We start from the raw sequence: 57,671 nt of genomic DNA, 5'->3' as shown, positions 1-57,671 counted from the left end.
ATAACAGTAATCTGTATAAAAGAAAGCTTTTGATATTACAGGAACTTTGTATGGACAAAAGGAAATACAAATTAGTCAAAAAATAATACATATGAAAACAAGAATATTAGGAACACAAGGTTTAGAAGTTTCTGCCCTGGGTTTGGGCTGCATGGGATTAAGTTATGCTTACGGTCCTTTATTAGACAAACAGCAAGCTATAAAAATAATCAGGGAAGCGTATGAACAAGGCATTACCTTTTTTGATACTGCCGAAGCATACGGAATTGCTAATGAGCAGTTGGTAGGCGAAGCATTAAAAACGTTTAGGAAAGAAGTGGTAATTGCAACCAAATTTGGTTTTAAAGATGGAGATGCTACAAAAGGATTAGACAGCCGTCCGGAAAATATCAGAGCAGTTGCCGAAGAATCTTTAAGAAGGCTAAACACAGATGTTATCGATTTATTCTACCAGCACAGGGTTGATCCGGATGTACCAATGGAAGATGTTGCGGGAACGATTAAAGATCTTATTCAGGAAGGAAAAGTAAAATACTTCGGACTTTCTGAAGCCAGTGTTTCCTCAATCAAAAAAGCGCATGCAGTTCAGCCCGTAACCGCTTTGCAAAGCGAATACTCGATTTGGTGGAGAGAACCTGAGTTAGAAATTTTACCGGCACTTGAAGAATTAGGAATTGGTTTTGTACCTTTTAGCCCGTTAGGAAGAGGATTTTTAACCGGTGCAATAACTGAGAATACTAGTTTCGAAAGTACTGATTTCAGAAATAATTTGCCTCGTTTTAGTGAAGAGAACAGAAAAGCAAATCAAAAACTGGTAGATTTACTAGCAGCAATCGCATCTCAAAAAGAAGCAACTCCAGCACAAATTGCCCTAGGCTGGCTATTAGCACAAAAACCTTGGATTGCACCAATTCCAGGTACAACAAAATCTCACCGATTAACAGAAAATATTAGCGGAGCATCTATAAATCTTTCAACAGATGATATTAAAAAAATTGATGATGCTTTTGCACAAACCACAATACAAGGAGATCGTTATCCTGCTCATTTACAAAAAGCCGTAGGCAAATAAAAAGCAAAACCGCCTATTTATAAGGGAAATTCAGCATCAAAATAAAAATGATACTATTCGAATTGTTTGAATTTCTTAAGTAAATGTTTCTTTTCTGTTATTTTTCAGGATCAAAGTAGTTTTAAATTTACAGCTTTATAATAATTAAATTTATACATATGAGTACAAACACAAAAGCATTTGGTACAACAGCGCCTGATGCATCTTTAGAACAAATGACCATTGCCCGCAGAGATGTACTGGCAAAAGATATAGAGATCGAAATTTTATATTGTGGTGTGTGCCATTCAGATTTGCATACGGCAAGAAACGATTGGGGAGGATCACAATATCCTGCCGTTCCGGGTCACGAAATTGTAGGTAGAGTAACTAAAGTAGGAAGCGATGTTACCAAACTAAAAGTGGGTGATTTAGCAGGAGTAGGATGTATGGTAGATTCCTGCCACACTTGCGAAAGCTGTAAACAAGATCTTGAGCAATATTGCTTAAATGGATTTACAGGAACTTACAATGGGAAAGACAAAAATCTTGGCGGACATACTTTTGGCGGATATTCTGAAAAAGTAGTAGTAGATGAACATTTTGTATTAAAAATTCCTGCAAACCTAAATCTGGCAGCAGTGGCTCCGTTATTATGTGCAGGAATTACAACCTGGTCGCCATTAAGACACTGGAATGTGGGTAAAGACAGTAAAGTTGCCGTAGTTGGTTTAGGCGGATTAGGACATATGGCCATAAAATTGGCTAAAGGTCTTGGAGCGCATGTTACTTTGTTTTCAAGAACACCGGATAAAGAAAAAGACGCTTTAGAATTAGGTGCAGATGCTGTAATTATCTCTACAGACGATACTCAAATGAAATCTGTAAGCGGTAAATTTGACCTGATTATAGATACAGTTCCTTATGTACACGATGTAAACCCGTATGTGGCTACATTAAACATTAACGGTACCTTGGTTTTAGTGGGATATTTAGGTGGTTTAGAACCAATTTTAAATACTGTACCTATGATTATGGGAAGAAAAACAGTAGCAGGTTCTGTAATTGGCGGAATTGCTGAAACACAGGAAATGCTTGATTTTTGTGGAGAACACAATATCGTTTCGGAAATTGAAATTATCAAAATGCAGGAAATCAATGAAGCATACGAAAGAATGCTGAAAAGTGATGTTCGTTACCGTTTTGTAATTGATATGAATTCTCTGAAAGAATAATAATAAAAATGTTTTGTGTAATTTATTTATACATCAAAACATCAATTAAAAAAAGGCATTCGTGATGATAACGAATGCCTTTTTCTATTTTGGTAAACAAAATATATTTTTTCTAAATCGTTTCTGCTAACTGTTTTAGTGGTAATGTTAGTATAAACTCAGCACCATTATCGATCTCACTAACACAGGAAATAATGCCATTATGTCTTTTGGCTATTTTTCTGCAAAGAGCAAGTCCAAGGCCATTTCCTTCGTATTGGTCTTTAGAATGTAATCTTTCGAAAGCATTAAATATTCTGTCGGCAAAAATTGGGTCTACACCAATTCCGTTGTCTTTTACAATTATTTTAGCATAATCGATACCATTATTTTTAATGAGACTAAAAGATATCGTAACTCTTGGAGGCTGATCTGCTTTTGAAAATTTTAATGCATTATGGATCAAATTATAAAAAAGCTGATGAATAAGAATAGTAGCGCCTTCTATTTCAGGAAGTTCACTCGTGATTAAAATAGCATCTTTTTCTTTTATGATAAGTTCCAGATCTGTTTTGATATTTTCGACAATTTCATCCAGATTGATTTTTTCAATTGGCTGCGTTGATTTATTAAGGGTAGAATAGGCAAGGATTCCTTCTATAATAGTCTGCATTCGTTGAGCAGACTGATCTACTTTATTGAGGTATTTTTTTGAATTTTCATCAAAGTGAATTCTGCTCTCGTTCCTTAAAAGACTATTAAAAATTTTAATTTTTCTAACAGGTTCTTTCAGGTCATGACTCACCACATTGGCAAAATGAAGAAGATCATCATTCGATCGCCTTAACTCTTCAATATTCTCTGTGACTTGTTTTTTTAATTCTTCCTCAAATCTTCTTTGTTCATGAATATCCTGAATAATCCCAATAATTGTATTGGGTTTTCCATTTTCGTCATTGATTATTTTACCATTAACTTTAACCCACTTAATAGACTGGTCCTCATTTACTATTCGTGCTTCATACGACATTTTACCTGTTTCCAGAGCATTTAGATGTGCTTCTTCACGCAATAGCTGATCATCAGGATGTAATTTTTTTATCAGTTCGTCATTAGGGATTTCATTATCAATAGACCATATTGTATTAAAATTACCCGAAGTTTTTATTTTTTTTGTAGCCAGATCTATCTCATATGTTCCCATACCACAGGCTTCAATTGCGATTCTTAGTCTTTCTTCAGCACTTTCCATATCTTGTTTGGCCAAATGAAGATCCGTAACTTCTGTACCGGTATTCATTACGCCGTATATATTTCCCTGCGTATTATAAAGAGGGATAAAACAATAATTAAAATAATGCGGTTTCATGACGCCATCAATTACCAAATCGACCCTTTTATCATTTGCATGAAAAGGTATTCCGGTATTCAGAACATTCATTGCCTGATCAAAAATTTGCTGACTTTCAATTTCAGGAACAATATCCAGATATTTTTTTCCTATTACCTGATCGCCTTTTCCCCAAGTTTTTATCATGGCCGGATTAGCTAGTTCTACTTGCAGTTCATGTCCTACATATACAGCTATTGGCAAGGGTGCATTGTCCACAATGTCTTTTAGAAGTAACAGATTATCGTACATGGGGCTGGAGATTTAATTTTTTCTACGAAGCTAATATCAAATTCAGCTTACGTTGTTATACTTCTTTTGTCATTTATTTCAAAATTACAATCTAAGACGTTTTATTTCAGAACACTTGTAATCAAAATTTTATATGCACGTGATAACATTTGCGAGACGAAATGTTAATATAATGTTTTATAAAATGACCTTTTTATTAATGTAAACGTAACCTTATCGACCTACCCTCATTTCTAATTTTGGAGACATATTATAAAACAAAACAATGTAGTATATGTCATTTTTAAAATTAAGAATACATCGCAAAAAAAGAAGTAATAACGGTGTTTTAGCAAATACCATTTGTTCGCTAAATGCAAAAGTGACCTATTATGTATAAAGGATTTACTGATGAACAGCTTGTTGAATTATTGAGACAAGGAAAGGATAAAGCGTTTGATGAATTGTATTTTAGATATCGGGATCTCTTAGTTCGCTTTGTTTATATGCGAATGAAATCTGTTCCCGTTTCAGAAGAAATTGTCCAGGAAGTTTTTACCACAATCTGGGAACGCCGAAAGACTTTAGTGATTCAAAAGAAATTCTCGGCTTACATCTATACTTCAGTACGTTATGTGACCTTAGATTATATAAAATCACACACCATTACAGATCAGTATATCAAAGAGGTTTCGGACCGCAGTAATAATGATTATAACAACAGCAATACAACCGAAGATTCTATTTATTATCAGGAACTGCAGCAAGCAGTAGATAAAGCGACTTTATTACTCCCTAAAAAATCAAAAGAAGTTTTTATCCTGAGCCGTATCAAACAATATTCGAACAAAGAAATTGCCGAAGAACTTAATGTCTCGCACGAAACCGTAAAGTATCATATTGCTTACGCGCTCAAATTTATGCGAAACTATTTAGGTGAATTCAACTGATACTGTTTTCAAAAATTATGGAGGAGCGTTTTTTCTTAACAAAAGCGTAACCTTATCTGCCTACCTGAAAATAAGATTTCCAAGACATACTATTAAAGAGATAAACAAATTATAATGCCTGAAAAATTACATCAAGATATACAGCTTTTTTTAGAAGGAAAGCCTTCTGAAAAAGGAGAAGAATTATGGAATAACTGGTACGATCATCCGGAACAAATTTTAGATCCTAATGCAATTATACAATCAGACCGTTCGAAATTAAAACAAGAAATCAGAAAAATTAAAAAAACAAACCACGTTATTTTTCTTCCTTATAAAAATTGGGCTATGGCAGCTTCTTTAGTTTTTTTAATGGGATTATCGTGTTTCTTTTATTTTTCATCAGTACAGACAATTTCTAAAGAATATACAACAAAACTAGGCGAGCATGCTAAAATAACCTTGAGTGACGGAACCCAAATCTGGTTAAATGCAGGAAGTCTTCTAAAATATCCAATTCAATTTAAAGGAGGTACAAGAGAAGTATACCTGACAGGTGAAGCTTTTTTTGATGTAGCAAAAGACAAAGAACATCCTTTTATTATTCATACCGATAAAATGGATACGAAAGTTTTAGGAACTAGTTTTAATGTTCAGGCATATCCGGATCACGCCACACAGGAAGTTTCGGTTTTAACTGGAAGAGTAAATGTAAAATCTACTGCCACAGAAGAAAATGTGTATGTAACGCCGGGGCAAAAAGTAGTTTTTAAATCACAAAATAATAAAATTCAAGCTTTTACAGATGTTCCTGTGAATTCTATTTCGCTATGGCGAAAAAATATAATTGTTTTTGAAGATGCTCCTTTACCGGAAGTTATCGCCACCATAAATCGCAATTATAATGTAGCGATCCAGATCGAAAACAAGAATCTTAACAATTTAAAAATCAGCGCTTATTTTAAAGAACTGCCTGTAAATCAGGTCGTAGCTTTAGTATGCAATATTATCAATGCCAATTATAAAATCGAGTCGGGAACTTATATCATACAATAAGAGACCTAACAGGTTTTTAAAACCTGTTAGGTCTGACAAAGTGTTTATATGAAATAAAATCTGCTCGATCTGCGTGATCTGCGAGCAAAAAAAACTCAGAGAAGAAGAATTTATTTGAAAATTGAAACTCAAATTCTACAAAGCTATGTGAATTTAAACGAGTGAAACGCCTTTTATCAACAAAGAAAAGCTATGTCCCTATGTGTTAAAAAATTACGCAATCATAAGTGTTTAAAATTAAGTTAATCAATCATCTACGTAGAAACCAAGTAATAATCCAAACACAAATTAAAACTCCAAAAACATGAATCAAAAACAAATGCGGTATGTTATAAACTGTCAGAGCATTAAAAAAATGGTATTAACGAAAGCACTTTTGTTTGCAGCTTTATTTTTTATCGGCTTCACAATGAACGCAGCAAGTGTTAACATTGGCAAGCGAGTAACCTTAAAAGTAGACAATGAAAGTATAAAAAATGTTTTTCAGAAAATTGAGAAACAGGCTGACGTGCATTTTATGTACGAGACGAATCAGGTAAATACGAATCAGAAAATTAGTTTAAAACTAAACAACGTTACCTTAGAACAAGCATTGGATAAAATATGCAGCAATTTTTTTCTTAAATATGAAATTCTAAGCAACAATATTGTCATCAAAAAAAATCAAAAAGTGGCTGATTCCGGACAAGGAAAAATAAGCCTTTCAGGAACTGTTTTTGGTGGAGACGACGGAATGCCTTTGCCGGGAGTAGGAATTAAAGACAAAGATTCTGATGCCACAGCAACAACAGATTTTGACGGAACTTTCAAGATGGAAATCAACTCGTCTAACGCGGTACTTGTTTTTTCGTACGTAGGTTATGTTACGCAAGAAGTAAAAGTAACCAGTTCAGATAAAAACATAAGCGTTAAGTTATTGGCAGATATGAAACAACTGCAGGAAGTGGTAGTGATGGGATATGGTTCTGTAAAAAAGAACGAAGTTTTAGGTGCTGTAGGAACTGTTTCTATGAAAGAATCTTCAAGCAGAACCTACAATAGTGCAGCCGAATTATTGCAAGGGACTGTGGCGGGTGTTACGGTAATTAGCAGTGGTGGAGATCCTACGGCTGAGCCAACGATTAATATTCGTGGTATTGGTTCTTTGAATGCCGAAACGCCTTTGATTGTATTAGACGGAATTATCTACAGTGGATCTTTAAATACATTAAACCCAAATGATATTGCCTCAATCAGTGTGCTTAAAGATGCGGCTTCTGCAGCAATTTATGGCGCAAGAGCTTCTGGAGGTGTAATACTAATCACGTCTAAAAAAGGAATTTCTGACCGTATAAATATCAATGTAAATTATCAGGGCGGAGTACAAAGTGTGGCTAAAACACTGGATGTTTTAAATGCTGCAGAATATGCTGATGCAATGAACACTGCAAGAGATAATGCAGGTATGCCAAGAATTCCTGCCTTTGATACCGCATTTGAACCAACTGCAAGAACAACAAAAACAAACTGGATGGATGAAATTTTCCAGACAGGACAAATTCAGGATTTATCTATTTCTGTAAACGGAAAAACAGAGAAATCTAATTTCTTTTTATCCGGAAGTTATAGAAAAAATGAAGGTATCTTATTAAATACTTTCGGAAGCCGATATACTGCAAGAGCAAACTCTTCTTTTAAACTGGCACCAAATTTCACGTTAGGAGAAAACATGTCATATTCCCTAACAGACGGACAATCTGCCAATACTTCAAATGCGTATACGGGAGCGATTTTAGCAGCAATTTTTTATCCGCCAAATGCTACAATTTACAAAGAAGACGGTTCAGGGCATTTTGGTGGAGTTCCTGAAAAATACATCGGTTCTTATGGAGACGTAATTAATCCGGTAGCATATTTGAAGAGATTAGACAACAGAAATCCTATCTCGACAATTTTGATCAATCCGTATGCTGAATGGGAAATTATTCAGGGTTTAAAATTAAAATCAAACTGGGGATACACCAGAATCCAGAACAACTCGACGGAGTTTGCAACTAAGATTACAGAACCGGGTAAAATATTTGATTTCAATAGATTAACACAATCTACTTCAACTACTACTGACTTATTAAGCGAGCAAACCGTATCATATGAAAAATCATTAGGTAAACACAATTTTAAAGCTCTTGCAGGATACACGTACCAACAAATCAAGAAAGATTTTTATACGGTACAAGGAACAGGTTTTGATAATGAAGATGCATCACAGCGTTATTTATTAAATGCAAAATTGGTTCAGCAATTAGGAGCAGGTTTATCTGAAGAAATTATTTCTTCGTATGTAGGGAGATTAAATTACGACTTTAATCAAAAATATTTAATCTCAGGAATTGTTCGTCGTGACGGAACTTCAAAACTTACATCAGCAAACCGCTGGAAAGTATATCCGTCTGTTTCGGCAGGTTGGTTAATTTCTGAAGAAGGCTTCATGCAAAGTATAAATCCTGTTGTAAACAACTTAAAATTACGCGCAAGCTGGGGACAAATAGGAAATTTAGGTAATCTTGGACCTTACCAATTTAGTGTTCCCTTAAATCAGACTCAGGCTTTAATTGGTTCAAGTCCGGTAATTAATTACGGATATTCTGAAAGTGAATTGTCAAATCCTAATTTAAGATGGGAAAGCTCTGAGCAAACCAACTTGGGATTAGATTTTAGCTTATTCAATAATGCCTTATCAGGATCTGTAGATGCTTATGTAAAAACAAACAAAGACATGCTGGTTCGCGATCAGCTTCCGGGTGTTTCAGGAACTCCGCTGGGCAGAATTGTAAATTCCGGAGATGTTGAAAATAAAGGAATCGAAGCCAGTTTGATGTATCAAAAAACTCGTGGAGAATTTAAATTTGATGTAACGGCAAACGCTGCCTTTTTAAGCAATAAAATTGTTTCGATCAAAGACGATTTAACCTCTCTTGAACCTTTGAATTTAAGCCGAGTTCGTAGTTTGCCTTTGGCTAATATTTATCAGGTTGGCAGTCCGGTTGGTGCTTTTTACGGATATTCTACAGACGGATTATTTCAAAGTAATGCCGAAGCAAAAGCGTATGTAAATTCAAAAGGAGAAGTATATCAGCCAAATGCGGTTGCCGGAGATATTAAATTTAAAGATGTAAACGGAGATGGTGTAATCAATAACAGCGACAGAGTCGTGCTTGGAAGCCCTTTTCCTAAAACTACTTTTAGTTTAAACACGAACTTTAGGTACAAAGGTTTTGATATGAATATCTTTTTTAGCGGAGCGGCAGGAAATAGTGTGTTTAATGCGGTAAAACATACTGGTTTAAACGGTTCGTTTCCAGGATATAATTTATTGGCAGAGTCTAAAAATGCGTGGTCGCCAACGAATACTAATACTAGTATTCCGGTACTTTCATCAACAGATAACAACAATAACTTCGGGCGAATTTCTGATTTTTATATCGAAGATGCTTCTTTCGTAAGATTAAGAAACCTTTCTATAGGATATACAGTAAAAGACCAATGGCTGAACGGAAAAGCAAAACTTAGATTTTTTATCTCGGCCCAAAACCTTTTCACCATCACAAATTATTCAGGAATGGATCCTGAAGTGGGGTTGAACAACTTTGGAATGGACTTAGGCAAATATCCTCTTTCCCGCATTTATATGACGGGTGTAAATGCAACTTTTTAAAAAATATAAAACAAATAAAATGAAAAATTTAAGTCTTTTACTATTGAGTTTTGTGCTTTTGTTTGGTACAGCAGCTTGCGAAAGTGAATTGGATCTGGTTCCGCAAGGAGCGCCTTCAAGTGGGAATTTCTGGAAAACACCCGCTGATGCAAAAGCAGGAGTAAACGCTATTTATGCTTTATATTCTGATGATAACATGTATGGCCGTGGTTTTTTCTGGCTGAATAATGCGAGTGATGATATTGGAACAAAACCAAGACAAAACGCAGAACGTATCAAGAATTTTATTGTAGACGGAGCAGAGTCTGATACTAAAGATATCTGGAGATTGCACTACGAAGTAATGAAACGCTGTAATGATGTTATTCGCAATATCCCGAAGATTTCTCTAGACGAAAAAACAAAAAATATGATGTTGGGCGAAGCTTACTTCAATCATGCGGTAATGCATCTGGAATTAGCATATCATTATGGTGATGATCGCGCCGGAATCCCGATTCAGGATCGTGAAGATCCAACAAATGTGTATGTACCAAGAGCTAAAAACGTAGCCGAAAATTATGCCTATATCGCAGCAGATTTAGCAAAAGCAGCAGATTTATTGCCGTATTTTAATGAACTTACACCTGACAATTACGGACGTGCACATAAAACAGCTGCCTGGGGATATTTAGTTCGTACATACCTGTATGCAAAAGATTGGGATAATGCGATTAAGTATGCCAATATGATTGTAAGCAGTGGAAAACATAAGTTACTGGACAATTTTGAAGATGTATTTAAGATTAAAAACAACTGGTCATCAGAATATATCTGGTCTGTAACATCGAGTGCAGACAATACCTCTTTGGGTTCTATTTTTCCAGGGGTTTGTCTAGAGGATAAAGGTTGGGGAGTTTACAACGGTTGGGGAAATTTTTATCCTACAAAAGAATTGTTTGATACATATGATCCGGCAGATAAAAGACGTAGCGCTACAATTTTACAAAAAGGAGATAAGTTCATGTATTTTGGTGAATTAGTGACTTTTAATGAAGGAAATCATTTGGTAAGTTCCAGTAACAGAACGGGATATCAGTTCAATAAATATATGGAACCGTTTGGTTACCCAAAAACAACTTCTGGCGGAATCGATATTCGTTATGTAAATGCGAATGGAGATAAACCTTCGACAGCTTTAAATGTACCGCTTTTGCGTTATGCCGATGTGATTTTGATGCTCGCAGAAGCTAAATTAATGAAAGGCCTGAATGCAGATACCGAAATTAATATGATTCGCAGTCGTGCAGGTTTAGCAAACCTTGCCGGAGCAACATTAACCGATTTAAAAAGAGAAAGACGTTGTGAACTTGCCGGAGAATGGACAGACCGTCATTTTGATTTAGTACGTTGGGGCGATGCTCAGGCAACCTACGCAAAACCTTTACACCATTATAACGGAACCGTAATTTATCCTGCACGTAATTTTAATCCTGCAGTTCACAACGTTTGGCCAATACCACCAGACGAAATAGCAGTGAGCAAAGGAGCACTTACGCAAAATAAAGGTTGGTAACTTGTATTTTCAGTTGTTTGTTTAGTTTTTTCTACGCTGCAAGCTTGTCGGAGCTTGCAGTTGTAAGAAAAAAACAAATGAATTTTATATAAAAATAGGCCAGTCTTTTTTGAGTAAAAGGCTGGTTTGTGTTTAAATTTTATAGCCACAGATTAATAAGATTAAAATGATTTTTATTCGTTGGTAAACAATTTGAAAGAGTAGTCAAAGTAAGTCCCAGCGGGACGATATATTTATAGCAAATTCATTGTCATTTAGATCGAAAAAGATTGAGTTGTAAATAAACAAGTCCCAGAGGGACGATATATCTATAGCAAATTCAATTTTAGATGGAAAAAAAGCCCCATCGGGGTGACATATATATCGCTCCTCTGGAGCTTTATGTGGAGGAATCTCTAATTGCTATAAATATTACGCTCTTCTGGAGCTTTAATGTGAGAGAACCTATAATTGCTATAAATGTGGTGCTCCGCTAGCTTTAATAATATGAAAGAAATAACCACAATATTTTCATTTCGATTAAAAATGATTTCTGTTGGGTTACAAATAAAACAAGTCACAGCGGGACGATATATCTATAGCAATTCAATTTTAGATGGAAAAAAAGCCCCATCGGGGTGACATATATATCGCTCCTCTGGAGCTTTATGTGTGGGAATCTATGATTGCTATAAATATTACGCTCCTCTGGAGCTTTATGTGTGGGTAAATCAATAATTGCTATAAATATTACGCTCCGCTGGAGCTTTAATAATTGTTATTTCGATCGAAAAAGATCGAGTTGCAAATAAACAAGTCCCAGCGGGACGATATATCTATAGCAATTCAATTTTAGATGGAAAAAAAGCCCCATTGGGGTGACATATATATCGCTCCGCTTGAGCTTCAATAATATAAAAACAATAACCCCAATTTTTCCAATGAAAAAAATAATCACCCTTTTTTGCCTCCAATTTTTCATGCTTGCACAAGCACAGGAATATAGTTCGTCGAACATTCATTCGCATAATGATTATGCCAGCAAACTCCCTTTTTACGAAGCTTATTCTAATGAAACCGGTGTTATTGAAGCCGATGTTTTTATCGTAAATAATGAACTTTTTGTGGCGCATACTTCTAAAGAAATTACACCTCAGAATACGCTTAAAAGCCAATATCTGGATCCGCTTTCAAATAAATTAAAATCTTTAGGAGGAAAAGCTTACCCTAGTAATAAACCTTTGATTTTAATGATCGATATCAAAACAGAGGCTGATCCGACTTTAAAATTAATTGCACAACAATTAAAAACATATCCCGATTTAATTTCGAATAGAAATATAAAAGTGGTCATTTCAGGAAACAGACCTTCGCCAACCAATTGGAAAGACTATCCTGATTTTATTTATTTTGACGGAAGATTAAACGAAAATTATACTCCGGAACAATTATCACGCGTCGAAATGATTAGCGAGGATTTAAAAGAAATCACCATCTGGAATGGGAAAGGCGTAATGACACAAGCCGATGCTGAGAAAGTACAAACAATCATTAAAAAAGTACACGATCAGAACAAAAAAGTACGATTTTGGGCAACGCAGGATAATGTAAATACCTGGATGACTTTGATGAACTTAAAAGTTGATTTTATTGGTACGGATAATGTTCCGGAATTAACACATTTTATCAATACTATTAAATCTACATTTTATCAAAATACCGAATTTCACCAGGCATATATTCCTAAAAACGCTTCGGCTTTCGCCAAAAAGAAACCTAAAAATGTCATTCTTTTAATTGGCGACGGAATGGGATTAACGCAAATTTATTCCGGCTACACGGCTAATAAAGGGCAGTTGAGTTTGTTTAATATTCCAATACAAGGATTTTCTATTACCAAATCTTCAGACAGTTATATTACCGATTCGGCTGCGGGAGCAACAGCAATGGCAACAGGACATAAAACCAATAATCGTTTTATAAGTGTAGATGAAAACGGAAAGCCTTTAGAATTAATCACACAGCAATTAGCGAAGAAAAATTATAAAACGGCAATCATTTCTGCCGGAAATATTACAGATGCCACGCCGGCATGTTTTTATGCGCATCAGCCAGAAAGAAGTTACAGCGAGCTTATAGCAAATGATTTCTTAAGTAATCCGTCGGATATTTTGATTGGTGGAGGAACAAAAGAATTTACATTGAGAAAAGATGGTAAGGATCTTTCTAAAGAATTAAGAGAAAAAGGATATACTTTCTCGGATAAATTTAGCAGTCTGGATACCATTAAAAATAATAGATTTATTGTTTTAGACGATGCTTCGGTAGTTTCGATGAAAAACGGAAGAGGAGATTTTTTAACCAAATCCCTGGCAAAAGCAACTTCGACTTTTGCTAAAACAAAAAATCCGTTTTTTATAATGGCCGAAGGGGCACAAATCGATTATGGCGGACATCAAAACAATGTAGAATATGTGGTTCGGGAAATGCTTGATTTTGACAAATTAGTTGGTCAGGCAATGGAATTTGTAGACAAGAACCCGGAAACACTTTTGATCGTAACGGCTGATCACGAAACAGGTGGGCTTTCGTTAATTGACGGAAGTATAGAAAAAGGATATGTACACGGAAGTTTTAGTACAAACGATCATACGGCAGTTCCGGTTCCTGTTTTTGCTTATGGACCAGGTGCTGATAATTTTACAGGTGTGTACCAAAACACTGAAATTTATTCTAAAATACTAGAAGTTCTTTTTAAGAAATAATACTTAGAATTTTAAATACAAAAGCCGCTTTTATATAAAAGCGGCTTTTTGCATAAATATAATAATGGTTAAAAAAAATATTTTGCAAAACCAGGAAGAAGAATGCAGATAGTTTAATTAAAATTTAGAATCGTATTTTTTGATAAAATGAAAACCATTAATTAAGAAATTTCGTCGAAATAAAAACTTAATTATGCTGGGTTAAAAAATTTAGTTAAAGAGTGTGAAAAAATCATAAATCATAGTATAATACGTGAAATTAGTATTGAATGAAAAAAAAGAATGCAAATTTTAAAGCGTTAATGTTTTTATAATAGCAAAATCAGGCGTTATAAGTAATGAGATAAGAAGTAAATTAACACTAATAATGCTGATATCTTATTATTAACGCATTAAAAATAGGGTATTTAGAATTCTGGCGTATATATTCAAGACAACCATAATCATGGCGGGTTTAATGGCATCATTGTTGTCTTTTACAAATTTCTGACGTTATTTTGTAGTATCTTTTTTTACTACAGAAAAAACAGAAAAAAGAAAATCAAAATAACAAAAACAAAAATAAATGAAGGCAACAATTACAGCTATAGGTGGCTTTGTACCAAGTTCTATACTTAGTAATGAGATGATTTCAAGAATGGTTGAAACTACAGGAGAGTGGATAGTAAAAAGAACCGGAATAAAAGAAAGAAGATTAGCTAAGGATGAAAATCAGGGAACATCTGATCTTGCTTGTGCAGCAATCGAAAATTTATTCGAAACTTATGATATAGATCGTTCAGAAATTGATGGTTTAGTATTGGCAACAGCTACGCCAGACCATCTTTTAACACCAACTGCAAGTAAAGTTTGCGAGAAAAGCGGATTTACAAATGCATTTGGTTTTGATCTTAATGCCGCATGCAGTGGCTTTTTGTACGCACTGGAAATGGCTACAACGATGATAGAAAGCGGACGTTATGAAAAAGTTGTTGTGGTTGGAGCTGATAAAATGAGTTCAATCGTAGATTATGAAGATCGTAATACCTGTATTCTTTTTGGAGACGGGGCAGGAGCCGTACTTTTAGAGAAAACAGAATCAGAATACGGAATGATGAAAAGTATCCTGAGAACTGACGGCAGCGGAACATCAGCACTTTTAGTACCGGCGGGAGGTTCTAAGCTTCCGGCAACGATGGAGACAATAATAGACAAAAAACATTTTGTGAATCAGGAAGGTGCATTTGTATTTAAAAGAGCCGTTGAATCGATGAGTAATGTTTCAAGAGATGTTCTTGCCAATAACGAATTAACTGTAGATGATATTGACTGGGTTGTGCCGCATCAGGCTAATTTAAGGATTATAAATGCAGTGAGCGAGAGCCTGAATATTGCAGCTGAAAAAGTAAAAGTAAATATAGACAGATACGGTAATACAACTTCAGCTACGATTCCGTTATGTTTATGGGATTTTGCAGCTGATTTCAAAGAAGGTCAAAATATATTGATTACCACTTTTGGAGCCGGTTTTTCCTGGGGCGCAACTTGTCTGAAATGGGGAGTTATGCGAAATCTTAGAAACTTAGAAACTTCAAAGACAGAAAAGGAATTAGAACATGATTTAGTGTGCAGCTAAATTTTCTGAACATAAAAAAACTCCATTTATAATGGAGTTTTTTTATGTTTGGCAATCTTTACTGACTGTTAGATATTTTCTGCACCTGTATCTGTTATACTTTCATTCATAGTCTGATCATGACAGCTGTTATCCAGATGAGCACTTTCGATCTTGTCATCCCAATGTCCCCAATCTCCCTTGTACGACTTTACATATATTAAATCAATATTATTTGTCGTGTAAACCTGACTTTCATATGGACATTTTTTAAGGCTTTCACTGTTGAAACTATTTGAATTTTTCATGACTTGAGTTTTTAAGTATTGAGCTCAAAGTTAGATTATTAGCTTGCGTAAGTGTTATATTATAATTTGTATTTGTTATTGAATTAACATCTGGTTCTTTCACCATTGAAGGATTTAAAGCATTATCACAAATAATTCTAACTCTTGGTTGTTCTATTTTTTCGGTTTTGACTTCTCATTAAACTGTAGTCGCATATTCCGTTTACGATATATTCTATTTTAAATTCAGCAAGAAGTTGCGTCACTATTTCCATTGTCGCGTTTTCATCAAGTCCAATTTGCGCACCAAGATCTAGAATATTATGATGTCCGTTACTTTTTATTAAAACATCCAGAAAATTCTCTTTATCCCTCATCATTTTTATCTTTTTTTTTAATGTATATGTCTTTATTATAAAACGATACATCAATTGTTTGCTCTTCATTGGTGCTATTTTTATGCATTTACGATTCCCTCCTGATGTCAACTAATTTATTAAAAATGCTATCGGTTTTTATCTTTATAACTTCATGAATTAAGTTCATGTGTACTTTTTGTTGGCAAAAAACCTTCTGATAAGCAGCAAGTATCAACAATAATAAGTACAATAAAAATTTTGTTTTCATAATCAGAATTTATTTAGTGCTGGTTTAATGCTTCTATTAAATATGACAATAGAAGAGACTTGTTTTGCTAAAAAAAGTTACACTAAATCCCTTACTGATTGTTTTTTAACCATTCTAAACGTCTTTGATCTGCAAGATGTGTGATTTTAAAATCTTCAAAAGTAGCTGTAAAACCTTTTCCATCCGGGCTTGCCGCCATCATACCAACCTGCACGGTTTTATGTTCCGGAAAATATACGGTATTAGTCATTGTATAATTTACGCCATCTATAGAATAAAAAATTTCTACAGCATCGAGTCGGCGTACCGCTTTCATCCAGACATTTTTTGGTTTTTCTTTAAGTCCCATAACACTCCATGAACTTTTATCGATAGTGTGTACCGTACTTATATTATATACGTCGTCTACGTATTCTACACCGGTTTTAATATAATTATTTTCATCTATTCTGAGCATCAGGCAAACCTGATCGAATCTTGTTTTATACACTCCGCTCATTTTTACAACAGCTTCAAACTCACCGCTTCTTTCAGTATATAGAAAAGGACCGTCATATACTGTAAATCCGTAATGGCTTTTGTTCCAGTAATCAGATTGTGGTGTAACCTGCATAGTAAGTTTGTTATCTTTTATTTCCCACTCAGCTGGTTCATTAAGCCAGTTCATTGAATTTAATTTTTGAGCGTTTACTTTTACGGCTGCAACAAGTAAAAAGATAAGAACTAAGTGAATTCTCTTCATGATGTAGTAATTTGAATTTTATTAATAATTTACAAAGTAGATGATTCATTATTTTTACAGCAATAGTTATTTATAACCATTTTTTAGAAAACCACATTTTTTTTCTATTTTTATCCACCTCTATGGTAATTCAATACTACTAGAAAATAAATGAATTAGTGTTATGAATCCCATCACCAAGTTAGAAGATCACTTTTCTTTTGAATCTGTCGATAGTCCGGATAAACGTGAAGCAGCGTTGAAGGATGTAATTAATATGATGAAAGAATATGTAAAAATTGATCATTCGGTAGCTGTATTATCTGATCTTGCGGCCAACAAGAGTTATATTTTTACGGGTAATTTTGGCAGTTTTTTCGAAATGGATATTTCAGGTTACCTTACAATAGATTCTATTTGGGAAGAAGATATTTATAAACGCATTCATCCCGAAGATCTTTTTGAAAGACATCTTCTGGAACTTGAATTTTTTAATTTCTTAAAAGTACTGGAACCCGAAGAAAGATTGAATTACAGTACCAAATGCAAAATAAGGACGCTAAATAGTAAAAAAGAATATCAGCATATACTGCACCGAAGTTTTTATGTAAAAAACAGTTCAGAAGGAGGTTTGTGGCTGGCGGTTTGCCTGTACAATTATTCGTTTGAAAAATCCGGTAGTGTAAGAGGTATCGACGGAAGAATTGTTAATACCAAAACGGGAGAAAATTTGTATGTAGACACTTATGTAAACTGTATTAATTTATTGACCTCTCGTGAAAAAGAAATTTTAGTACTAATCAGCAAAGGCGAAATCAGTAAAGAAATCGCAAGTCAGCTAAATATTAGTATTAATACAGTAAACAGGCACAGACAGAATATTCTGGAAAAACTTAATGTAAATAATTCTATTGAAGCAGTGCGTACGGCAGATGCCCTGAATTTATTGTAATTTTAGAGTAATTACAATAGACCAAGTTTTTTTGCCTTTCCAATTAAATCTCTATCGCTGCCTTTTCCCATTAATAGTTGCCCTTTTATGTTTGCTTTTCTCTTTTCTATTGCGCTCATAGATAGAGGTATATAGTTTGGAAGGTTAACAGTTTTGACACCCTGACATATTAATGTTAATATTTTATTGTCATGATTATCCCAATTGATATTCTTTTTAAATAAATCTCTTTGAGATTGTATTATTGTTGGGCTGCGGTATATTTCATCATCCATAATTTTTTTGCATATTACGGGAAATAGTTCAAAATTAATATCACTTTTAGCAATAAAGCCTTCAGGATTTATTTCTTTAATAATTTTATCTACTGTCAATGGCTCGCTATGCATTGTAAGTAAAATTATTTTACAAGTTGGGTTTTTTCTTCTAAGAAGCATAGCAAGATCAGTACCGCTCTCGATGTTTAATTCTTTGTAAGGCGGAAGATTGATATCTAAGAGAGCAAGATCAATTTTTAGGTTTTGTTTTAATTGTCGACTTATTTTGTAATGAGCATCTTCACAATTATAGCTTTTTAAAAAATTAGGTCTCTTGTCATTATAATTGATATTAGTTAGGAGATTTATATATCCATCAACTGTCATAGGATGATCATCTACAATCAAAATATTATAGCTCATAAATTATAATTTAAATTTCTCTCAATATTAGTTAATAATTATATATGTCTCTTACGGGATGCCGTAAAAATGTAAGGTTTGTTGTTAATTTTAACATTAATTTAGATTAAAATTTATTTTTATAGGTTTTTTACTATATTTTTTTAATTAAAATGTTTTTTTATATTTTAGTTTTATGCTAAAATTCTATAAATTAAGATTATTTCTTGTTAAAATAAAACTTTCTGTCTGCTTAATTTTCTTTTTAAATTTTTTAATGTAAATTAAATTTTACGGATATACCGTAATGTCAATATAAATTGTAGTCTTTTTTTTGTATAAATGATATTAAACTAATTAACTATATGAAAACAAGATTTTATATTGCCGCATGTGTATTTTTTTCCTTTTGTTTCTCCTCATGCTCTGTAGATGATGACTCGCTAGAGACTAAATCTACCAGTAATAATTTAAAAATAGAAATTCTAAATGATGTTAATACTAAGCTCAAAGACACTATTAATATAAATATTGATCCTGAGATAACTTATGGGGCAGAAGGAGATCCAGTTATCGTAAGGCCAATTAGAACAGATTGATTTGATTTTTATTATTTTAAAAAAGACTATTTCATTTATTTTTAAATTTTATAGTCTTTTTATTTCAAAACGCTATATTTGAAATTGTAAAATAATACTACAACTTTTGACGACACGTTTTAAAATAATATTTTTACTTCTTGTGATGATGATTTTTTCATGCAAGAAAGCTAAGTTCAATAATTCTAACATTAAAACAATTATTTCAATTGAGGATAAGAATTTAGAGGGGGAAAAAAAGGAAAAGTATTTAGATTCTATATTTGATTTATTGAAGATTCAAAAAAATGATTCTGTCATTAGAAATTTATATTTTAAATTATCTACAGAATATTATTATAATAATAATTTGAAAAAATCTTTAAATGCTAGTTTAGAGGTTTTCAGGTTATCAAATGAGGTTGATGACAAAGAAGGAATTGCGAAGGCACTTTACTATATTGGAGATAGTTATGGAAATGTAAAAAAAGACAGTGCCTATTTTTATTATTTACAGGCAGAGAAAGTTTATTATAAATTATCAGATTACGATAATACGGCAAAGATGTTATTTAATAAAGCCTGCGTTTTATTTTATGATGGAAATTATATAGAATGTGAAGTTGAAATTTCTAAAGCATTAAAATTCTTAAAAGATTCTAAAGATCAGCGATTACTTTATTCTTGTAATGCCTTAATGGGGAATTGTCTTGAGAAATTGGTGAATTATGATAAGGCATTATGGTATCACCAGATGGCTTTAAATAATTTAGAAAAAATGAAACTTGATAATATTGATAAAGATGAAGTAAATAATTATAATGTAGCTTCAATAATTAATATTTGTAACCTTTATGATTTAAAAGGAGAATATTCAAATTCCATCGTAAAATTACAAGGTTTGCTTTCTAAAGACTTAGAAAAAAAATGGCCTAGATTATATGCCAATGTTCTAAGTAATCTTGCTTACTCTAAGATGAAAAACAAAGAGTATGATAATGTTTATGCAATGTTTTCAAAGTCATTAGAAATTTTAAAAAATAGTGGTGACGAATCAGATATTTTATATAAAAAAATTCATATTGGAGAATATTTCTTAACGCAAAAAGATACGTTCAGTGCAATTAGAATTCTTAAACAAGCGAATCAGCTGGCTATTCAAATTAAAAATAGTAATGAAGTTTTAATATCATTAAAATTGCTATCAGGTATAGATAAAAAAAACAGCTTGTGTTATGCAAATGAGTACATTAGTTTGAGCGATAGCATTAACATTGTCCAAAAAAATGCCCATCAGAAATATGCAAGAATTGAATATGAAACTTCAAGAATTGAGAACGAGAATAAAATTTTGACTAAAAAAAACTTTTATATTTTGATTATTTCATTTGGATTAATTCTATTATTAGTTGTGATATTTGTTTTAAGATATTTAAAATATAAAAACAAAGAGCTTCAGTTTTTGATCAATCAGCAAAAGGCTAATGAAGAGATATATTTTTTATTAATGGAACAAAATGAAAAAATTAGCAGAGCAAAGGATAGTGAAAAATCCAGAATATCAAAAGAATTACATGATGGTGTAATGAATAAAATATATGCTGTGAGGATGAATTTAGGTTTTTTTAATTCTAAAATAGACGAGCAAATAATTGAAAAAAGAAAAGAATATATCTCTGAATTACAAAATATAGAAAATGAGATAAGGACTATATCCCATGACTTAACAAAGGATTATTTTTTAGACAATAATGATTTTGATTTATTATTGTTAAATTTAATTGAGAGCCAAAGTACATTAAGCAATACTCATTTTGAGTATATAAGTAAAGGAATTTTTGATTGGACAAGTATTCAGAATATTTTTAAGATTAATATATATCGCATAATTCAAGAAGCAAGTTTTAATGTAATAAAATATTCAAATGCAGCAAATTGCTCTATAGAATTGATCATTATTGATAATCAATTAAAACTTATTATTGCTGATGATGGAGATGGCTTTGATGCTAAAAAAAATAATACAGGAATTGGATTGCAAAATATAAATGAGAGAGTAAATCATTTAAAAGGTAATTTTAATATTAAATCTGCAAAAGGTTTGGGAACGATAATTGAAGTTATATTTGATGATATTTATATGTTTAGAATGTAAACTGAATAAATTTTATTTTTAGACAAAAAACTATTAATACTTAAAGACACTATTCTTTAAATTAGTATTTTTTCTAAAATTTTGTTGGGAATTATTTAATTATTAATCTTCAGTGCGAATGCTAAGAAGAACTATTTTGAACATTATTGATTTAAAAACTCCGTAAATTTTATACAAAAACTCCGTAATAAATTAATTCATTCTACTAATATTTTTGATGTATAAATTTATTAAAAAGAATTATTTCTATCTATTACATCCATTGGCATGCTACTTTAGAATAAAAGAAAAAGCTTAAAGACTTACTGTTTTAATACTTTTTTGTGTCCAAAACAATAAGTTAAATAATCAAGTAATCTTCAAAGATTAACATAAGGCTATTTTTTTAATTAAAGAGTATAATAATTATGATCTTTTAGAAAAAGCAGATATTTTAAAAATTCCAAGAAAATAGAATAAACTTCTTGGTATGATATAAGAAACTGAAAACGTGCTGACTAAATTCAAACATGACGAAATAATTATGTTTAACCTTATAAGTATACCAATTTTTGATATTTCTATTATCAAATGTTTTATAAAGAAGTACTTAGCTCGATAATTATCGAAACAAATATATAATTAATTAAAAATAAATTTTATGCAGTTATTTTTGCTGCCTTTTGCAGGAGGAGGTTTTTACTCATTTGAGTTTTTAAAAATAGAACTTCGAAATTCAGGAATTGATATTCATTCTTTAGAACTTCCAGGTCGAGGAAAAAGACTGAACAGTGATTTTGTATCAAATAAAGCAGGTGCTATAGCTGACTATGTTGCTCAAATAAAGAAGCTTAGAAACAGTAAGCCTTATATTATATACGGTCATAGTATGGGGGCAACCTTAGGACTTTCTGTTACACATAAAATGGAAGAGGATAATGATCCTCCGTTTCAGATAATTGTAACAGGTAATGCGGGACCTTGTATCGTAGAAAAAGACGATAATGGTAATGAGATAGTGGTTGACAGGTATTTGCTTTCTGATGTAGATTTTAAAAATGAACTTCGAAAATTGAACGGAATCTCAGAACAAGTGTTGGAGAACAAAGAGTTATTTGATTTTTTTAGCCCAATTCTCAGGTCAGATTTTGAAATATTGGAGAAGCAGAGACATTATGAAAAAGAAATAAAGATCAATAGTCCAATTCATGCGATTATGGGAGATAAAGAAAAGACATCTGTTGAGATAGAAAATTGGAAACATTACACCAAAAATGATTTTACATCAGAAGTACTTTCAGGAGATCATTTTTTTATATACCAGCATGTTGATAAATTAGTGAATATTATAATGCAGTATTCACAGCCGTTTCTTCAAAAACACAATCACTCTGATAGCTGAAGTTCAGATTATTATGTTGATAAATTAAATAGGATGGTATATTATAATCCAAAAAAGGAAGATAAGATTTAGTTAAATTAAAAAGCTTGTACATTTTTAAAAAATAGAAATTGTATATAGTTGAATATAGGTATAAACCAGTTGCAAGAGCTATCTTTTGTAACTGGTTTTTGCTTTTAATGTTCTGATTTTAATTGTTCGTATATGGTTTTTATAATAGAAGCAGAAATCGTGCTGTTTAGAAGAAATCCGTAATTTTTACATAAAAAGCCCGTAATTATTAAATAGATAGTAATATTATTTTTGTCTCAATCAGTAATTTAAAAGTGGTATAAAACCAGCTAAAAAAACTTCCTTTTTTGTGGGAGTAAGAAAAAAAAGCAATGTGACAACCTGCCATTTTTTTGAAACAATAACACTATTTTTTTAACCTGAATACAAATTTAATTTTATCTGTACACCATGTTTAAAATTTCGATTAAAAATATTTTTCACCTTGTTCTGTATGCAATTCCAAATACCCTTCTAAGCTTTGTAATTGTTTATATAATCAACAAATCGCTTTCACAGGGAAAAGAGTTTATAACTGATTACACTGGATTAGTATTTGTAGCTCTTATTATTTATACCTATTTGCTGAATATAATTTTTCAAAAAAGACTTAATAAGTTTTCGTTTTATATTTTGTATGAAAATGAAAAAAGAATATTCGATAAAGTATTAAAAGCGCCTCTTCTTACTTTTGAAAAACTGGGCATGCAGCGATTTTATACTGCGATAGAAGATTTAAGGGTTTTTTCAAATTTTCCTGAAGTACTTACACATTCCATTAATTCTATATTAACATTACTGCTTTGTATGGCGTATTTGTTTACTCTGTCTGTAACATCAGCTTTAGTTGTCGTTGTATTAATAATCTTAATAGCCGTTATTTATTTTTTTGTAATGAATACGATGTCAGAAAAAGTGGCCAGACTTAGAAAACATAATGAAGATTATTTCAAATATGTAAATGATGTTGTTAAAGGTTTTAAAGGTTTTAAACTTAGTGCAGAAAGAAGATTTAATTTAATGAATAAACATTTATCTCCTAATAGAGAAAGTGCAAAACAATTAGACTTTAATGTAAATTTTGTTTTTTTATCTATCAATCTAATAAGTCAGTACGGTTTGTACCTTGTTATTGGTTCTATTCTTTTTTTATTGCCAATATTAGGAATTCTAAATCGCGAAAGTGTTACTTCTTATGTAGTGATTTTGTTATTCATTTCAGGACCAATTAACAATCTTATAAATTTACAAAATATCTACACCAGATTAATGGTTGCAAACAGAAGAATTAAGAAATTTTTAAGCGATTTTGATTCTATTGGAGCAACTGATAAAGAAGTTAGTTTAGCAGGTAATGAATTTCAGTCTTTAAGTTTTAATGATATTCATTTTGATTACGGAAGTAATGAAGGAAGCAAGAATTTTGGGATTGGTCCAATAAATTTGTCCATTGCACAGGGTGAAACAATATTTATTATAGGCGGAAACGGAAGTGGAAAAAGTACTTTTATTAATATTTTAACGGGTTTATATACACCATCTTCAGGTAAATTATTACTAAATGATAAAAATAACGTCACTCAAAGCGATGTTGTAAAAAATTTAATTGCAGCCGTATTTACAGATAATCACATTTTTTCTCATAATTACGATAATTATGGTCTTGAAGGAAATAGGGACTACAAAGAATTATTGGAGATTATGGAACTGGATAATGTCGTTATCGATGACAAAGAAGAATCTGCGAGAAGAGCTTTTTCAAAAGGACAAGGAAAAAGAATGTCTTTAATTTTATCACTCTTAGAAAATAAACCACTCTTAGTTTTAGATGAATGGGCGGCAGACCAGGACCCTCATTTCCGTAAATATTTTTACGAAAATCTGTTGCCAAGGCTAAAAGAAGAAGGTAAGACAATTATAGCAGTTACTCATGACGACGCTTATTTTAAATATGCCGACAGAATCATCAAATTTGATTACGGTCAGATTATTATGGATAAAAAGGTAACTGATACAATGGTTCACGATACATTGTGGAACTAAAATAAAATAAAAGTTTTTATGAAACTTACATTACCTCAACAAGATATTTATTTTGATCAGATCCTACATCCTAATGAACCAATTTATAATATTGGTGCAAAAATTGAGATTAGAGGGGTTATAAATAATGAAATATTTAATAATGCATTTACGGCATTAATTGATCAGCATGATGCTTACAGAACTGTTCTCGTGAAAAATGATGAGGAAGTATCAGCAAAAATTACTGAAGGACAAATTTCTAAATTGGGATTTGTTGATTTTTCACATTCTGAAAAACCTGTTGAAGAAGCTGTCTTTTACATGCAAAAGCAGTTTAAGACATCTTTTGATTTATTTAATGAAAGTCCCTTATATAATTTTACGTTGGTAAAAGTGCAGGAAGATTTTCATTACTTATTTTCTGTCTATCACCATATAATAACAGATGGCTGGGGAACTTCTTTGATGTTTCAAAGGCTGGTTCAAAATTATAATGAAATTACTGATTTCGGAAGTGTTCAAACCTTGTATCCTTTTACCTATACTCATTTTGCAGAAGATGATTATAACTATAAAAATTCACCATCATTTACAGAAGATTTAAATTATTGGAAACAAAAATTTAAAACCTTACCGGAAAATCTATTAGATAAATTAGATGATGGTGTTCAAATAAATAAAAGCAGTCGAAAAAAAATAATTATTAAAAGAGAGGTTTATAACGAACTTAATCATTTAGCATTAGACTATAAGTGTTCTTCATTCCATTTAATATTAGGTATTCTATACACTTATTTTGCAAGAAATTATGAAAAAAATGATATAACTATTGGTTTACCGGTATTAAACAGAGGTAAATCTGTGTATAAAAAAACGGTTGGTCTTTTTATGGGGGTTTCTCCATTAAGAATAGCAATAGATTTCGAAACCACTTTTCATGATTTAATTGTTGAAATAAAAAATGAGCTAAAAAAAGATTATCGTCATCAAAGACTGCCTTTAGGTAAACTAATTCAGCATATTAATTCGTATGGAGAAAAAGAAAGAATTTTTAATCTGACACTTTCTTACGAAAAGCAAAATTATTCGAGTCATTTCCATAATACAATTACTAATGTAATTCCGTTAAGTCATGAATCAGAACGTGTTGCATTAGCAGTTTACATTAGAGAGTTTGATGATCTGGAAGATGTTATAATTGACTTTGATTATAATCTTAATTATTTTGATGAAGTAAAGATTGATCAGTTTGCAAATCATTTTGAATGTTTGTTGCATGATGTTTTAATAAACTCAGATAAAAAAATAAAAGATTTAAACTACCTCACGCAAGAAGAGCGAAAAAAGGTAGTTTTAGATTTTAATGAGACAAAGGTAGAATATTCAAAAAACAGCACTTTTTTAGATCTCTTTAAGGAACACACTGCGACATTTCCTGAAAAACTGGCTTTATTTGATGATATCAATTCCTATTCTTACTCGCAACTTGATAAATTATCAAATCAGATTGCCGAAATTCTTATTATTGATTATGGAACAGATGATAAATCTGCGGTAGCAGTTCTTTTAGATCGCTCCGCACTTATGGTGGCTGTTTTAATTGGAATAATGAAATCCGGCAGGTCTTATATACCATTAGATCCTTTTTTTCCGAAGGAGCGCTTAAGTTATATTGTCGATAATAGTAAGGCGAACATCATAATTAAGAAAAAGGATTACGAAATTGAAGGAAAAAATGTAGTAGATCTGGATACAATTCTGGATAAAATCAAAGATACGGATGTAAATAAACTTAAGGCAATTTCTTCACAAGATACAGCCTATATTATTTATACATCCGGATCAACAGGAAATCCCAAGGGGGTTGAAATTAGCCATAAGTCCTTGCTTAATTTTTTGATAAGCATACAAAACAAACCTGGTATAAATTCGCGGGATTTGTTATTTTCAGTTACCACTTATTCTTTCGATATCTCTATTTTAGAGTTTTTTGTTCCGTTAATTTCGGGAGCTGCAGTATATATAGCGAACCAAAAAGTCCTATCTGACCCGGAGTTAATAATTGAAAAATTAACAGATCTAAAACCAACAGTAGTTCAGGCAACACCAAGTTTTTATCAAATGTTGTTTAATGCAGGCTGGTACGGAGATAAACAATTAAAAGTTTTGTGTGGTGGTGATCTTTTAAGTGAAGCACTAGCTGAAAAGTTATTGAGCCATTCTTTAGAATTATGGAATATGTACGGACCAACAGAAACAACTATATGGTCAAGTTCAAAAAAAATAAATAGCGCTAAAGAATCTGGAAATATTGGCAAACCTATAAACAATACACAATTTTACATTGTCGATAAGTTTTTAAATCCCAAACCGGTAGGATCAATTGGTGCTATTTATATTGGTGGTGATGGTTTAGCAAAAGGATATTATCAAAACAGTAAACTGACTGCAGAAAAGTTTGTCAATAATCCGTTTAATGATCAATTGTTTTATGAAACAGGAGACGTTGGCAAATGGAATGAACTAGGAGAAATTGAATTTTTAGGAAGAAATGATAACCAGGTTAAAATAAGAGGATACAGAATTGAATTAGGTGATATAGAGTTTCAATTAAACCAAATAGAAGAGATTGTTGATGCTGTAGTAATTGCTAAAAAAAAGGAGCAGCAGGAAGCTTTTTTGGTTGCTTATGTTTTAGAGCATAAAAAGAAAATTAATACTGAATATGTTATTTCAGAATTAAAAAAACATCTTCCCTACTATATGATTCCCATGGCAGTAATTCCGGTAAAAGAATTCCCGCTTACGCCAAATCAAAAAATAGACAGAAAATCCTTGACTCAGAGAGATATTGAGCAAAATATAAACCAAGATGATTTTAAAGCTCCTGTTTCGCATCTGGAGAAAAAGATATCTGAGTTTTGGAAAGAAGTTTTAAATATTAATACGCCGCTTAGTATAACTAATAATTTCTTTTCTTTAGGAGGACACTCTTTAAATGCAGTAAAATTAATAGGTCTGATTAGTAAAAATCTTTCTCTTACCATCACATTAAAGACAATATTTGATTATCCAACAATTGAGGCATTAGGCGGTCATTTATCAGAATTAAAACCAGGTAAGCTTATCACGATTCCATCAGCAGAGTTAAAAGAATTTTATACGTTAACTCCGTCACAGTATAATATATGGCTAGCGTCGCAGCAAAAAAAATATTCCATTGCTTATAATATGTCTGCCGCCTACAATATAGAAGGAGCATTAAATCTAGATAAAATTAGAAAATCAATAAATAATATAATTGATAAGCATGAGATTTTAAGAACTAATTTTATTGAAATTGACGGAATTCCTTATCAGAAAATTAATGATTTTGAGAAAGAAAAATTTGAAATTTCACTGGCTAAAATAGAAAGACAAGAAATAAAACAATATATAGATACATTTATTAGTACTGAATTTGATCTTGAAAAGGATCTGTTGTTACGTGTTAAACTATTGCAATTAGATGAAGAAGAATTTATAATACTCTTTTCTGTTCATCATATCATTATGGACGGATTGTCATTAGAGATTTTTATAAAAGAATTTATTACCTATTATAACGAAAATAATACAGAGAAAATAGCCGCAGAAAAAAAATCAAATTTTCAGTTTAAGGATTATTCAGAGTGGCTTAATAGGGAAATAGAAAGTAATTCATCAGAAAATAAATTATTCTGGAACAATTATCTTCACAATTATAGTATCAAAGATTCTTTTGACAAGGATTTTGAAAAGCAGCAGAATCAACATGCCTTAAGTCAACATTCGTTTGAGTTAACAGCAGATTTAACTTTAGTTTTAAAAGAACTAGCTCTTGCACAGCAAGTAACATTATATACATTTTTAGTTACTGCTTTAAATGTTTTGATTTACAAATTTTCAAGACACAGGGATATTTGTATCGGAACAGTGAGTTCAGGAAGAAATGTTCCGGCGCTGACTGATCTTATCGGAATGTTTGCACAAACAGCAATCTTAAGAACACAAATACTCCCAGGTCAGATTTTTAGTGATCTTTTAAAGAACACTCAAAGAGATTTATTAGAAATTGATCATTATGGATTAGGTGCAGCTGATCAAATGAAATTATCCGTTTTTGACTTAATGCTGGTATATCAAAATCCGGAATTTTCTTTTGACAGCATTAATGATTTTACTGATTTTAAACTTACTTCTTACGCCATTGAACACAAATTTAGCAGAATGCCGATTGTAATAAACTGTTTTGAAAACGATAACAAACTGAAAGGAATTATAGATTATAACAGTGACTTATTTGAGCAAAGTACTATCGATATTATTGCTTCAAAATTTTGTAGTCTTTTAGAGGAAATTAGCAATGATCCGTTTATAAAACTAGATTTAATCACTTTAAAATCAGAATTAGAAAAGACGATTTCTTTTGATTTTGATTTCTAAAACAACTAATAGTTTGATTCATATATATTATTGCTATCTGTCTGAGGAAAATCATGAAGATTTATTACGAATTTATTTGCCCCGCTTTGATGAACATTATCAAGATAAAATCAGAAAATATAGAAGATGGCAGGATGCACAGCTATCTATTCTTGGAAGGATATTATTATTTTATGGAATTGAAGAAGTTTTCAAAATAAATGGTTACGCCAAAACGATAAAACATACTGAGTTTGATAAACCTTATTTTGAAGAGAATTCTGTACATTTTAATATTTCTCATTCCGGTGAAATAGTTATTTGTGCCATAAGTGATGTGTGCGAAATAGGAATAGACATAGAGATATTTTCGTCGATTACATTCGATGATTTTAAATTCCAGATGAGTCAGAATGAATGGCAAAAGCTCGAGTTATCTGCGGATAAAACAGCATATTTTTTTGAATACTGGACCCAGAAAGAAGCTGTCATAAAAGCTCACGGTCATGGATTATCTATTCCTCTAAAATCATTCGAAATAATAAACAATAATACTAAAATCAGCAACGAAAATTATTATTTAAAAGAGATTACAGTGGATGAAAAATATAAATGTTATATCGCTCTCAAGCAAAATACAAATGAAATTTGTTTAATAAAAAAAATGATCAAAACTCATAATTTAATCAAAGAATAAAAATGAAAAATTTAGTTGGACTATTGTTATTAATGTATTTGCTGCCAAACTGTTTGTTTTCTCAAAATAGCTTTTCTAAGTTAGAAAAAACAACTACTTTCTTTCCGGGTAATGAAGATCTCAAAAAAGAAAATATAGAATGGTCCTATTTAAAAGTTCCTGAAAACTGGGAAAAGCCTGAAGGCAGAACAATTAAAATTGCAGTTGCAGTTTTAAAAAGCTTCTCAAAAAATATCAGTAACCCAAATCCGGTTATTTATATTGAAGGCGGACCAGGAGCAGGCGGTACCGAAAGCATAGGAAACTGGGTAAAACACCCGTTAAGAGAAAATAGCGATATTGTTTTTGTAGATGTAAGAGGAACGGGGAATTCCTTGCCAAAATTTTGTCCGGAATTAGGTGAGAAATTTTTAGAAATATTAGCAAAAAATCAAAGCAGTACATTAGATGAACAGCAAAAAACTATTGCTGCGATGTCTTGCAGGCAAGATTTGTTAAATCAAAATATTGATCTGAGTACTTATAACAGTACTTCGATAGCAAAGGATTTAAATGCTTTAAAAATAGCACTAAAATACACAAGCTGGAACGTTTATGGTCTATCTTATGGAACTTATACAGCTCAGGTTTATGCAAGTTTGTTTCCTCAGGATATAAAATCATTAATTTTAGATTCTTCAATTTCAGATATTTATCAGTACTACAATCATAATACTTCAAATTATATGAGTAGTCTGAAAAAAGTGTTTGATCAATGTAAGAATGATCCAAATTGCAACCAGCAATATCCAAATTTAGAAGATACTTATTTTAAAATAATAGAAGATTTAACTAAAAAGCCATTTACAGTTAATGTTAAGAAAAAAATAATCCCGACAGGTAAATTTACTTATAATGCTGAAGATTTTAAAATTGCAATTCAGCAATCCTTATATCGAAAAAAATTGATTGAGGTTTTACCTTTATTAATAACGGAGTTTGATAAAAGAAACAGTAATACCTTAAGTGCACTTGTGGCTTCTTTTGCAGGATCTTTGGGACTTGATTATGGTGTTTATTATTGTATGAGCTGTAATGAAGCAGTTCCAAATAATTCAATTTCAGAATTTAATAAAGATGCTTTAAAATATCCGAAACTAAAAGGAGGGTTGTCTTTTTATAAATCAGATTTCTTTGTTTGTGATAAATGGAATTCAGGACTCAAAAGATCACAAGCTCTAAACGATTTATCGGCATTGCCAGATTTACAGGCACAAGTATTAGTGTTTTCCGGAGAATTTGATCCTATCACGCCCAATTCTAATGGGAAGAGTATAGTCGAAAAATTTAAAAATGGATTTTTAGTAAATGCTCCTGTTTTTGGACATTGTCCAAGTCTTTCCAAAATTGGTTCTAAAATTTTAACTGATTTTATAAATGATCCTAAAAAACAGCCTAATGTTAAAGAGTTTGAGGTCAAGGATAAAGTGCGTTTTATAACCAATATTACAGTTAGTGGCGGAGTTTCAAATTTTGCTAATAGCTTAAATGAATTTGACTTATTATTTTTTCTGCCTTTATTTCTTGCTGCTGCAATACTTTTAATCTCAGTTTTAGTCTTTGTTTACAAGATATTTAAAAATGAAAAAGTTAGTCTTTACAATAAAGTTCTAAGATATCTTATTATCATCACTTCTTTATTAGGGCTGATCTTAATTTTCGGGTTTGTTGTTGCAATTAATACTACTGTTCAGGATAATTTTTACATCCTTGCTTTTGGATTGCCAGCCAGTTTTAATTTTTTATTTGTTATACAGTGGGTATTTATAGCTCTAACGATTATCTCCATAGTTTTTTTCGCATTTACCATTAAACTACTTTCGAATGTAAGTATTATGGGAACAATCTTATTTTCGTTATTTGTAATCTGTGTTTATTTTTATTATTGGGGATTTTTTGCCTAAACAAATTTCATCATATTCAACTATAACTTCTGCACTAACAGAAGTTATAGTTCTTATAAAATAGACTATTTTCAAAAAAGTCTAGTACAATAAAATTAAATTGTACGGGTATTTTGGTAAAATAATTGCCGTCCATCTAACAAGTTTTTACTAAAAAATTGATATAAACATTTGGTAAACATACAATTTCCAACGAAAATTCTTTTCGAGGCCATTTTTTAATATACCGTAATTACTATATCGTTATAGTTTATCATGTATTAATTGAAAGGCAATATCTTATTTAATATATAAGCACTTCATTCACAGTAATTTTAGTGTAACGTTAACAGAGTTATAAGAAGCCGTAAATTTTACGTAAAAAGTCCGTAATTATTTATTGAAGTCTATGCTATTTTTGTGAAAGATCTTAATAAAGTTAGCACATTATTAATATATTTTTTATGAATAATGGCCTATTGACTTAATAAGTGTGTATTTATCATTTTGATATGAAAAAATATAGATGAGATTTTGAGCTTAATATAATGAATTTTGATTGAACAATTATTCACCCTAATAATACTCAATTAAATTTTTGATCTCCTTAAAAGTTCGGAAATAAAGCTTACAGAACATAAACTATTTTATTTTATGAATCAATTTTTAGAAAAATTAAACCAACTCAATATAAAGTTAACTCTTAACAATGATAATTTGGATATACAGGCTCCTAAGGGAGCTGTTACGACTGTTATTTTAGAAGAAATTAAAAATAACAAATTTGAACTTGTTTCCTTTTTAAAAAGCCTTACTCCGGTACAATCAATTGTAAAAACGACATTAAGCAACTATTATCCACTTTCTTCTGCTCAAAAAAGATTGTGGCTAATTGATCAGATGAATCCTGAAAATACAGCCTATAATATTCCTATTTTATTCGAAATTCACGGACATATTACAGTGCATAAGATGCAAAAAACTTTTGAATCGCTATTAAAAAGACATGAATCTTTGAGAACAATTTTTCGTGTAAATAACGACGGAGATCCTGTTCAAATGATTATTGATGCTGATGATATCCCGTTTTTTCAAATAGATTATAAAGAAATTTTTGAAGAAACTCTATATCAAAAAGAAATTGAATCGTTTGTAACTAAATCATTTGACCTTTCAAAAGACTTTCTTCTAAGAGTTACCCTTATTAAGATTGCCCAAGATAAACATTTGCTATTAATAGCTATGCATCATATTATTAGTGATGGATGGTCTATTGAAATTCTGGCAGAAGATTTTTTTAAAATTTATAGTAGTCCAGATAATGATGCAAATGCTTTAGAAAAGCTGTCCATTCAATACAAGGATTACGCAGTCTGGCAACAGGGCAGAGGAGCAAGCGAAGAAATTATAAAAGCTAAAGAATATTGGCTTTCTGTTTTCTCAGGTGAAATTCCAGTTCTGGAGCTCCCTTCTTATAAAAAAAGACCTAAATACAGAACCGGAAACGGAAAGACATTAAGTTTTGAATTTGACAGGCAAAAATTATCAAAGATTTCAGATTTATGCTCCCAAAATAAAGCAACGTTGTTTATGGGGATAAAATCTTTAGTAGATATTTTATTATTTAAATATTCTCGGCAAAATGATTTCACTATTGGAACTCCGATTGCGAACAGAGAGTATTTTGAATTAGAAAATCAAATAGGATTTTATGCTAATACACTGGCTCTTCGAACAAAGTTCGAGTCTGAAAAAACGTTTCTGGAGGTACTAAATTACAATTGTAGTCAATTATTAGAAGCTTATAAATATCAATCTTACCCATTTGATGAATTGGTTTTTAATTTAAATCTTCAATCGGATTTAAGCCGAAATCCGTTATTCGATATCATGATTTCTTTACAGCCAAAATCAGATAGTGGTATTTCTAATTTGGATAACCTGATTTTCAAAAAAGTAGATTTTAAAGATCAGACTAGTAAGTTCGATTTATTATTTAATTTTTATATAGAAGAAGGAAAACTGTTATTAGATCTTACTTATAATAGTGATATTTATGATGACTTTTTTGCCAATAAGGCGGCGAAACATCTAAATGCTATTCTAGAGCAAGTACTATTGTTTCCTGATACGGCAGTAAATAAAATTGATATTTTAACTCAGGCTGAGCGTCACGAGTTGTTGTATGAATTCAATAACAACAATGCGGAATATCCAACAGACAAAACCATAATTGATCTTTTTGAAGAACAGGTAAAAAAATCGCCGGACAGCATTGCCATTGTTTTTGAAGATATATCTCTTACCTATAAAGAATTAAATGAACAGGCAAATCAATTAGGTTTTTTTCTGCGTCATCATCATAATATTGAACCGGAAGATCTCATACTTATAAAACTTGGCAGAAGCGAGAAATTAATATTGACGATCTTAGGTATATTAAAATCCGGAGCAGCTTATGTGCCTGTGGATCCTTTGTTTCCAGAAGAAAGAATAGCTTACATGAAAAACGATACAAACGCTAAATTAACGATAGATTATGATTTTTTAGCAATGTTCGAAACTGTAAAAAAAGATTATTCGACAGAAAATATTACGTCAATAACTAAGGCTGAAAACCTGGCCTATGTAATGTATACTTCTGGAACTACCGGACAGCCAAAAGGTGTAATGATTGAAAATAAAAGCTTTATAAATCTTCTTTACACTTACAATCCAGGTTTTGAAGTGCATAACACATCTTTGACATGTAATTATAATTTTGATGTTTCTGTATTGGAAATATTTAACGCAATCCTGACAGGATCAAAATTATTTATTCCTACTTACGAAACTATTTTGTCTCCGTTGGATTATGCCAAATACATTATAAATAATAAAATTACAAGTTGCTATATACATCCAATGCATTTAGAAACCATTGGTAATGAATTCAACAATAGCGGTTATGATCAAATTAAAAAATTGCTGATAGGGGTGGAGCCTATTCCGTACAGGCTTATTGAGTTTTTCCTGAAAACGGCCGAAGTTATTAATGGTTATGGTCCGACTGAAAATACAATATGGTCTACTTTTTTTAAAATAAAGGAAAAACCAAATACTCCATTTCTTCCAATTGGGCAGGCAGTTGCCAATACACAAGGCTATGTATTGGATGAAAATTTATCACTGGTACCTGTTGGTGTAAGTGGAAAGCTGTTCTTATCCGGTTCTGGACTTTCCAGAGGATATTTGAATAAACAGGAGTTATCTGAGCAGAAATTTATAAATAATCCATTTGCAGAAAACACCAAGATGTATGACAGTGGTGATATTGTGAGATGGCTGCCGGATGGAAATATAGAGTTTATAGGAAGAGAGGATTTTCAGGTAAAAATACGAGGATATCGAATTGAATTAGGAGAGATAGAAACCCATGCACTAGGATACAGTATCGATATTGTGCAAGTAGTGGCAGATGCTAAAAAAATAAATGATGATAAGGTTTTGGTATTGTATTATACCAGTAGCAAAAAAGATGCAATTAATAAGACGGAATTGAGAGATTATTTAGCAACGAAACTTCCGGAATATATGGTTCCTGTTTTTTTTGTAGAATTAGATGCTATTCCGTTAACAGCCAATGGAAAAATATTTCGTAGAGGATTGCCGGAAGTAAAAGAGCAAGATGTTATAAAAAAAGAATACAGCGCGCCAAGAAGCAAAACAGAACAGCAGTTGGCAAATATCTGGAAAGAAGTATTAGGTGTTGACCAGATTGGAATTAATGACAATTTTTTTGAATTAGGTGGTAACAGCTTAAAATTGATCAATTTGTCTAATAAATACAGACAAATTTTTAATGCAGACATTGCAATAAGCAAACTATTTAAAAGTGCTGATATAATAAAACATGTTAAGCTGATAGAAGCCGGAAGCAAAAATAATTTTGAAATTAAAAAAGTTTCCAGTCAGCCATATTATCCAGTAACTCCAACTCAAAAAAGCATTTGGGAGATTGATAAGTATGTAAATTCTAAAGTTTTTCAGCTTTCTTTTTTTGAAGAATTAAATATAGATGTAGTACTCTTTAAAAAAGCTTACAAACTTATTGTAGCAGAGTATGAAATATTTAGAACGACTTTTAAGGAAGATGAAGAGGATAGGGTACAGCAGTGGCTTAATGATAAAACAGAATCAATTTCAAAAATAACAGAAATTGATTACAGCCAGAAAAATGATCCTTATCAGTTCATAACACAATATTTGGATGAGGATAAAAATACACGTTTTGATTTAGCTGCGGGACCGTTATTTAAATGTATATTATTTAAAATCAGTGAGAACAAATTCTTCCTGCATTTTAGTATTCATCATATAATTTGTGACGGACTTTCATTAAGTATCCTGAAGAAAAAACTTTTTCATTATTATACATTATTAAGTAAGGGACAAGAAATAATTGCCGACGATCTTGCATGGCAATTTAAAGATTATGTAACAATTATGTATCAAAATAAGATGCATGAAAAACACCAAAATTACTGGAAAGAAAAATTCAGATCTGGTAATGTTATACCAGAATTGGAACTAACGTTTGCCAGAAAAAGACCTGCAATTAAAACCTATAACGGAGCTGTTGCTTCGGGTAAAATTGAAAAATCAGTATTAAAAAACCTTCAAGACCTTTCAGAAAAGACAAATAGTACTTTATATTCTAATTTACTTACTATTATTTCTTTAGCTCTGTACAAGAACTCTTTACAGAAAGAAATTATTATTGGTTGTCCTATTTCCGGAAGAGAATCTTCAGATCAGGAAAATCAAATTGGGTGTTTTGTCAATACAGTTCCTTTAAAAATTAGTATCGAGGATGATTTTATGTATTTGGATTTACTCAATAAGATAAGGGATGATATTTTTGAAAGTTTTGAAAACTCATTTTTTTCATTAGAGAGTTTAAAAAAAGACATCGGTTATGTCACAAACCCTTCGAGAAGCTCATTTTTTGATGTATCAGTCATTTTATTAGAAGATCTTGATGTAGATCATATGTTTACTTCAAACCAATTATTTCCAGATCTATATGTACAGACTGAACAAAACAAATACGATTTGTCATTTAATTTCTTAGTTAGAGGCGATGAATTGTTATGCAATCTGGATTACAACATCGATATTTTTAATAAAGAATCGATAGAATTATTTTTTAACGAAATTATTTTTCTAATGCGAAACATTCAGATAGCTGATAGTGTAGCAGCGTGTATTAATTCTATAACAGATGAAAATGAGACGATAGAACACGACAATTTTTTGAAAAGTTTAAATAATATAATTGATACGGACTTTTAATAAAAATGAAGAAAATAGGTATTATATCAGGAATGGGAACTAAGGCGGGACTTGAATTTTTAAATAAATTTATTTCCAGGATAAGTGCAGATAATGACCAGGATTTTCCGGAATTTATCTTTCATAATAACAGTAGTATTCCGGACAGAACAAAATCGATATTAAATATTGGGCCATCACCAATAGAGGAACTACGACGATCCCTGAGTTTAATTTCAGATTACAGAGTAGATTATATCGTATCGACCTGCATAACATCCTATCATTTTTTAAACCAGATTGAGGATAGTTATAGTGGAAACCTTATCAATCCTTTTGAATTAATAATAGAAAAATTAAAAAACAACTTTCCGCAAGTTCAAAAAATAGGATTGCTAGCCACTACCGGAACATTAAAATCAAAGATGTTTGAAAGGGCATTTGAAGATCTGTCATTTGAAATAATTACTCTCGACGGTTATTATCAGGAAGAGAAATTCATGAAATCTGTTTATATGAATGGAGGTTTTAAATCTTCTCATACCACTGCCGAAGCGCATGAATTGTTCTCTGATGCGGTTGATAAATTAATTGAACTTGGTGCAGACTTAATTATTGGAGCTTGTACTGAAACTCAATTTGGAATGGCAAATAAAAAGATCCACATCCCTTATATAGATATTGTAGATCTTTTGGTAGGTGAAATTATTGATTTAATTTATAATACAGTTGAAAATGAGCAGTAGAATTTTAACAAATATCTTAGAAAACATTGTCATTAATAAACCTTCTGAAATTGCTATAGAATGTAATGAAAAATCTATTTCTTATCAGGAGCTAAATCATCAGGCTAATTATATTGCTAATTTCTTACTTTCCTTACAATTAGAAAAAGGATCTGTTATTACAGTATATTTAAATGATAAAACTCAACAGATATTTTCTTTGCTTGGTATTTTTAAATCAGGAAATATCTATTTGCCCTTTGATACTAAATTTGGACACAATCATTGGGATGTGCTGCTTGATAAAATAAAACCGAAAGTGTTTTTTGTAAGCAGAGAATATATACCAGAATTAAAAAAACGACGCTCTTTATTCGAGACAGATCCACCAAAGATTATAATTCTGGAAATGCTTAATTCACAGTTCTGTTTTTCAGAATTTTTCATGGATAGTGATGATCCGGAAATTTTAAAAGTAGCGGATACATACGGTGAAAATGCAAATATAGAAATTGAAAATACGGATTCAAATTATATATTTTTCACATCAGGAACTACAGGTAAACCAAAAGCAGTTTTAGGTAGCCATATTAGTTTAAGTCATTTTATACATTGGGAAATAAAAGAACTGGATATTGTTGAGCCTATTCGTGTTTCGCAAATTACCTCTCTTTCTTTTGATGCCTCTCTAAGGGATATTTTTGTAGCCTTTATAACTGCCGGTACATTATGTATTCCGGATCAGGCTATAAGAGAAAATCCAAATGAATTAACAGATTGGTTATCTCATAAAAAAATTAACCTGCTGCATTGTGTACCAACAGTATTAAGGCTGATTATGAATGCAAAAGAGTATTCAGATACTGAAAACATTAATTTAACAGACTTAAAATATATTTTACTGGCTGGAGAAAAACTGTATGCTAAAGATATCATTACATGGAGAAAATTATTTGGGAAAAATACTGTTTTTTATAATTTATACGGAGCTACAGAATCAACTCTGGTAAAAACATTCTATAAAATAGAAAGCCATAAAGAACTGTCTCATCAGGATGATATTCCGGTTGGACATCCTATATCAAATACATTAATATTGATATTAAATGAAGAAGGATCATTGTGTAAAATCAATGAAAAAGGAAGAGTTTACATAAAAACGCCATTTCTTTCAAAAGGATATTTTGGTGATTTAGAAAACACGAATAAAAAATTTATTCAGAATCCTTTAAATCCGGACAAAGATATAATTTATGATACAGGCGATTTAGGAAAATATGATAATGAAAGAAATTTAATCCTTATTGGAAGAGAAGACGGTGAGACAAAGATAAATGGAGTAAGGGTTGATATCAATTCTATTGAAAGTACAATACATGATTTTGAAGGTGTTGAAATGGCCAAATGTGTTCTTTATGAGCAAAACAGTGATAGCAGTTTAATTTGTTTCTTTTCGTCTCAAATATGCTCAGAAGAAGATTTGAAACAACATTGTTTTAAATTCCTGAGTGTCTATGAACAACCTCTTATTATTAAAATAGATAATTTCCCTACCAATGCCAATGGCAAAATAGATGTGGATCATCTAAAACATAATATTGAATATTACATATCAGAAAAAAAAGAAATCATCGCACCTTCAAATAATGTAGAGGAACGATTACTGACAATCTGGATCGCAATACTCGAATGGAATAAAATAAGTATCAGAGATAATTTTTTCTCTATGGGCGGCCATAGTATCAAAGCATTTAAACTGCTTAATAAAATAAGTAAAGAATTTAATGTTCAATGCAGCTTAAATGATATTTACAGTTACCCTACAATTGAACAATTTGCAGCATTTTTAGATAATGAACCCGTACAGTATTTTGAAAGTATCGTAAAGAGAACACAACAGGAAAGCTATTTGTGTTCTAATTCTCAAAAAAGAATGTGGCTGGTTTCTCTTAAAGAAGAAAATTCAAGTTTATATAATGTACCTATTCATTTTAAATTGAAAGGTAAAATTGATATTAATATACTTAATGAAACTTTTAGAATTCTGGTAGAAAAACACGATGTATTAAGAACACAATTTAAATTTGAAAAGGGAGCGTTATATCAGTATGTAATACCCATGGATAGTGTGCAAAATTTAATGCATGTTATAGAAGATTGTACTGATATTGATACCTATATCCACCGTGAAATTAATACTGGATTTAATTTAGGAACTGAGATTCCTATTCGGATTAAATTACTGAAGAGTCAGCATAATTCAGATGATATATTAGTAATTATCATTCATCATATTGCTTACGATGGCTGGTCGAAAGGTATTATATTTAAGGATATCGTCTCTATTTATGAGAAATTGATACAAAACGAAAATTATAATATAGACCCGTTAGAATTAAGCTATAAAGATTATGTATACTGGCATGAAAAAAAGCTAACGGAACAGGAAGTATTTTGGAAATCATTTTTTGACACCCAATATACGCCACTTGATTTTCCGCTTGATTTTCCTCGTTCCAAAATGACAACTAAAAAAGGAACTTTATTTCAAACTACTATTGAGGCCCATCAGCTAAAACAACTCAAATTTGAAGCTACTAAAGTAAACATCAGCTTAACGGATTATTTTATTGGAGCTGTTGGTATATTATTAAATCTGTACACAGAGCAGAGCAACATAACAATTGGGACAATAACATCTGGTCGTAACCATTTAAATCTGGAAAATATAGTAGGTTCTTTTATAAACTATATACCAATTACAATTAATTTAAAAGATAATGAGTCACTAAAAAACTTTTTTTCAAATTTAAAACTGGGGTTAATTGATTGCTATAATAATCAAAATTACCCTTATGATTTAATGGTCGAAAACTTTATTAAAACCGATGATAATTTAAAAAATCCCATTTTTGATATAATAATTGTATTTCATCACGATGAGAACAATGATAATCACCTTAGAGATATTAATGAAATACAAATAGAAGAATACAATGTTTCTTTAACCGATGATTACCAATCAAAACTAGACATTAAGTTCGATATTAATTTTGCATACGACAAAGCTTTTGTAACGATTGAGTATAATACTGATTTATTTGAAGCGGCTACAATTGAGGCTTTATCTCAAAATTTAATGTTTATACTAAATCATTTATTTGATGATTTAGGAGTTACAATGTCGGATGCTAAAAATCGATTAACAAGTGAAATAAAAATAGACGCAAGAAAGGCTACTAATGTCTCAACTTCATTGCCAATTGTTTTAAATGATAAAATAAAAGCAAAAATCATTTCCTCGTTTACAAGTGAACAGATTAAAGATCAGTTGATAAAAACTTTTAAAACTTTTAATATTGAAAGCACAATTTCGTTTGGAGCCTATAATCAAATAATAAACGAACTTTCGCAAGAAACATTAAATTCAGATCAGTTAGACTATTTAATTGTTTTTAACAGATATGAAGATTATTGGAATAAAAATGAAAGTTATGACGAGGAAAACATCATTTATATTCAAAACGTATTTTTAACCAAACTAAAAGAACTTCCTGAAAACCTGGTTAAACTGATAGGTATTTTTCCTGCTGATGAAAATAAAAAATCGTATTCTATCGTAGAAAAATACAATGAGTCGACAATTGATAAAATAAAAAAAATACCAAATTGTTTCGTATTAGATTTTCGTAATACAAAGAATGTATATCCAAACATTAGTCTTTTTGATGACTATAAAAATGATTTGGCACATATACCGTTTACAGACGATTTTTTTTACATCATATCTCTTCAGGTTGTACGTACATTATTAGCACTTAGAAATACAAATCCTTTAAAGGTAATAGCCCTGGATTGTGATAATACGTTATGGAAAGGAATTTGTGGAGAATCTACTCTTGATGAGATAATTATAGACGGAGGGTACAAATACCTGCAGGAGTTTGTGCTCCAAAAATATAAAGAAGGATTTCTGGTTGTTCTTATTAGTAAAAATAATGAAGAAGATGTCTTTAATGTTTTTGATAATCACCCAGATATGATTTTAAGGAGAGAGCATATTTTGACCTCAAGAATTAATTGGAACAGTAAATCCGAAAATATAATTGAGATAGCAGAAGAATTAAACTTAAACATTAACAGTTTTATATTCATTGATGATAATCCTTGGGAATGTCAGCAAATGATGATTGAAAATCCAGAAGTTTTAACACTTTTATTGCCGGAAAAAGAAGTTTTATTTAGTCAGCTTTTAGCAAGAGTTATTGCATTTGATAAAATTCAGATATCGGAGGAAGACAGACAAAGAACAACACTTTATAAAAAAGAACGCGAAAGAAAAATATTTTCAGCTAACAGAAGTAATAAAGAATTTATTAAAGGTCTTAATTTAAAGGTAAGCTTTAGGTTGGCAAAAAAAGACGAAACAGAGCGAGTGTATCAGCTTTTAAACAGAACGAATCAATTTGTTCTAAATAAATTACCCAGAAGCAATAGTGATATTTCTACTAAAATTGCCCAAAATCACTGTTATGTAATTCATGTGAGCGACAGATTTGGAGATTATGGTTTAACAGGTGTATTAATTTTTGATGAAACAAATGACAATTTAATTGTTGAGAGTTTTAATTTAAGCTGCAGAATTTTAGGGAAAGAAATTGAAAACTGTATACTGGATTGCATCAAAAATCTTGCTAAAAAAAATACTAAAAAACAGCTTATTCTAAATTTTGAAAAAACACCTAAGAATGATTATTTCCAGGAATTTTTAATGAAAAGGAGCGATGTCATATTTTTTGAAAAAAATGATTCAAGCATTTGTAAATTAAGTCTTGAAGAAACAAAACAGCACGACGATATCACATTATATCTTGAAGAGGACATCCCTAAAAAACAAACTTTCGAATTTTATTTTGATCACACAGGGATTGCAGTAAAAAGCATCGAAGAATCAAAAATAAATTATGCTTCTATGGGCTTTTCTTTTAATGAGGTAGTTTTTGATCCTTTGCAAAACTGTTATCTAACAATAGGAAAACATAAAGATTATAATGATATCGAACTTGTACAAGGGTATGATACTGAAATTATTGAAGGAATAAAAACAGTTAGCGGTTTGCCTTATCATATTTGTTACAGAATAAAAAATATTGATAAAACATTGCAATTTTTTACCGAAAACAATATCGTGTACGATGTTATTAGATCTCCGCGAGCCGCTATTTTATTTGGTAATAAAAAAGTAGTATTTCTATATGTTCAAAATATTGGGATTATTGAATTACTGGAAGATGTTGATTTCGATTTTACTGTATTAAAAAACACTTATAAAAGTGTAGCAATTTTTACAAATAATGTATCAAAAGCTAAGCAAAATTTTGAGTTACTTGGATACAAAGATTTGGGAGATTATAAGCTGGTAAATGATACAAATCATAAAATCGATTTAAAGAAAGCATTAGATAATGAACTATCTATAATGCTGGATTTTACGGTAGATGAACATTTTTCAGATGATATAAGTGATTTTGAAGAAACAGCAGATCGTGAAGAGCTGGAATGGATCGATATTTTAGAATATGACAAGTTCAAAATACTCCACTCAAATGTGTACAAAGTATTAGAAGTTTCCAATCTTTCTTATTTCCGTAAGGATCATATTATGCCTCAATATGATGATAAAAACATGGAATGGGTAGATATCCTGACTCAAATGTATATCAATATTCTTGGTGATAAATTTATAGATACAACAAGTGATTTTTCTGAAATGGGAGGTAATTCATTATTATCAACCCAGATTTTGTCCAGATTGTATTATAACTATGATATTGAGATCAATATATTGGATTTCTTTAAAAATAGTTCCATTGAAAAATTATCTCAATTAATATATAATGAACAAAAAACAAGTAATAAAAATGAAATTATAATCTAGAGATCTTCAGTATTTAATTTCTGAGTAGTAATATAAACAATAAATATATAATCAAATGCTTTCACTGACAATTATACTATTTTCAATACTTGCCTCTTCATTGTTAATGCGTGAAGTTTCAAGATTAATAAAATTTCCACAGGTTATAGGTGAGATATTAGGCGGACTATTATTAGGGCCAACTGTATTAGCCATCTTTTTTCCTGAAATTTTCGAAAACCATTTCATGCTAAAAGCCGATCAAAAACCGGCACTTGATGCTGTTTATAATTTGGGATTAATCATATTAATGTTTATTTCCGGAATGGAAACAAAAACCTCTTATAAAAGCAAAGAAAGAGCTATAGTGTCTTATTTACTAGCGGGTACTTTAGTAGCTTTTGTTTTGGGGTTCTTTGCTATGAATTTTTATGGATACCAACCCATAATAGGGGTAAAGGGAGATCTTTTTTCACTAAAACTTGTTTTTGCAATTGCAGTATCTGTAACATCAATACCGGTTATATCACGAATTTTTTTAGATCTTAACTTATTGCATACCAAGTTTTCGACAACAGTTATTACTACAGCCACAATTCAGGATATGGTTTTATGGATTATGCTGGCAACCTTAACCAATAAATTTTCCTCTTTGTATTCTAATATTATTCAGGTGTTAGTAGTTACACCACTATTATTATTTGGGATATTATTCGTTTTACCAAGATTATCTGTGTTATTAAAAAACAGAAAAACTCCAGTAAATAAGAATTTTTTGTTTCTGGTTCTAATACAAAGTTTTTATATCATTGGAGTTATTGTTTACTTATTTAATACCAATAAAATTTTGTCGGCTTTTTTAGCAGGAGTAATTGTAAATAATTTATTTGGACTTAAACTTACAACATTCAAAAAATACTTAAAAAAAATAGCGCTAAACTCATTTATACCGCTTTATTTTGGAATTGTAGGTTACAAACTGAACCTGATACACAATTTTGATTTCTACTATTTCATTGGATTCTTAACTATGAGTTCATTCATTAAAATTTTCTGCATCTATGTTTGTTCAATCTTCCTGAAGTTCAATATGAAAACCTCAATGAATTTTTCGATTGCAATGAATACAAGAGGCGGCCCCGGAATTGTGCTGGCTACAATTGCATTTGACGCAGGAATTATCAATGAAATATTTTTTACCACATTGGTTATTACTTCTATTATAACATCATTGATATCAGGATACTGGTTTTATTTTATATCAGAGAGAGAAACTAAAAACAACGAAGTTCCTCTACAAATTACAACTAAATAACTTTATACATATTAAAAAGTGATTACAAAAAATTTACAATTGAAAACTTTAATTGGTAATACACCTATTATTAAATTAGAGAAAGATGAATTTAATTTATACATAAAACTGGAGCAGTACAATCTATCAGGAAGTGTAAAGGATAGAGCAGTGAATCATATTTTACAAAAAGGAATTCTTGAAAATAAAATTAATTCAGATACTGTAATTATAGAATCAAGCTCAGGAAATTTTGCCTATTCTGCAGCGCTTCATTGCAAGTATCTCGGAATTAAATTTATTGCGGTAGTAGATTCGAATATAAATACAATCATGTATGAAAAACTGAAATCACTATGCTACGATGTTATTAAAATAACAGAGAAAGATGAAACTGGCGGATACTTGCTTAACAGGATTAAAATGGTAAAGAGCCTGATAAGTCAGAATGAAAATTATTTCTGGACCAATCAATATGCGAATGTTAATAATTATCTGGCGTATTCAGAACTTACAAATGAGATTATCGAAAGCGTTAAAGATGTAGATTACATTTTTGTTGCTGTTAGCACAACAGGAACAATTAAAGGAGTTTCGACCATTGTTAAAGCAATAAATAAGAATATTAAAATTATTGCTGTTGATATACGTGGTTCGATGATTTTTTCTACAGAAAAATACAGTAGAAATATTCCAGGAATCGGAGCTAGTAAGGAATCAGATTTTTTAGAGCTGGGCGATATTGATGACTTCATAATCTTGGATGAAAAGGAAATTATCGAAGGCTGTCAATCCCTTTTGGCAAAAGGCTTTTTTCTGGGAGGATCTTCCGGAGCTTGCTATCAGGCAGTTATTAAATATAACGAACTGTATCCTGAAAAACTGGGCAGTAAAAATATTGTTTTTATATCTCCAGATGGAGGTGGTGTATATGTAAATAATATTTATAAATAACAACTAGACAGGTATTTAATATTATAAAAAGGCTGAAAAAAAGATTTTAATTTAAAGTAAGTAAATTAATAAATGAAAGAATTTATAGAAGAATTATTAAATCATGGTATCGAGATATCGATTAAAGGCAGTGATTTATCATTGAAGTATGAAAATGAAAACTTGCCAACTCAAGATCTTATACAATCAATAAAAGAGAAGAAAGAAGACCTGTTAGATTACTTGTCAGGAAACAGATTTATTACACCAGCCAATAAATCTGAGGAAGGTTATCCCGTTACTTCATCACAATACAGAATGTGGATGCTGAGTCAGCTGGATAAAGTGTCTTCAGCTTATAATATTTCTTTTTCGGCTAAAATTTCTGGATCTCTTGATATTGATTCTTTAATGCAGGCGTTTCAGATTTTGGTAAATCGTTATGAAATATTAAGGACTTATTTTATGTTTGATCAGCTTACAGAATCGGTTAAGCAATTTGTAGTTTCTTCTGAGGAGTCAAAATTAGATTTTTCATTTCTTGATTATTCTGTGGATGAGAATAAAGAACAAAAAATACAAGATTATATAGACAAACAGCATGTTTATACTTTTAATCTGGAAAAGCCTTCATTATTTAGAATATCTTTAATAAAAACAGAAGAAGAAGTTTATTTGTTTTATATTTCTATGCATCATATAATTAGCGACGGATGGTCGACAAATTTAATGGCATCAGAAGTTTTTACTATTTATTTTGATTTAATAAACAATTCATTTTCAAATAGGTTAATACCTTTTCAATATAAAGATTATGCAGTATGGCTTCAGGAAGAAAAGTATGGAAGCAAATATAAAAAAGCACAGGAGTTTTGGTTAGAGCAATTTACTACTATACCGCCTGTGTTAGAACTGCCATCCTTTAAAAAAAGACCTGAAATTAAAACTTACAATGGTAAATATTTTCAAAAGGAATATTCGTTAGAGTTTTTTGAGAAAATTAGAAATTTTTCATTAAAATACCATACATCAGTATTTACAGTTTTAGAAGCCGGTGTTAAATCATTATTATACAGATACTCTAATCAAAACGATATTGTTGTAGGTATTCCCGTGGCAGGAAGAGAACATCCGGATTTAGAAAATCAATTGGGACTATTCATCAACACACTTGCTTTAAGAACTGTATTTGAAGATAGAAACACATTTTCGACCATTATTAAAAAAGAAACCGATTCGTTTTTATCAGCTTATCACCATCAAATTTATCCTTTTGATGAATTAGTGAGTCACCTAAATTTAGATTATGATCTTTCGAGATCTTTATTGTTTGATGTTTTAGTTGTTTTTCAAAACCAAAACCACATCAATACAGAAACTAAAAATGTAGAGGAACTTTCTATAGAATTCGAAAAAATCGATAAACAGACATCTCAATTCGATGTTACTTTCTCGTTTAAGGAAGAGGCAGAAAAACTGGCATTGACGATTGAATATAATACAGATATTTATGATGAATTTTTAATAACAAGAATGTTCAATCATTTTGAAAGCCTTGTTACTTTAGCTATTGAAAATGAAAATACAGCTATTGAAGATCTTATATTTATAACAGAAGAAGAAAAAATAGAGCTTTTATCAAATTTCAACCATACTAAAATTGAGCTTGAAAAGGAAAAAGGTAAAACAATTATAAATCTTTTTGAAGAACAGGCAGCGAAAACACCGGACAATATTGCTGTTATTTTTGAAAACACACAATTAACTTACAAGGAACTTAACGAATTTACAAACCAGTTGGGTCATCAATTGCGATCTTCATATAAGATACAATCGGATGATCTGATTGCTATTAAACTTGACAGAAGTGAGAAAGTATTAGTGGCAATATTAGCGGTTCTTAAATCGGGTGCTGCATATGTACCTATTGATCCTGAATACCCAAAGGAAAGAATAGACTATATAGAAAATGATCTAAAAGCGAAGGCCATAATTGATGAATCTTTTTTAGAAGCATTTACAAATGCAAAAGAAAACTATCCAAATACCAATTTAGTTCACATTAATACACCTGAAAGTCTGGCGTATATCATTTATACTTCGGGAACTACAGGACAGCCCAAAGGTGTAATGATTGAAAACAAAAGTGTGATAAATCTAATTGTATCGCAAACGGAAGAATTCAAATTTACAGCGAATGAATCTGTTTTACTATTCTCAAATTATACTTTTGATGCATCAGTAGAACAAATATTTTTGACACTTTTAAACGGAGCTGCTTTACATATTACATCTAAAAGTACTATTGCAGATCATAATAGTCTTAAAAATTATCTGCAAGAGCATAAGATTACCCATTTTCATGCGGTACCAGGTATTCTGGAACAGCTTACTTTTGATGCTAATTTCTCTTTAAAAAGATTAGTTTCAGGAGGTGATATTTGTACACAAACACTGGCAAACAAATTTAAAAACCAAAAATTTTCGTTTTACAATGAATATGGACCTACAGAAACAACAGTAACATCAATCGAGTTACTTTATTCAGAAGGTAAAATCTCTATAGGGCGCCCAATTGCTAATACTGAAATTTATATACTGGATCAGAATTTACAATTAGCATCAGTTGGAGCTATTGGAAAATTATATATTTCCGGAGCAGGATTATCTCGTGGCTACCTTAATAAACCAGATTTAACAGCAGAGAAGTTTGTAGTTAATCCGTTTATAGAGAACTCAAAAATGTATGACACAGGCGATTTGGCAAAATGGTTACCTGACGGTACAATAGAGTTTCTTGGTCGAAAAGATTTTCAGGTAAAAGTTAGAGGATATCGTATTGAATTGGGAGAAATTGAAACCCATTTTGCGCAATTTAGTAACCATATTAAAAATGTTATCGCAACTGCAAAAGATGTAGAAGGCAATAAAATATTAATAGCCTACTATACAACGGATAAAACGGAAGCCATAGAGAAAGATTCGATTAGAAAATATTTACTGACGAAACTTCCGGAATATATGGTGCCTGCTTTTTTTGTTGAATTAGAGCATATCCCACTGAATTCAAATGGTAAAATTGATTATAAGGCGCTGCCGGATGTAATTGAGAAAGATTTAATAAGAACAGAATTTGTACTTCCAAGAAATGAAACTGAGAAGAAATTAGCAGCCATCTGGAAGGAAGTTTTAGTAATAGACAAAATCAGTATTACTGATAATTTTTTCATTATTGGCGGAGACTCTATTCGTGTACTAAAAGTAGTTAACAGGATTAATAAGCAATGGAAAATAATGATTTCCGTAAGCGATCTGTATAACAACTATACGATAGAAAAATTGTCGGCATTATTAAATATACCACGTTCTGATGCTTATAATTTTGCTGATGACCAAAAAAGAAACCTGGTTCTGGACAAGTTTACTAAACTGAAAAATGAAATATTACTTTCAGGTAAACTTTTTGAAAAGGAAAACATTGAAGATATTTATCCAATGAGTCCTATTGAAACAGGAATGGTGTATACTTCTCTTCGTTACCCTGATCTTACAGGAGTTCATCATCAATCTCTATATCGTCGCGAATTTGATAATTTTAAAATTGAGGTATTCAAAAAAGCCTTAAGCTTATTGATTACGAAACACAATGTACTTCGCACGGAATATAACGTTAAAGATTTTGGATCTGAGGTGAGAATTATACGCAAACAAATTCCTGCCACTATATCTTATGAGGATATTTCAACTTTTGATAAGAAACAACAAGCAACTTATTTAGAAAAATATCTTTCTTCAGAATTAGAAAAACCTTTTGATCTTTATGGTGCGCCATTATGGAGAATGGCAATATTTAAGGAACAAGACAATTGTTATTCATTTATTTGGCAATTTCATCATAGTATTCTTGATGGCTGGAGTAATGCTTCTTTTATTACAGAACTCAACAATACTTATAGTGAATTAAATAAGAATCCAGAATATATTCCTTCAGCCCTAAAATGTGATTATAAAAATTATATCATTCAAAATGATATAGTTCAAAACGATAGAACAGTTCAGGAATTTTGGAAAAAAGAGCTTTTGGATTATACAAGGCTTGATATTTTTGATGAATTAGGAGAAAACATATACGAAGAATCAACCAGTATACTTGAAAAAAACTATCAGGATCGTTTGAGAATACTTTCAACTGAATCTGGTATAAGTATTAAAGCAATATCATTGGGAGTTTTTTCTTATTTGTTATGGCTTTTAAATTATGATAATGAGGTCGTTTTAGGATTGGTTGGCAGTAACAGGCCCGTTGCAGATGACTCTGAACAACTATTGGGTTGCTTTTTAACGGCTACTCCTTTTAAAATTAATACTCCTTCAAGCGATGACGCCAAAATAATTGATTTTATCAGGGACGTTCAGGATAAAATGACTTTGCTTAAAGGGCCTGATCAAATGTCTCTGCCTGATATATCTGCTTTGGTGGCAGGAAAAGAGTCAAAAAATACAAACCTTCTTTTTAATGCGGCATTCAATTATATAGATTTCCATGTACTGGAAGATATACAAATAGATGATTTTCAAGATAAAAAAGAATTAGAGAATATAGAAAAAGGAGCAGCCAAAGCATTTTCGAACTCTTATTTAGATGTTGATATAAATACTGGAAATCAGGATTTTAAAGTGAGTTTGCGTCTTACTCGTAACTTAAAAGGAGATATTTCGTTAGCAAAACTTTCTTCTATTTATTTTTCTATACTAAAATCCTTTATTGACTTTCCTCATATTGCAATGAAAGAAATCAAATACATGGATTCTGAAGAATTAAGTGTACTGGATGGTTTTAATGATATCGAACCTTATTTTGATTTAAACAGAGATATTGTTACCATTTTTCGCGAAAATGTAAAAAAACAAGAAGATAAGATAGCAGTAAAAGACAGTAAGAGACAACTGACCTACAATGAACTTGATTTATCGAGTAATCGATTATCGAATTATCTAATGAATAAGTTTGTTCCGGCACCAGATAATCTTTACGGAGTTATGATGGACAGGTCTGTAACAATGTGTGAAACTATACTGGGCGTTTGGAAATCGGGAACAGCTTATGTTCCAATCGATAAAAATTATCCAATGGAACGTATTTTACAGATTATAAAGAATTCTAATTTAAAAGCTTTATTCATCGATTCAGATATTGATGATGCTATTGCTGATGAATTGTCTAAATTGATTCCGGTTATTAATGCCGATATTATCATTAAAAATGAAGATATTTATAAGGAATACTGCCCTGTTTCTATCAACCTTTCTTCTCTTGCTTATGTGATTTATACCTCAGGATCAACAGGTGTTCCAAAAGGAGCGATGCTTGAACATTGGGGAATGCTGAACCATATTGGATCTAAAATAGTAGAAATGGGCATGGATGAACACAGTATAGTTGCTCAAAATGCTCCCCATACTTTTGATATTTCTGTTTGGCAAATGTTCTCGGCACTTGTTTCAGGAGGTACAACAGTAATCTACGACTATAACACTATTTTGGATATCCCTAAATTTTGTAACGCCATTCAGGAAGATAAAATCAAAGTACTGGAACTTGTTCCGTCTTATTTTTCAGAAATGTTATATTATCTGGATAAGTATAATAATATTCTTCCATTGGAAGATCTGGATATTCTTATTTTAAATGCAGAAACCTTATTTCCTTCCGTAGTAAACCAGTGGATAAAATTGTATCCAAATATTCCTATTGTTAATACCTACGGGATAACAGAAACATCAGATGATCTATCACACTTTATCATTAAAGAAAGTATTACAACAGAAACTACCCCTGTGGGAAAACGCCCAATTCAAAATATAGAAATACATATTGTAGATCCTTTTTTGAAGAGAGTTCCAATAGGAGTAACCGGTGAAATTATTATAGCGGGTCAGGGTGTTGGAAGAGGTTATTTAAATGATAAGGAAAGAACTAATAAAGTTTTCCTTCAAGGACCTGTTGAAGGTCTTACGAAGAAAAAAAGAATTTATCGTACAGGCGATTTAGGAAGGTACAGCCATGATGGTACTTTAGAGTTTTTGGGGAGAAAAGATTATCAGATAAAAGTAGGCGGACACCGTGTTGAATTACTGGAGATAGAAACAAAACTAAATCTGATCCCGGAAATAAAAGAAGCAATTGTACTTGATTTAAAGAATGAAAAGAAAGAAACTTTTCTGGCTGCCTTTTATACTGTAAAAAATAAAATTACGGAGCAGGAACTTAAAAAAGAACTTAAGCAATTACTTCCGGCTTATATGGTACCAAGTGTTTTTATCGAACAGGATAAGTTCTCTTTAAGTTCAAATGGAAAAATTAACCGAAATGAATTAAGAAATTGGAAAATACAAACTTCTGAGAAAAAAGAGACCACTGCAGAAAATTATAGTCCTTTAGAACTAGAGCTGCTTGAAGAATGGAAAGAAGTATTAGGAAGAGATGATATAGATGTCGATGAAGATTTTTTTGACTTAGGAGGTGATTCCTTTAAAGCTATCAGATTGGTATCAAAGAGTAAATATGGATTTTCTATTATTGATTTTTATAATAATACGACCATCAAAACGATGGCAGATTTTATAAAAATGAATAAGGTAGTGAGTGATGGAAGCATTTTGATTCATCTTCTAAAAGCTAAGAATGAGCAGGCCGTTTCCGTAATTGGAGTCCCTAATTCAGGCGGAGAACCTATTAATTTTAAAGATCTTGGAATAGAATTAGGAAAAAAAGAAACAGAGTTTAATTTCTATTGTGTCGATCTTCCTAGAATAGACCCAAAAGAAGATGAAAATATGGATGTTGCTATAGATAACCTGAGTGAAATACTATATGCAGAAATCAAAAGAAAAGTAAAAGGCCCGCTTATCTTATTTGGTCACTGTAAAGGAAGCGTACTTATAATGAAAACGATAGAACTTCTTCAAAAAGAAAATTCGATAGACCTTAGAGCTATTTGTATTAGCTCATTTTTTCCAACAGAAAAAGTAATCACATTTGGAAATCAGTCAGACGAAGAGATTGTTAAGTTTTTAACCAGAATAAATGGGAATATTCCTGAAAATGACTCTGACAGAAAAACGTTTTATAGAAATTTCAGGTATGATAGTGATTTTGCTTATTCAGGATTAAACTATTACCTGCATGCTGTTCGAAAATCTAATTTCACAAAATTTGGAGCTCCTTTTTATTTTTTAACAGGAACCAAAGATCCTGTAACCAAAGGATATAAGAGAAAATACAAAAGATGGCGTGAATATGCCCAAACAGTAGAATTGATAGAAATAAAAGGTGCAGGTCATTTTTTATTAAGAGACAGCTCAATTGAGCTTGCTGAAATTTTTGAAAATATAAGTAATAAATGTATTAGAAATGAATAAGATAAACTATCCTATAATTTTTACTCACGTTCCCAGAAGCGGAGGTATTACATTGAATGGAATATTCAAGAATAATTTTCCTTTGTCACAGCAATTGGAGTTTGAAATAGCAGATTATTATGGTACAACACAAATACCGCTTGCCTTATTTGAGAAAATGCCACAAGAAAAAAAAGATAAGTTTTTATTTTTAACGGGACACATCAGTTTCGGGCTTCATGAATATTATAAAGATCCTTGTACCTATCTTACTTTTTTCAGAAATCCAATAAGCAGGATTGTTTCTTATTACGAAATTATTTCGAATTATGAAAAACATTATCTCTACAAAACTGTAAACGACAATCGATTAGATATAAAAAGTTTTTTAAAATTAAAATTAAGTGCAGAGTTTGATAATGCACAGGTAAGACAAATTTCCGGAATAAAAGGAGTTAAACCCGGAAAATGTAACGAGGATATGCTTGAAAAAGCAATAGAAAATTTAGAAAAATATTATCCTGTATTTGGATTGACTGATAAATATGATGAATCTCTAATGGTGCTTAGTAAATATTATAATTTTCCCACACCTTATTATAGCATACAAAATCAAGGTAAAAATTCGAAAAACCTTAAAATTACACAGGAGATCAAAGACACAATCTATGAAACCAATCATCTGGACATTAAATTTCATGAATATGCTTTGCGCAGATTTGAAACTTTAACAGCTCAGTATGGAGAAAATTTTAATGAAGATGTTATACGATTTAAAAAAAATAACGATTTATTGAAGAAAATAAAAATTGGTAATTTACCCTTAGGTGTCATGATACGCAACTATTATATTAGAAATAAATCAAATAACACAAACTTAAAATGAAAAAAATTATTGTAACTATAGGGCCAACTACGAGGTCCGAAGAGGTTTTTCGTAAAATCTGCAGTACTGATACGAGTTTTGTTCGTGTAAATATGTCTCATGCAGGTCTGGAAGAATTAGAAAGAACGATAATATTAGCCAAAAAATATGATATACCATTTATATTAGATACAGAAGGTTCTCAAATTCGTACTGGAAATCTTAGTCAGGAAAGTGTTTTTATTGAGCAGGGAAATATTGTTAAAATATGGAATAATGAAATTATTGGTGATCAGAATAATATAAATTTTAAACCACATAATGTTGTCGAGAAGCTAAAAAGAGGCGATTTGGTTTTTTTAGATTTTAACTCTTTAATGTTGCGTATTGATAATCTGGATACCTTGAAAGAAGAAGGTTTTATAACAGCAAAAGTAGTTACATCCGGAAGTTTGGGAAGAAATAAATCTGCAGTAATAAATCAAACCGAAAAATCAGATTTTTTACTTTCAATATTATCAGAAAAAGATATTAATGCAATTGATTTAGCATTAGAACACGGAGTAGAATATATTGCCGCATCATTTGTACACAGTGCCGAAGAAGTAGAATATGTGCGTGAGAGAACTAAAGGACGTATGCAGATCATTTCGAAAATTGAAACAAGTGATGCGTTAAAAAATTTAGATTCTATTATCACAAAGTCAGATGCGATATTGATCGACAGAGGAGATTTAAGCAAAGAAATTCCATTAGAGAAAATTCCGCTTATTCAGAAATTAGTATTAAAAAAAGCAAACGAACTTAACACACCCGCATTTATAGCCACCAACTTGCTTGAATCAATGATTTTTAACAGTAAACCAACCAGAGCTGAGCTAAATGATGTGATGACATCATTACTTGATGGCGCTTCCGGTTTGGCTTTATGTGCAGAAACAGCGATTGGAAAATACCCTATTGAAGCGATCAACACACTTTCGAAGATGATTACTGAAGCAAGTTCATTAGAAGAATTTGTAGGCAAAAGCTTTTCTAATAATGCTTATGAAAAACTGATAAATGATAATTATCTTAACGATGATTACAGCTTTAATTTATTGATTAAACCACACGGAGGAAAACTGATTAATAAAATTATAGAAACAAATGAGGAATATGTAAGTTCCTTAAAAAAAATAAAAATAGATTCATCCAAACAAATGGATCTTGAGCAGATTGCAGTTGGAGGATATAGCCCTTTAAAAGGTTTTATGAATAAAGCCGACTTTGATAGTGTGCTGGATAGCATGACCCTTTCTGATAAAAAAACAGTATGGACAATTCCTATCGTATTGGATGTTGATAAAAAAACAGCAGATGGGATTAATGTTGGAGAAACCGTTGCATTAGAAGGTGATAACGGAATAGTTGGTTTAATTAAAATCGAAGATATTTATACCTATGACAAGAAAGAAACACAAGTAAAATGGTTTGGTACCGATGATATTCATCATCCTGGTGTTTTGATGGTCGAAAGAATGGAGAATACCTTTATTGGCGGAGAGATTCATCTTTTAAAACGCAGCGAAAATAAGCTAAAAGAACATGAGCTAACACCTATGCAGACAAGGCGAATTTTTGACGAAAGAGGTTGGAAAAATATCGTTGGATTTCATACCAGAAATGTTCCTCATCGCGGGCATGAACATGTTCAATTAGATGCTCTTAATAAATATGATTGTGATGGTCTTTTTATTCAGCCCGTTACCGGCAAAAAAAAGACAGGTGATTTTTTATCAGAAATCATTGTTGAAACCTATGAAAAACTGATCAACACTTTTTACCCAAAAGAAAAGGTTTTGTTTGGTGTTTTAGCTACTTATCCCCGATATTCAGGTCCCCGTGAAGCAGTTTTTACCGCAATTTGCCGTAAAAACTATGGCTGTAATCATTTTATTGTAGGCAGAGATCATACTGGTGTAGGTAATTATTATAAAAATCTGGCTTCTCATGATATTTTTGAAAATATTCCGGATATCGGAATAAAAATAATTAAATATTCTGATGTTGCCTATTATCCTGAAAGCAATACTCATTCCTGTGAAGATGTAAGCGGCAATCATAAAAAAGACATATCGGCAACTGTTATAAGGGATATGATAAAAAACAAACAACTTCCTCCTGACTGGTTGATTCGTTCTGAAATCTCTGAAATAATTTTAGAAAAAGAAACTGTCTTTGTTGAAGAAGAATCTAATTCAAGAGTAATTTGGTTTACAGGTCTGTCCGGAGCAGGAAAAACCAGTATAGCAAAATTGCTAAAGACGAAATTAAACGAGTCGGGACATACAGTAAAAATAATTGATGGAGATGATGTCAGAGAAAAAACAAATAGTAAAAACAAGTTTACTAAAGATGAAATAAGAAAAAATAATACTCATATTGCTAATTTATGCACAGATTACCTTAAAGCCTATGATTATATATTGGTTCCGGTAATTTCTCCCCATTCAGAAATCCGCGAAGAGGTAAAAAATATTATAGGCCAAGAGCAATTTACTCTATTATATATCTCAACATCGCTGAATACTTGCATAGAAAGGGATGTAAAAGGGTTGTATAAAAAATCGGCAGAAGGTTCTATTACCAATATGATAGGACTTCATGATAATTATCCTTATGAAAAACCTAAAAATATGGATGTTTCTGTTAATACTGAAGGGAAATCGATAGAAGCTGTCGTAAATGAAATTATTTCATATCTACTTTTTGATTTAAAAGATCGTGATGTAATATCTGAAGTCCTATCTTAAAAAGAAAAGTAAATTTATTTTACTGATTAGCCCTAAAATAAATCGATACAGATTATTAGACAATAATATTTAATTAAACACCTGTAAAAACTTTTTTTACAGGTGTTTTTTATTTTATAAAATGATGAGGCTTTAATTAAACTGCATTTTTTTTCGCTTCAGTGTGAAAGATTATTGAAGCATTTTTTTAAATCTGAAGGCATAAAAACAAGAAGCAATTTTATGCTTTTCCTTTAATGTAATGTAATTTTCATACAACAGACCGTAATTTTTAGAATAAAACACCGTAATTTTTAAAAAGTTTTTGTTCTTATTTTGGCTCCATAGAATAAGTGTGATCTATTATTTAGAGAGGCAAGAAAGTCTTAAAATTATTTAAAACTTTAGAAAACTTCTCTTTTTTGTATTTCTCATTTTATGTACAAATGTTGGTTATGTCCAAAAAATCGAGTTTAAATTTTATGAATAAAGA

Annotated in this window: 29 protein-coding genes; 24 read left to right on the top strand and 5 right to left on the bottom strand. The window is 31.1% G+C overall.

Translation table 11 applies throughout. The annotated features are described in order from the left end of the window. Positions 1-91 precede the first annotated feature (91 nt). Positions 92-1,072 (top strand): aldo/keto reductase, encoded by a 981-nt coding sequence (locus BXU01_RS21775; protein WP_083695569.1) that lies wholly within the window; start codon positions 92-94, stop codon positions 1,070-1,072. 158 nt (positions 1,073-1,230) lie between these two features. Beyond that, positions 1,231-2,286 carry an NAD(P)-dependent alcohol dehydrogenase gene (locus BXU01_RS21770; protein ID WP_083695567.1) on the top strand — a complete coding sequence of 352 codons (1,056 nt, stop codon included), beginning with the start codon at positions 1,231-1,233 and terminating at the stop codon, positions 2,284-2,286. A gap of 112 nt (positions 2,287-2,398) precedes the next feature. Here the strand turns inward: BXU01_RS21770 and BXU01_RS21765 are convergent, their stop codons facing one another. Continuing rightward, positions 2,399-3,907 carry an ATP-binding protein gene (locus BXU01_RS21765; protein ID WP_083695564.1) on the bottom strand — a complete coding sequence of 503 codons (1,509 nt, stop codon included), beginning with the start codon at positions 3,905-3,907 and terminating at the stop codon, positions 2,399-2,401. A 371-nt stretch (positions 3,908-4,278) separates the two neighbouring features. Here BXU01_RS21765 and BXU01_RS21760 point away from each other — a divergent pair, with 371 nt between their 5' ends. From BXU01_RS21760 to BXU01_RS21735, 6 genes are all read left to right on the top strand, one after another. After that, on the top strand, positions 4,279-4,836 hold the full coding sequence (locus BXU01_RS21760; RefSeq protein WP_083695561.1) for an RNA polymerase sigma-70 factor: 558 nt from the start codon (positions 4,279-4,281) through the stop codon (positions 4,834-4,836). A 114-nt stretch (positions 4,837-4,950) separates the two neighbouring features. After that, entirely contained in the window at positions 4,951-5,871 is a 921-nt protein-coding gene (locus tag BXU01_RS21755) for a FecR family protein (protein WP_083695558.1), read from the top strand. 304 nt (positions 5,872-6,175) lie between these two features. Then, positions 6,176-9,565, top strand: a complete 3,390-nt coding sequence (locus tag BXU01_RS21750; RefSeq protein ID WP_083695555.1) for a SusC/RagA family TonB-linked outer membrane protein — start codon at positions 6,176-6,178, stop codon at positions 9,563-9,565. Between the two features lie 19 nt (positions 9,566-9,584). Further along, the gene (locus BXU01_RS21745; protein WP_083695628.1) at positions 9,585-11,120 is read left to right on the top strand and encodes a RagB/SusD family nutrient uptake outer membrane protein; all 1,536 of its coding nucleotides are present in this window, start codon (positions 9,585-9,587) and stop codon (positions 11,118-11,120) included. A gap of 959 nt (positions 11,121-12,079) precedes the next feature. Further along, complete coding sequence (locus tag BXU01_RS21740) at positions 12,080-13,864, top strand: alkaline phosphatase (RefSeq protein ID WP_255373824.1); 1,785 nt, start codon at positions 12,080-12,082, stop codon at positions 13,862-13,864. Between the two features lie 565 nt (positions 13,865-14,429). Next, positions 14,430-15,479 (top strand): beta-ketoacyl-ACP synthase III, encoded by a 1,050-nt coding sequence (locus tag BXU01_RS21735; RefSeq protein WP_083695549.1) that lies wholly within the window; start codon positions 14,430-14,432, stop codon positions 15,477-15,479. A 68-nt stretch (positions 15,480-15,547) separates the two neighbouring features. Here the strand turns inward: BXU01_RS21735 and BXU01_RS21730 are convergent, their stop codons facing one another. The 3 genes from BXU01_RS21730 to BXU01_RS21720 all read right to left on the bottom strand — a co-directional run bounded on the left by BXU01_RS21730 (position 15,548) and on the right by BXU01_RS21720 (position 17,114). After that, the gene (locus BXU01_RS21730) at positions 15,548-15,766 is read right to left on the bottom strand and encodes a hypothetical protein (protein WP_083695546.1); all 219 of its coding nucleotides are present in this window, start codon (positions 15,764-15,766) and stop codon (positions 15,548-15,550) included. A 137-nt stretch (positions 15,767-15,903) separates the two neighbouring features. Next, on the bottom strand, positions 15,904-16,191 hold the full coding sequence (locus tag BXU01_RS21725; RefSeq protein WP_206196635.1) for a hypothetical protein: 288 nt from the start codon (positions 16,189-16,191) through the stop codon (positions 15,904-15,906). A gap of 272 nt (positions 16,192-16,463) precedes the next feature. After that, entirely contained in the window at positions 16,464-17,114 is a 651-nt protein-coding gene (locus BXU01_RS21720; protein WP_083695544.1) for a DUF1349 domain-containing protein, read from the bottom strand. 163 nt (positions 17,115-17,277) lie between these two features. Between BXU01_RS21720 and BXU01_RS21715 the strand changes: the two genes are divergently transcribed. Further along, complete coding sequence (locus BXU01_RS21715) at positions 17,278-18,045, top strand: LuxR C-terminal-related transcriptional regulator (RefSeq protein WP_083695541.1); 768 nt, start codon at positions 17,278-17,280, stop codon at positions 18,043-18,045. 11 nt (positions 18,046-18,056) lie between these two features. Here the strand turns inward: BXU01_RS21715 and BXU01_RS21710 are convergent, their stop codons facing one another. Further along, positions 18,057-18,725 (bottom strand): response regulator, encoded by a 669-nt coding sequence (locus tag BXU01_RS21710; RefSeq protein ID WP_083695538.1) that lies wholly within the window; start codon positions 18,723-18,725, stop codon positions 18,057-18,059. 344 nt (positions 18,726-19,069) lie between these two features. Between BXU01_RS21710 and BXU01_RS21705 the strand changes: the two genes are divergently transcribed. From BXU01_RS21705 to sat, 15 genes are all read left to right on the top strand, one after another. Next, complete coding sequence (locus BXU01_RS21705; RefSeq protein ID WP_083695535.1) at positions 19,070-19,303, top strand: hypothetical protein; 234 nt, start codon at positions 19,070-19,072, stop codon at positions 19,301-19,303. 106 nt (positions 19,304-19,409) lie between these two features. Then, a complete protein-coding gene (locus BXU01_RS21700) occupies positions 19,410-21,437 on the top strand; it encodes an ATP-binding protein (RefSeq protein WP_255373823.1) in 2,028 nt (675 codons plus the stop codon). Positions 21,438-22,077: 640 nt separating this feature from the next. Continuing rightward, positions 22,078-22,818: a thioesterase II family protein gene (locus BXU01_RS21695; RefSeq protein ID WP_083695530.1), complete on the top strand. Its 741-nt coding sequence runs from the start codon at positions 22,078-22,080 to the stop codon at positions 22,816-22,818. A gap of 462 nt (positions 22,819-23,280) precedes the next feature. Next, a complete protein-coding gene (locus tag BXU01_RS21690; RefSeq protein ID WP_083695527.1) occupies positions 23,281-24,912 on the top strand; it encodes a cyclic peptide export ABC transporter in 1,632 nt (543 codons plus the stop codon). Between the two features lie 18 nt (positions 24,913-24,930). Beyond that, on the top strand, positions 24,931-29,358 hold the full coding sequence (locus BXU01_RS21685) for a non-ribosomal peptide synthetase (RefSeq protein WP_083695524.1): 4,428 nt from the start codon (positions 24,931-24,933) through the stop codon (positions 29,356-29,358). A 13-nt stretch (positions 29,359-29,371) separates the two neighbouring features. Next, positions 29,372-30,034, top strand: coding sequence for a 4'-phosphopantetheinyl transferase superfamily protein (locus BXU01_RS21680; protein ID WP_083695622.1), 663 nt, complete (start codon positions 29,372-29,374; stop codon positions 30,032-30,034). 2 nt (positions 30,035-30,036) lie between these two features. Then, on the top strand, positions 30,037-31,977 hold the full coding sequence (locus tag BXU01_RS21675; protein WP_083695521.1) for an alpha/beta fold hydrolase: 1,941 nt from the start codon (positions 30,037-30,039) through the stop codon (positions 31,975-31,977). A 633-nt stretch (positions 31,978-32,610) separates the two neighbouring features. Further along, on the top strand, positions 32,611-37,290 hold the full coding sequence (locus BXU01_RS21670; RefSeq protein WP_083695519.1) for a non-ribosomal peptide synthetase: 4,680 nt from the start codon (positions 32,611-32,613) through the stop codon (positions 37,288-37,290). Between the two features lie 5 nt (positions 37,291-37,295). Further along, the gene (locus tag BXU01_RS21665) at positions 37,296-38,015 is read left to right on the top strand and encodes an aspartate/glutamate racemase family protein (RefSeq protein WP_083695517.1); all 720 of its coding nucleotides are present in this window, start codon (positions 37,296-37,298) and stop codon (positions 38,013-38,015) included. Beyond that, positions 38,005-43,932, top strand: a complete 5,928-nt coding sequence (locus BXU01_RS21660; RefSeq protein ID WP_083695515.1) for an HAD-IIIC family phosphatase — start codon at positions 38,005-38,007, stop codon at positions 43,930-43,932. The genes BXU01_RS21665 and BXU01_RS21660 overlap by 11 nt, the downstream gene beginning before the upstream one ends. A 55-nt stretch (positions 43,933-43,987) precedes the next feature. Continuing rightward, positions 43,988-45,226 carry a cation:proton antiporter gene (locus BXU01_RS21655; protein ID WP_083695513.1) on the top strand — a complete coding sequence of 413 codons (1,239 nt, stop codon included), beginning with the start codon at positions 43,988-43,990 and terminating at the stop codon, positions 45,224-45,226. Between the two features lie 39 nt (positions 45,227-45,265). Beyond that, positions 45,266-46,159 carry a pyridoxal-phosphate dependent enzyme gene (locus BXU01_RS21650; RefSeq protein ID WP_165689817.1) on the top strand — a complete coding sequence of 298 codons (894 nt, stop codon included), beginning with the start codon at positions 45,266-45,268 and terminating at the stop codon, positions 46,157-46,159. 72 nt (positions 46,160-46,231) lie between these two features. After that, on the top strand, positions 46,232-53,560 hold the full coding sequence (locus BXU01_RS21645) for a non-ribosomal peptide synthetase (RefSeq protein WP_083695508.1): 7,329 nt from the start codon (positions 46,232-46,234) through the stop codon (positions 53,558-53,560). After that, positions 53,553-54,425 (top strand): sulfotransferase family 2 domain-containing protein, encoded by an 873-nt coding sequence (locus tag BXU01_RS21640; RefSeq protein ID WP_083695505.1) that lies wholly within the window; start codon positions 53,553-53,555, stop codon positions 54,423-54,425. Before BXU01_RS21645 ends, BXU01_RS21640 begins: the two co-directional genes overlap by 8 nt. Continuing rightward, positions 54,422-57,199, top strand: coding sequence for a sulfate adenylyltransferase (sat, locus tag BXU01_RS21635; protein ID WP_083695502.1), 2,778 nt, complete (start codon positions 54,422-54,424; stop codon positions 57,197-57,199). Before BXU01_RS21640 ends, sat begins: the two co-directional genes overlap by 4 nt. Positions 57,200-57,671 lie beyond the last annotated feature (472 nt).

The organism is [Flexibacter] sp. ATCC 35103 (assembly GCF_001975985.1).
GTDB lineage: Bacteria > Bacteroidota > Bacteroidia > Flavobacteriales > Flavobacteriaceae > Flavobacterium.
Note: the sequence above shows the minus strand (reverse complement) of the source record. Positions and strands in the feature narration are given on the sequence as shown.

Bases quoted from the DNA above. Each gene is read 5' to 3' on its own strand.
- BXU01_RS21775 (WP_083695569.1), top strand. From the start codon at position 92: ATGAAAACAAGAATATTAGGAACACAAGGTTTAGAAGTTTCTGCCCTG.
- BXU01_RS21770 (WP_083695567.1), top strand. From the start codon at position 1,231: ATGAGTACAAACACAAAAGCATTTGGTACAACAGCGCCTGATGCATCT.
- BXU01_RS21765 (WP_083695564.1), bottom strand. From the start codon at position 3,907: ATGTACGATAATCTGTTACTTCTAAAAGACATTGTGGACAATGCACCC.
- BXU01_RS21760 (WP_083695561.1), top strand. From the start codon at position 4,279: ATGTATAAAGGATTTACTGATGAACAGCTTGTTGAATTATTGAGACAA.
- BXU01_RS21755 (WP_083695558.1), top strand. From the start codon at position 4,951: ATGCCTGAAAAATTACATCAAGATATACAGCTTTTTTTAGAAGGAAAG.
- BXU01_RS21750 (WP_083695555.1), top strand. From the start codon at position 6,176: ATGAATCAAAAACAAATGCGGTATGTTATAAACTGTCAGAGCATTAAA.
- BXU01_RS21745 (WP_083695628.1), top strand. From the start codon at position 9,585: ATGAAAAATTTAAGTCTTTTACTATTGAGTTTTGTGCTTTTGTTTGGT.
- BXU01_RS21740 (WP_255373824.1), top strand. From the start codon at position 12,080: ATGCTTGCACAAGCACAGGAATATAGTTCGTCGAACATTCATTCGCAT.
- BXU01_RS21735 (WP_083695549.1), top strand. From the start codon at position 14,430: ATGAAGGCAACAATTACAGCTATAGGTGGCTTTGTACCAAGTTCTATA.
- BXU01_RS21730 (WP_083695546.1), bottom strand. From the start codon at position 15,766: ATGAAAAATTCAAATAGTTTCAACAGTGAAAGCCTTAAAAAATGTCCA.
- BXU01_RS21725 (WP_206196635.1), bottom strand. From the start codon at position 16,191: ATGAAGAGCAAACAATTGATGTATCGTTTTATAATAAAGACATATACA.
- BXU01_RS21720 (WP_083695544.1), bottom strand. From the start codon at position 17,114: ATGAAGAGAATTCACTTAGTTCTTATCTTTTTACTTGTTGCAGCCGTA.
- BXU01_RS21715 (WP_083695541.1), top strand. From the start codon at position 17,278: ATGAATCCCATCACCAAGTTAGAAGATCACTTTTCTTTTGAATCTGTC.
- BXU01_RS21710 (WP_083695538.1), bottom strand. From the start codon at position 18,725: ATGAGCTATAATATTTTGATTGTAGATGATCATCCTATGACAGTTGAT.
- BXU01_RS21705 (WP_083695535.1), top strand. From the start codon at position 19,070: ATGAAAACAAGATTTTATATTGCCGCATGTGTATTTTTTTCCTTTTGT.
- BXU01_RS21695 (WP_083695530.1), top strand. From the start codon at position 22,078: ATGCAGTTATTTTTGCTGCCTTTTGCAGGAGGAGGTTTTTACTCATTT.
- BXU01_RS21690 (WP_083695527.1), top strand. From the start codon at position 23,281: ATGTTTAAAATTTCGATTAAAAATATTTTTCACCTTGTTCTGTATGCA.
- BXU01_RS21685 (WP_083695524.1), top strand. From the start codon at position 24,931: ATGAAACTTACATTACCTCAACAAGATATTTATTTTGATCAGATCCTA.
- BXU01_RS21675 (WP_083695521.1), top strand. From the start codon at position 30,037: ATGAAAAATTTAGTTGGACTATTGTTATTAATGTATTTGCTGCCAAAC.
- BXU01_RS21670 (WP_083695519.1), top strand. From the start codon at position 32,611: ATGAATCAATTTTTAGAAAAATTAAACCAACTCAATATAAAGTTAACT.
- BXU01_RS21665 (WP_083695517.1), top strand. From the start codon at position 37,296: ATGAAGAAAATAGGTATTATATCAGGAATGGGAACTAAGGCGGGACTT.
- BXU01_RS21660 (WP_083695515.1), top strand. From the start codon at position 38,005: ATGAGCAGTAGAATTTTAACAAATATCTTAGAAAACATTGTCATTAAT.
- BXU01_RS21655 (WP_083695513.1), top strand. From the start codon at position 43,988: ATGCTTTCACTGACAATTATACTATTTTCAATACTTGCCTCTTCATTG.
- BXU01_RS21645 (WP_083695508.1), top strand. From the start codon at position 46,232: ATGAAAGAATTTATAGAAGAATTATTAAATCATGGTATCGAGATATCG.
- BXU01_RS21640 (WP_083695505.1), top strand. From the start codon at position 53,553: ATGAATAAGATAAACTATCCTATAATTTTTACTCACGTTCCCAGAAGC.
- sat (WP_083695502.1), top strand. From the start codon at position 54,422: ATGAAAAAAATTATTGTAACTATAGGGCCAACTACGAGGTCCGAAGAG.